The sequence below is a fragment of the Flavobacterium circumlabens genome (assembly GCF_004345565.1).
Classification (GTDB): Bacteria; Bacteroidota; Bacteroidia; order Flavobacteriales; family Flavobacteriaceae; genus Flavobacterium; species Flavobacterium circumlabens.
In genome coordinates, this window is the sequence record NZ_SLWA01000013.1 from 57672 (window position 1) to 115342 (window position 57671).

44 protein-coding genes and 4 tRNA genes (2 of these 48 cut by a window edge) are annotated in these 57671 nt (G+C 34.5%); 37 read left to right on the forward strand and 11 right to left on the reverse strand.

The window, feature by feature from the left end; all coding sequences use genetic code 11:
- From EV142_RS22600 to EV142_RS22620, 5 genes are all read left to right on the forward strand, one after another.
- Positions 1–261, forward strand: partial view of an AraC family transcriptional regulator gene (locus tag EV142_RS22600; RefSeq protein ID WP_132038169.1) — the 3' end only. 561 nt of this gene lie to the left of the window's left edge; 261 of the gene's 822 nt are visible here — the last part of the coding sequence; the start codon falls outside the window, past its left edge; it ends in the stop codon at positions 259–261.
- A 27-nt stretch (positions 262–288) separates the two neighbouring features.
- Positions 289–1188 carry a helix-turn-helix domain-containing protein gene (locus tag EV142_RS22605; protein WP_132038170.1) on the forward strand — a complete coding sequence of 300 codons (900 nt, stop codon included), beginning with the start codon at positions 289–291 and terminating at the stop codon, positions 1186–1188.
- Positions 1189–1273: 85 nt separating this feature from the next.
- A complete protein-coding gene (locus EV142_RS22610) occupies positions 1274–2113 on the forward strand; it encodes an SDR family NAD(P)-dependent oxidoreductase (RefSeq protein WP_132038171.1) in 840 nt (279 codons plus the stop codon).
- 141 nt (positions 2114–2254) lie between these two features.
- Complete coding sequence (locus EV142_RS22615) at positions 2255–2854, forward strand: NAD(P)H-dependent oxidoreductase (RefSeq protein ID WP_132038172.1); 600 nt, start codon at positions 2255–2257, stop codon at positions 2852–2854.
- 154 nt (positions 2855–3008) lie between these two features.
- Positions 3009–3860 carry a nuclear transport factor 2 family protein gene (locus tag EV142_RS22620; protein ID WP_132038173.1) on the forward strand — a complete coding sequence of 284 codons (852 nt, stop codon included), beginning with the start codon at positions 3009–3011 and terminating at the stop codon, positions 3858–3860.
- Between the two features lie 91 nt (positions 3861–3951).
- Here the strand turns inward: EV142_RS22620 and EV142_RS22625 are convergent, their stop codons facing one another.
- On the reverse strand, positions 3952–4611 hold the full coding sequence (locus EV142_RS22625; protein WP_132038174.1) for a ribonuclease HII: 660 nt from the start codon (positions 4609–4611) through the stop codon (positions 3952–3954).
- A 359-nt stretch (positions 4612–4970) separates the two neighbouring features.
- On the opposite strand from EV142_RS22625, the gene EV142_RS22630 reads away from it, so the two are divergent.
- The 7 genes from EV142_RS22630 (at position 4971) to EV142_RS22660 (ending at position 15424) form a co-directional block, all read left to right on the forward strand.
- A complete protein-coding gene (locus EV142_RS22630; protein WP_132038175.1) occupies positions 4971–8111 on the forward strand; it encodes a SusC/RagA family TonB-linked outer membrane protein in 3141 nt (1046 codons plus the stop codon).
- A gap of 10 nt (positions 8112–8121) precedes the next feature.
- Positions 8122–9552 carry a RagB/SusD family nutrient uptake outer membrane protein gene (locus EV142_RS22635; RefSeq protein ID WP_132038176.1) on the forward strand — a complete coding sequence of 477 codons (1431 nt, stop codon included), beginning with the start codon at positions 8122–8124 and terminating at the stop codon, positions 9550–9552.
- A 272-nt stretch (positions 9553–9824) separates the two neighbouring features.
- Positions 9825–11795: a putative porin gene (locus EV142_RS22640; protein ID WP_132038177.1), complete on the forward strand. Its 1971-nt coding sequence runs from the start codon at positions 9825–9827 to the stop codon at positions 11793–11795.
- 48 nt (positions 11796–11843) lie between these two features.
- Positions 11844–13205 (forward strand): pyridoxal-phosphate dependent enzyme, encoded by a 1362-nt coding sequence (locus EV142_RS22645; protein WP_132038178.1) that lies wholly within the window; start codon positions 11844–11846, stop codon positions 13203–13205.
- Between the two features lie 85 nt (positions 13206–13290).
- A complete protein-coding gene (locus EV142_RS22650; protein WP_132038179.1) occupies positions 13291–13773 on the forward strand; it encodes a 3'-5' exonuclease in 483 nt (160 codons plus the stop codon).
- 78 nt (positions 13774–13851) lie between these two features.
- Entirely contained in the window at positions 13852–15123 is a 1272-nt protein-coding gene (locus tag EV142_RS22655) for a DUF2851 family protein (protein WP_132038180.1), read from the forward strand.
- Positions 15124–15196: 73 nt separating this feature from the next.
- Positions 15197–15424 carry a PspC domain-containing protein gene (locus EV142_RS22660; protein WP_132038181.1) on the forward strand — a complete coding sequence of 76 codons (228 nt, stop codon included), beginning with the start codon at positions 15197–15199 and terminating at the stop codon, positions 15422–15424.
- Positions 15425–15476: 52 nt separating this feature from the next.
- Here the strand turns inward: EV142_RS22660 and EV142_RS22665 are convergent, their stop codons facing one another.
- Entirely contained in the window at positions 15477–16943 is a 1467-nt protein-coding gene (locus EV142_RS22665; protein WP_132038182.1) for an APC family permease, read from the reverse strand.
- A gap of 268 nt (positions 16944–17211) precedes the next feature.
- Between EV142_RS22665 and EV142_RS22670 the strand changes: the two genes are divergently transcribed.
- From EV142_RS22670 to EV142_RS22765, 20 genes are all read left to right on the forward strand, one after another.
- Entirely contained in the window at positions 17212–18117 is a 906-nt protein-coding gene (locus EV142_RS22670; protein WP_132038183.1) for a ComEA family DNA-binding protein, read from the forward strand.
- A gap of 16 nt (positions 18118–18133) precedes the next feature.
- On the forward strand, positions 18134–19276 hold the full coding sequence (locus tag EV142_RS22675) for an acyl-CoA dehydrogenase family protein (RefSeq protein ID WP_132038184.1): 1143 nt from the start codon (positions 18134–18136) through the stop codon (positions 19274–19276).
- 144 nt (positions 19277–19420) lie between these two features.
- The gene (gene rpsU, locus EV142_RS22680) at positions 19421–19615 is read left to right on the forward strand and encodes a 30S ribosomal protein S21 (protein WP_132038185.1); all 195 of its coding nucleotides are present in this window, start codon (positions 19421–19423) and stop codon (positions 19613–19615) included.
- A 165-nt stretch (positions 19616–19780) separates the two neighbouring features.
- A complete protein-coding gene (locus EV142_RS22685; RefSeq protein WP_132038186.1) occupies positions 19781–20674 on the forward strand; it encodes a tyrosine-type recombinase/integrase in 894 nt (297 codons plus the stop codon).
- 33 nt (positions 20675–20707) lie between these two features.
- The gene (gene hpf / locus EV142_RS22690; protein ID WP_132038187.1) at positions 20708–21010 is read left to right on the forward strand and encodes a ribosome hibernation-promoting factor, HPF/YfiA family; all 303 of its coding nucleotides are present in this window, start codon (positions 20708–20710) and stop codon (positions 21008–21010) included.
- Between the two features lie 90 nt (positions 21011–21100).
- A tRNA-Thr gene (locus EV142_RS22695) sits at positions 21101–21174 on the forward strand.
- A gap of 65 nt (positions 21175–21239) precedes the next feature.
- Positions 21240–21320: transfer RNA gene (locus EV142_RS22700), tRNA-Tyr, on the forward strand.
- An 85-nt stretch (positions 21321–21405) separates the two neighbouring features.
- Positions 21406–21477 (forward strand) — tRNA-Thr (locus EV142_RS22705).
- A 55-nt stretch (positions 21478–21532) separates the two neighbouring features.
- Positions 21533–22720 (forward strand): elongation factor Tu, encoded by a 1188-nt coding sequence (gene tuf / locus EV142_RS22710; protein WP_089481524.1) that lies wholly within the window; start codon positions 21533–21535, stop codon positions 22718–22720.
- 64 nt (positions 22721–22784) lie between these two features.
- A tRNA-Trp gene (locus tag EV142_RS22715) sits at positions 22785–22855 on the forward strand.
- Between the two features lie 18 nt (positions 22856–22873).
- Entirely contained in the window at positions 22874–23071 is a 198-nt protein-coding gene (gene secE, locus EV142_RS22720; RefSeq protein WP_041517377.1) for a preprotein translocase subunit SecE, read from the forward strand.
- Between the two features lie 10 nt (positions 23072–23081).
- Positions 23082–23633, forward strand: a complete 552-nt coding sequence (nusG, locus tag EV142_RS22725) for a transcription termination/antitermination protein NusG (RefSeq protein WP_132038188.1) — start codon at positions 23082–23084, stop codon at positions 23631–23633.
- Between the two features lie 67 nt (positions 23634–23700).
- Positions 23701–24138 carry a 50S ribosomal protein L11 gene (rplK, locus tag EV142_RS22730; RefSeq protein ID WP_007807442.1) on the forward strand — a complete coding sequence of 146 codons (438 nt, stop codon included), beginning with the start codon at positions 23701–23703 and terminating at the stop codon, positions 24136–24138.
- Between the two features lie 13 nt (positions 24139–24151).
- Positions 24152–24841 carry a 50S ribosomal protein L1 gene (gene rplA, locus EV142_RS22735; RefSeq protein WP_007807440.1) on the forward strand — a complete coding sequence of 230 codons (690 nt, stop codon included), beginning with the start codon at positions 24152–24154 and terminating at the stop codon, positions 24839–24841.
- A 22-nt stretch (positions 24842–24863) separates the two neighbouring features.
- Positions 24864–25376, forward strand: coding sequence for a 50S ribosomal protein L10 (gene rplJ, locus EV142_RS22740; RefSeq protein ID WP_132038189.1), 513 nt, complete (start codon positions 24864–24866; stop codon positions 25374–25376).
- 86 nt (positions 25377–25462) lie between these two features.
- Positions 25463–25834 carry a 50S ribosomal protein L7/L12 gene (gene rplL / locus EV142_RS22745; protein WP_007807437.1) on the forward strand — a complete coding sequence of 124 codons (372 nt, stop codon included), beginning with the start codon at positions 25463–25465 and terminating at the stop codon, positions 25832–25834.
- 265 nt (positions 25835–26099) lie between these two features.
- Complete coding sequence (gene rpoB, locus EV142_RS22750; protein ID WP_127340345.1) at positions 26100–29912, forward strand: DNA-directed RNA polymerase subunit beta; 3813 nt, start codon at positions 26100–26102, stop codon at positions 29910–29912.
- A gap of 310 nt (positions 29913–30222) precedes the next feature.
- Entirely contained in the window at positions 30223–34533 is a 4311-nt protein-coding gene (gene rpoC / locus EV142_RS22755) for a DNA-directed RNA polymerase subunit beta' (RefSeq protein WP_132038190.1), read from the forward strand.
- 10 nt (positions 34534–34543) lie between these two features.
- Positions 34544–34855: a DUF3467 domain-containing protein gene (locus tag EV142_RS22760; protein WP_127340286.1), complete on the forward strand. Its 312-nt coding sequence runs from the start codon at positions 34544–34546 to the stop codon at positions 34853–34855.
- Between the two features lie 367 nt (positions 34856–35222).
- Positions 35223–35963, forward strand: coding sequence for a hypothetical protein (locus EV142_RS22765; protein WP_132038191.1), 741 nt, complete (start codon positions 35223–35225; stop codon positions 35961–35963).
- Positions 35964–36047: 84 nt separating this feature from the next.
- On the opposite strand, the gene EV142_RS22770 is transcribed toward EV142_RS22765, so the two are convergent.
- Positions 36048–37637 (reverse strand): peptide chain release factor 3, encoded by a 1590-nt coding sequence (locus tag EV142_RS22770; protein WP_132038192.1) that lies wholly within the window; start codon positions 37635–37637, stop codon positions 36048–36050.
- Between the two features lie 155 nt (positions 37638–37792).
- On the reverse strand, positions 37793–39232 hold the full coding sequence (locus EV142_RS22775) for an alpha-amylase (RefSeq protein ID WP_132038193.1): 1440 nt from the start codon (positions 39230–39232) through the stop codon (positions 37793–37795).
- A 533-nt stretch (positions 39233–39765) separates the two neighbouring features.
- On the opposite strand from EV142_RS22775, the gene EV142_RS22780 reads away from it, so the two are divergent.
- A complete protein-coding gene (locus EV142_RS22780) occupies positions 39766–41199 on the forward strand; it encodes a peptidylprolyl isomerase (protein ID WP_132038194.1) in 1434 nt (477 codons plus the stop codon).
- A gap of 76 nt (positions 41200–41275) precedes the next feature.
- Entirely contained in the window at positions 41276–42229 is a 954-nt protein-coding gene (locus EV142_RS22785; protein WP_132038195.1) for an AAA family ATPase, read from the forward strand.
- A 41-nt stretch (positions 42230–42270) separates the two neighbouring features.
- Here EV142_RS22785 and xrtN read toward each other — a convergent pair whose 3' ends face one another.
- Both xrtN and EV142_RS22795 read right to left on the reverse strand, forming a co-directional pair.
- Positions 42271–43584 carry an exosortase N gene (gene xrtN / locus EV142_RS22790; RefSeq protein ID WP_132038196.1) on the reverse strand — a complete coding sequence of 438 codons (1314 nt, stop codon included), beginning with the start codon at positions 43582–43584 and terminating at the stop codon, positions 42271–42273.
- The gene (locus EV142_RS22795) at positions 43512–46004 is read right to left on the reverse strand and encodes an XrtN system VIT domain-containing protein (RefSeq protein ID WP_132038197.1); all 2493 of its coding nucleotides are present in this window, start codon (positions 46002–46004) and stop codon (positions 43512–43514) included. Before EV142_RS22795 ends, xrtN begins: the two co-directional genes overlap by 73 nt.
- 454 nt (positions 46005–46458) lie before the next feature.
- Between EV142_RS22795 and EV142_RS22800 the strand changes: the two genes are divergently transcribed.
- Positions 46459–49230 carry a bifunctional aconitate hydratase 2/2-methylisocitrate dehydratase gene (locus tag EV142_RS22800; RefSeq protein ID WP_132038198.1) on the forward strand — a complete coding sequence of 924 codons (2772 nt, stop codon included), beginning with the start codon at positions 46459–46461 and terminating at the stop codon, positions 49228–49230.
- Positions 49231–49339: 109 nt separating this feature from the next.
- On the forward strand, positions 49340–51604 hold the full coding sequence (locus EV142_RS22805; RefSeq protein ID WP_132038199.1) for an aconitate hydratase: 2265 nt from the start codon (positions 49340–49342) through the stop codon (positions 51602–51604).
- Positions 51605–51745: 141 nt separating this feature from the next.
- Here EV142_RS22805 and EV142_RS22810 read toward each other — a convergent pair whose 3' ends face one another.
- Complete coding sequence (locus EV142_RS22810) at positions 51746–53128, reverse strand: Kelch repeat-containing protein (protein WP_132038200.1); 1383 nt, start codon at positions 53126–53128, stop codon at positions 51746–51748.
- A 239-nt stretch (positions 53129–53367) separates the two neighbouring features.
- Between EV142_RS22810 and EV142_RS22815 the strand changes: the two genes are divergently transcribed.
- Positions 53368–54501: a C40 family peptidase gene (locus EV142_RS22815; protein WP_132038201.1), complete on the forward strand. Its 1134-nt coding sequence runs from the start codon at positions 53368–53370 to the stop codon at positions 54499–54501.
- 9 nt (positions 54502–54510) lie between these two features.
- Here the strand turns inward: EV142_RS22815 and EV142_RS22820 are convergent, their stop codons facing one another.
- The 4 genes from EV142_RS22820 to EV142_RS22830 all read right to left on the reverse strand — a co-directional run.
- The gene (locus EV142_RS22820; RefSeq protein WP_132038202.1) at positions 54511–54909 is read right to left on the reverse strand and encodes a response regulator; all 399 of its coding nucleotides are present in this window, start codon (positions 54907–54909) and stop codon (positions 54511–54513) included.
- Complete coding sequence (locus EV142_RS22825; RefSeq protein ID WP_132038203.1) at positions 54899–56323, reverse strand: sensor histidine kinase; 1425 nt, start codon at positions 56321–56323, stop codon at positions 54899–54901. Before EV142_RS22825 ends, EV142_RS22820 begins: the two co-directional genes overlap by 11 nt.
- Before the next feature lie 405 nt (positions 56324–56728).
- A complete protein-coding gene (locus EV142_RS24745) occupies positions 56729–56911 on the reverse strand; it encodes a DUF5958 family protein (protein ID WP_171570991.1) in 183 nt (60 codons plus the stop codon).
- 68 nt (positions 56912–56979) lie between these two features.
- Positions 56980–57671: the final stretch of an alpha/beta hydrolase family protein gene (locus tag EV142_RS22830; RefSeq protein WP_132038204.1), read on the reverse strand. 703 nt of this gene lie beyond the right edge of the window; 692 of the gene's 1395 nt are visible here — the last part of the coding sequence; its start codon lies beyond the right edge, outside the window; its stop codon occupies positions 56980–56982.

A 57671-nucleotide genomic window follows, 5' to 3' on the forward strand; every position in this document is an offset into this window, starting at 1 on the left:
AGGAATATTCAGCTCAACCAAAAGAAATTTTTTGGTTACACCATTAAAGAAGTGAATCGTTATGAGCGCTTTTTAAAAGCTGTTGAGCAAATCCAGAAAAATACGCAGACCGATGCAAAAACAGATTGGCTCACCATTGTAGCCGATTGTGGTTATTACGACCAGAGCCAGCTTATCCATGATTTTAAATATTATATGAATTTGTCTCCTGTAAAATTTCTTAAATTCCAACAAGATATCTGTATGGCTAAAGATTTTTAGTTTGTTTGAATTTTGTAACTTTGTGAAATGGAGAAGACAGAAACTATAGAAGATTTTTATCGCAGCAAACTCAATTTTATGCCCGATAACCTTAAAAAAGAAATCGGACATTTTAATGTATTTGTGTTGGATGATTTTATGGGCTGCAGTGCAAAACCAATTCCGTACAGCCGTAAGGATTATTTTAAAATCAGTTTGATTATTGGTAAAAACAGAGTTCATTATGCCGATAAGATTGTGGAGATCGAGGAGCATGCCTTGTTCTTTGCCAACCCGCAGATTCCGTATAATTGGGAACAGTTAGAAGAACACCAGACCGGTTTTTTCTGTGTTTTTACGGAAGCTTTTTTCCATCAGTTCGGGAATTTGAAAGAATATCCGGTTTTTAAACCAAACGGGAGTTTTATTTATTCGATCGACACTGAACAAACAGAGAAAATCAAATTGATTTACAGGCAGATGATAGAAGAAATCAATTCTGATTATGCTTATAAATACGATGTGTTACGTAATCTGGTTTTTGAATTGATTCACAGTGCGATGAAAATGCAGCCTGCTAATCTTTCCGTCAACCAGCATTCTAATGCTTCAAATCGAATTTCGTCCTTGTTTCTGGAATTGTTGGAAAGACAGTTTCCTATTGAAAATTCAAGACAGCGTTTTACATTGCGTTCAGCAGCAGATTTTGCCAATCAATTAACGATTCATGTGAATCATTTAAATCGGGCTTTAAAAGAAACCACTCAAAAAACCACTTCAGAAGTTATTGCGGAACGTCTTTTACAGGAAGCCAAAATTCTTTTGAAACACACCGATTGGAATATTGCTGAAATTGCCTATAGCTTAGGATTTGAAGAGCCGACGCATTTTAATAATTTTTTCAAAAAGAATATTCAGCTTACACCCCGACAATTCCGGACTGTTTGAATTTTGTAAGTAATGGTTTGAATTTCGTTATCCCTGACCTGTACTTCCGGCCTAATTTTGCCTTGTAATTAAAACAATATAAATTATGGAAACTAAAAAAGTATGGTTTGTAACAGGAGCCTCAAAAGGTTTGGGTTTAATCTTAGTTCAGAAATTATTAAGAGAAGGTTTTAGAGTCGCTGCAACTTCAAGAGATATCAATTCATTAATTAAAGAAGTTAGCGCAGCATCAGACCAGTTTTTGCCTTTAGAAATGGATCTGGTTACAGAAAGCAGTGTTCACGCGGCGGTTGCCAGAACAATTAGTCATTTTAAAACAATAGACGTTGTGGTAAACAACGCAGGTTATGGACAGATCGGTACATTGGAAGAACTTTCTGATGAAGAAGCAAGACAAAATTTTGATGTTAATGTTTTCGGTTTGCTAAATGTTATCCGAAACACAATGCCATATTTCAGAGCCAACAGATCAGGTCATTTCTTCAATATTTCTTCTATTGGAGGATATCACGGAGGTTTTCCGGGTTGGGGAATTTACTGTTCTACTAAATTTGCCGTTTCCGGTCTGACGGAAGGTTTAAAAGCAGAGGCAAAAGCTTTCGGAGTAAATGTAACGTTGGTTTATCCAGGTTATTTCAGAACCAGTTTCCTGTCTTCGGATTCTATGGGATTGCCTAAAAATCCGATTGCAGATTATGAAGAAGCGCGTCAGTCTGTTTTAACGCATCAAAATGAAATCAATGGAAATCAGCCGGGAGATCCTGAGAAAGCGGTTGCGGCTTTAATTCAGATCAGCAAAGAAAAAAATCCGCCACTGCATTTGTTCTTAGGTGAAGATGCCTACAATATGGCAAATGCTAAAATTGAAGAAGTTGAAGCTGACCTGGAAGCGTGGAAAGCGATGACAATTGCAACAAATTTTTAATAAATTAGAATTTCAAAAAAAATCCCTGATCATTTCGACAGGGATTTTTTTGTTTTGGAGGATTCTGTATTTCGTTTTCTTACAATTGTGCCTTAAACCTGTGTTTTACATTTGTCCTGTTAATCTTTAAAACATAAAAACATGAAAAATTTAATCATTTATGCACACCCAAATTCAGCTAGTTTAAATCATTTTTTTAAACAAACTATTGTTGAAAGTCTTCAGGAATCGAATCAGGAAATTGAGGTTCGTGATTTGTATCAGATCAATTTTAATCCGGTTCTTTCTTTAAATGACATGAGTGGACAACGAATAGGGAAAGTGGCTGATGAAGTAAAAACAGAACAGGATTTTATTGCCTGGGCAGACCGGATTATTTTTGTGTATCCGATTTGGTGGACCGGAATGCCGGCTATTATAAAAGGTTATATCGACCGCGTTTTTAGTTACGGATTTGCATACCGATACGATCAGGGAATTCAAAAAGGTTTACTGACAGGAAAAAAAGCAATCATTGTAAACTCCCACGGAAAATCTAATGCAGAATATGAAGCTAGCGGAATGGATAAAGCTTTGGCTTTGACTTCAGATACCGGTATTTTTAAGTATTGCGGCTTAGAAATTCAACAGCATTTTTATTTCGATAAAGCAGACAGAGCTTCTGCTGAGTCTATTGAAGATTGGAAAGATCAGATTGAAGTAGCTTTTAAATGCAATGATCAGGTCTCTTTTTTTGGATGAAATGATATTTTGAAAAAAAAATACAAGATGAATTGTTTAGAGGCAGGGCTCTGAGTGGTTGGCAAATTACGCCCATGTTATCATTTTGTGGTTTTTTTATGTTAAATTTGGATTGGTACTTTAATTCAAGCTTAACTAAATAAACTGATGACTTATGAGAAAAATCTACTTCCTTTATTTTCTTTTTATGCTTAATAGTCTTTTTGCTCAAAAGAAAGATAAATTAAATCCGATTGTGGTTTATGAAAAAGCGTGGCAAGAGCAAAATAGCGATGCAAGGTTGAAAATTATAAAAACAATCTGGCTGGACGACAGTACTTTTGAAGACCCTTCTGCCTCTATAAAAGGGGCAGTTGCATTGAATAATGTGATAAATGAATTTTATAAAAAGTTCCCGGATGCTGTAGTAACATCAGGTGTAAAAGTTGTAAAGGACAATTATGTAAGCTGGGACTGGAAAATTTTGGATTCAAAAAATAAACTTATAATGTCCGGTCGTGATTTTGCCCGGTTAAATGGCAAAGGTCAGGTAAGTAAAATAATTGGTTTTTGGAATCCGGAAGCCACTTTATCGGAATCGGATATTTTAAAAAATCTTGAAACTGATAATTTGAAAGTTGTCGAAAAATATTACGAATGTCTCTTTAAAACCAGGGATTTTACAGCAATGGCAACCTTAATTGAACAAGGTGCTATTTATAACCAGGCGGAAGGACTGCCTTATGGAGGAACGTATACAGGTTTTGAGGAATGGACTAAAATGTATGCCAAATCGGCTGAATTTTTTGAGATGCAAATAGAGAAGGACCCTGTTTATTTTAGCGATTCTTCCAAAAATGAAATAATTATTTATTTTACCCTGAAGTGCAAATCAAAAAAATCAGGAAAAACACTTTCAATGCCGATTTCGGAACATCTTGATTTGAAAAACGGAAAAATTACGGCAATCAGATCCTTTTATTTCGATACAAAACAATTTGCTGAATTCCTGAAAAGTAAAAGATAATAAAAGCAGTTAAAGCATTCGCAGCTTGATGTGCTTTTTTTTATTGTTACCAAACAAAAAGACTTATCCCTTCGATAAGTCTTTTTGTTTTTTAAAGGTCTAAGCTCAGTTGCTCGGGAAGCAGCCTGAAACTCATTCGATGGTATTTGGTAGGCCCATATTTTTTAATGGCTTCACGATGTTCTTTGGTCGGATAACCTTTGTTTTTTTTCCAGTTGTACATCGGGAATTCTTCGTGAATTTGATCCATGTATTCGTCGCGATAGGTTTTTGCTAAAACAGAAGCCGCGGCAATACTCAGGAATTTAGAATCCCCTTTTATGATACTCTGGCTCGGAATAGACTTTAATAATTCTATCTCTATTGCAGAAAATTGTTTTCCAAAAGTATTTTTCAGGCCCAGTTTGGCATTTATAGCACGATTGCCATCAACAATAATAAATTCAGGAATCTGATTTAATTTCAGGATACATTCGTGCATTCCCTTCATGGACGCGTTTAGGATATTGATTTCATCAATTTCATTCGGATGCAAATGCGTAACGGCAAAACAAACGGCATGATGTTCTATAATTGGTTTTAATTTTTCTCTGACCTTTTCGGACAATTGTTTACTGTCATTTAAAAATTCATTGCTGAAATCAGGAGGTAAAATGACGGCCGCAGCGGTTACGGGGCCTGCCAAACAGCCTCTTCCGGCTTCATCTGTACCAGTTTCAAAAACAAATCCTGAGAAATTTCTTTCAAGCATAACTTTGATGGAGTGATTATAACGACAAATATCAGAATACTTTTCAAAACAGTGTTGTTTTTGTCAATATTTTAAAATCGTGCCCATATTTTGAGTTTTTTGTAAAATGTAGTTTCTTTTTTTTTGTCATAAATAATTAAGCGACTTAAGTGTTAAAATGTGTTAAATTTGTTAGTGTAAAAAATATATTTTTTTGGGTATTTTTTTATGAATATCATATGTTTGGGGAGGGAAAGGCAGTAATTATTAATCAAGTGTTAAGCTTACATTAAAAAAAAATAACTTTAAGGCTAGAAAATGTTTGTTATTTTAAGAAATAATTAAGAAGTTTGCTAGATACTAATTCAAAATAAATTCAAATGAAATTAAAATTACAATGGATCTATACACTCTTAGTAGTGTTGTCTGTGCAGTTTTCTTTTGCACAAGAACGAGTTATTACCGGAGTTGTTTCTGGTGATGCAGGAGTTATTCCAGGAGTAAACGTTGTTGTCAAGGGAGCAAAAACCAGTGCTCAAACAGATTTTGACGGAAGTTACTCTATTAAAGCCAAAACAGGTGACGTTCTTGTATTCTCTTACGTAGGTATGTTAGATTTAACTGCTACAGTTGGAACGGCATCTACATTAAGCGTTACATTAAATGAATCGCAAAAAACGTTAGATGAAGTGGTAGTTGTTGCTTATGGTAAACAAAAAGCAAAAGCAATTGTTGGTTCGATTGCTACAATAGGTTCAGACGTACTTCAGACTCAACAAGCAACAAGTGTTTTGTCAGCTTTGCAGGGTAGTGTTGCGGGGGTAAGCGTAATTGCTGCAGGTGGACAGCCGGGTGAGAATCCTGTAATTCGTATTAGAGGTACTGGTTCTATCAATGCTTCGACTTCTCCTTTAGTTGTTTTGGATGGGGCTCCTTTTGGTGGAAATTTAAACGCAATAAGTGCGGATCAAATTGAAACAATCAGTGTTTTAAAAGATGCGTCTTCAACAGCTTTATATGGTTCAAGAGGATCAAATGGAGTAATTCTTATTACAACTAAAAGAGGAAAATTGAATTCTGCACCTAGAGTTACTTTTACCACACAAGTTGGATTTGCTGACAATGCAGTTAAGTTACATGAGCTGTTAGGCTCTGATGATTATATGAAATATACATGGGAAGGTATCAGAAATACTAACCAATATGTTAATCTTCAAGCTCCGGCACTTGCGGGTACAAATGCATCAAACTCTTTAGTTTCCAGATTAGGTTATAATCCGTACACAGTTGCTCAACCTGTGGATGCCAATGGAAATTTAGTTACTACCAATAAAAAATGGGATACTAATTGGGAAGATTTATTATTGAACGATGCTGCTGTAAGAAAAGAGCATACGTTATCTCTTTCAGGAGGTAGTGATAACACAAGATATTTCTTTACATCCAATTATTTGTCTCAGGAAGGAAATGTTAAGACTTCAAAATTTGAACGTATGACCACTCGTTTAAGTATTGATACGAAGGTTAATGAGTGGCTTAAAGCTGGTGTAACAATGTTTTATTCAACATCAGATCAGAATTTTCCAACACAAAGCGGTTCAAGTTTTCAAAGTGCAGTACAGTGGATTTATACAATTCCATCTATATACCCGGCTTTCAGAAGAGATGGGGCTGGTGATTTAGTAACCGACGACAAGGGTAATACTATATATGATTATGGATCAGGAGCACCAGGTCAATTATTAAATGCTACCAGACCTCAGTTAAGTACTGAAAATGCTCTTGGGGCGCTATATAACTACAAAATAGGATATAAGCGTGATAATTATACTGCAAATGCATATTTAGAATTTACATTAGCCAAAGATTTGACTTTTAAAACGAATTTAGCTTATGATAAATATTTATATGACAACTTTGAATATTCCAGTAACGAATTTGGTAATGCTGCAAGTGTAGGGGGAAGGGTTACTCAGAATAGAGATATTACTACTTCTGTCAATTTCTTTAATGGTTTAAACTATAAAAAATCGTTTGGAGATCATAATTTATCAGCAGATTTAATCCAGGAAGCATATCAGTTTAAAATAGATGCTTTGGGAGCTCAGGGAGAAGGATATTTACCTGGTGTACAAGTTTTAGATGGTAGTACAACACCAACAAGTGTGTCCGGATCTATTTCTGAAGAAAGAATATCTAGTTATTTGGCACGTTTAGCTTATAACTATAAAGAGAAATATTTCGTTGAAGGTTCTTATAGAAAAGATGGCTCTACAAGATTTAACAGGGATGTTAGATGGGGTGATTTTTATTCTGTTGGAGGATCTTGGTTAGTATCAGAAGAAAGCTTTTTGAAAGACAATACAATTCTTAGTGAATTAAAATTAAGAGCATCTTATGGAGAATTAGGAAATCAGAAAACTCTATATACTGCTACTGGTAATGCTAATTATTTTCCGGGACAACAAGCTTATGAAACAGGTTGGAATGAATTAACTAATACAGGGATTGTACTAGGAGGTGCGGTTGATAAACTACTTACTTGGGAAACAACAGCTACGATGGATTTTGGAGTAGATTTTGGTTTATTTAATAATAGAATAACAGGTACAGTAGATTATTATTCTAAAAAGAGTATTGATTTAATTAACAATAAGCCTACACCTGGTTCAACTGGAAATACTAGTGTTATTACGAACTTAGGATCACTTAAAAATTCAGGATGGGAATTTTCATTAAATAGTAAAAATGTTCAAACACCTAACTTTGTATGGAATACTGGATTGAATTTTTCTACTGAGAAAAATGAAATTACAGAACAGCCTCAGGCAAGTATTATTGTTGGTACAAAAAGATATGAAGTTGGTCGTTCATTGTATGAGTTTTACATACAAGATTGGGCAGGTGTAGATCCGGCTACAGGTTATGGAATGTGGTACAAAGATGTCTTAGGAACTGATGGAAAACCAACAGGCGAAAGAGTAACTACCAAAACATATGCTCAGGCTACAAGATATTATGTTGGTAAATCATCTTTACCGGACGTAACAGGAGGTTTTACAAACTATTTCAGATATAAAAATCTTGATATGAATATTTTGTTTAACTTTAGTGTTGGATCGTATGTGTATGATAGCAGTTATGCTAGTTTAATGGAAGGTTTCAAATCTCCTGGTAGAGCGGGTAGTCAGGATCTTGAAGGTCGTTGGCAAAAGCCTGGGGATGTTACAAACGTTCCTTTATTCTTAGCTTCTAACAACGATTTTAATAGTCAATCCACTCGTTTCTTGTATAAAAATGATTATGTTAGGCTTAAAGCATTAAATTTTGGATATAATTTTCCACAAAGTATCCTTGACAAAACGAAGCTTTCTAAATTGAGATTATATTTCCAAGGTGATAATCTATTGACGTTCCAGTCTCATAAAGGAATTGATCCTGAACAAAATATTGGAGGTACTACGGATAGTAGATCTTACAATCTTAGGGTGATTTCTTTTGGTCTTAATATTGAATTTTAAAAATATATATATGAAAACTTTAATTTCAAAATTTTTCATTGCCATAACGGCATTGTTTATACTAGTGGGTTGTAGTGATGAATTTCTAGACGAACCGAAACCAACTAATACCGTTTCTGCAGATATTGCTTTTGGCTCTCGAGAAGGTACAGAGGCTTTGATTTCCGGAATAATGAGACGTTTCAGAGGACAGTATACCTCTACGGATGCAGCGGGTCTGAATTCTATGTTCTTTGCAAGAAGTGTAAAAGGAAATGACTTAATAGAAACAGACAACTGGTTTGGTTTTGATTATGCGAATGATAATCGTGAACCAACCTACAGGAGAACGACGTTTACCTGGAACTATTGTTTCTACATGATTAATCAGGCAAATACTTTAATTAACGGTGTTAACGCAAGTACTGCATTATCTGAAGGGGATAAAAAAGAATTAGCTGCATACGGTCATGCCTTAAGAGGGTTTTTCTATCATCAATTGGTAATGGAATTTGCTCCAACCTATTCTGCGGATATAAATTTTCCGGCACCGCCTATTTATACAGAGACCTCTTCAACTGGAAATCCAATGTCTACTGTTGGTGAAGTATATAAGTTAATTGTAGATGATTTAACAATCGCTGTTGATGCATTAACCGAAGACAGATTAGGAAAATCATATATCAATAAAAATGTTGCAAATGGAATCCTTGCGCAAGTATATCAGGTAATGGGTAACTGGGAAGGTGCTAAAAATGCTGCAATTGCTTGTTATGGAGGTGATCCTGAAGCAGTATTAGATGCAGAAAGCTACCGTTCCGGATTTGATGATATTGATAATGTTGAATGGATTTGGGGTAGTGCACAGACACCTGACCAATCTAATTATTACTGGAATGCACCAGCCGTTTTTATTGATCATAAAGGACCTTATGATGCAACTTATGTTAATAGAGATTTTGTAGCTTTGTTTTCTGCTACGGATGTCAGAGCTTATTTCGCAAGAAAGAGTGCTTCAATAACAGATATGAATGATCATAGATATTGGATAACGAATAAGTTTACTTTCTCTTTTGAAGGAGATAATGTAATTATCAGATCTCCTGAAATGATTTTGATTGAAGCTGAGGCAAAAGCAAGATTAAATGACTTTACAGGAGCACATGATTTACTTTACACGTTACAACTAGACAGAGATGAAAATGCTGTTAAATCGACTAATACCGGAGCTGCTCTGATAGAAGAGATTTTGGTAGAAAGAAGAAAAGAACTTTATGCTGAAAATGGCGTAGAGTGGTTTGATGCGAAACGTTTAAGAAGAGGAATTACCAGAACGGGTAACCACAGAATTGGAGCTGCCGGTAGTTTAACGGCAGATGACAAGAAATTTTTCTTAAAAATTCCTCAGGCTGAAATTGATGCTAACCCATTTATTGAGGATGCTGTAAATGCAAACAGATAAAAAATAACATAATTTTTTTTAAAAGCCGGGCTTGATTTACTTCAAGCCCGGTCTTTTTTTTGGAGTTACCACAGCTCATTCAGATTGTTTTTTGAAAAATTGTTTGGAAATATTTTAAAATATTTCGTCACTGTCTGTCGTTTGCTTTATAAGTGTTTGTTTTTCTCTGCTATCTTTACATTGCAAACTTATAATATGTTTTTTTATACGTTTTTATCTTTTACCTTTGCTCAGTAAATTTTTGCCGAAATAATTATCTATAAAGTCATCACATGAGAATATTCTTTTTTTTATATCTATTAGTAGTGCCTGCAGTATTGTTTTCTCAGGAAAAAAACACTCCTAAAAGCAGTTTGGATATGAATACAAAGTATTCAAGTATTACCGATACGCTAAAAAAGAAAAAAGCTAAAATTGCGACCATAGATCAATATCAGATTATTACGCTGGAGCATGATACCACTTATGCCGATACCTCACTAACCTTAAAAAGTGCTTATAAGCAAAATTATCTCAGAAAAGATAATTTCGGACTTTTGCCCTTTTCTAATATTGGACAGACCTATAATACCTTACAATACAGTTTAACCGATTTCTCACCTTATCCTGAACTGGGTTTTAAGGGTAAACATTTTAATTTTCTCGAGGCGAACCAGATTCAGTATTATTCTGCAGCAACTCCTTTTACAGAACTGTTCTTTAATACAACAATCAATAAAGGGCAGAACGTAGATTCGTTTATTACGTTAAATACCTCAAAAAACCTTAATTTTTCTATGGCCTACAGAGGTTTGCGATCGGAGGGAGATTATATCAATCAGTTGGCAAGTACAGGAAATTTCAGGTTTACTACGAGTTATTTTACAACAGATAGAAGATATGTTTTAAAGGCACATTACACCTATCAGGATATTTTAAATGAAGAAAATGGGGGAATAACAACACCCGAAGATTTCGAAAGCGGTGATAAGGATTTTAACAATCGTCAGCGATTACAGGTTTATTTAACAGATGCCAAATCCTTTTTAAAAGGAAGACGTTTATTTTTTGATCATGCCTTCAGAATTAATCCAAAAGAAGGGAACAATAATTTGTATGTGACCCATCAGTTTAATTATGAAAACAAATTTTACGAATACAATCAGGCCACTGTTACTTCTACTGTAGATAACCGGTCTGTAAACCGATTTGGAAATTCGTATCTGACAAGCGGAATAAACGATCAGACGCATTTCGAAAAATTATACAACAAAGCAGGTCTTGCCTACGAGAATTCACTTTTAGGGAAATTCAATTTCTTTATAGACGATTACAGATCAAACTATGAATATAACAGGGTCATACTTGATACAAACGGAGTTGTTGCCATTCCCAATAATCTTTACAGACAGATCAATAATGTTGGAGGGCAGTATGAATATCAGAAAAACAAATGGAATGGTCGATTTTTATACTCAAGATCAATCACCAATCAGTCATTGTCTGATTTAGATGCGAAATTAAGGTATACTTTAAATGATAAAATCAAATTTGATTTTAGATATCAGAACATTAATAAACTGCCTAATAATAATTATAACTTGTATCAAAGTAGTTTTATAAAATACAATTGGTCGAATAACTTTAAAAACGAAAAAATAAATTCAATTAGTGCGAATGTTTTTACCCCGTGGTTAAATGCTGAGGTACAATATTCAGTTTTAAAAGATCATTTGTATTTTGAAGATGTTTCTAATCCTACAGAAGTTGCCGCTCAGACTCAGATTGTAAATCCTGCACAATATGGTAATGCGATCAATTATTTGTCTTTAAAAGCCAGCCGTGAGTTTAAATTTGGACCATTTGCATTAGACAATACACTTTTATACCAAAAAGTAGATCAGTCGGATTTAATTTTAAATGTTCCTGATTTTGTTACCAGAAATACATTCTATTACTCAAGTTACTTTTTTAAGAAAGCCTTATACATTCAGACCGGAATTACCTTTAATTATTTTACCGAATATTATGGGAATTCATATAATCCCGTTGTTGGAGAATTTTTTGTCCAGAACGATAAAAAAATTGGAAATTATGCCAACTTTGATTTCTTTGTAAATGGCCGAATTCGCCAGACCAGATTCTATTTAAAAGCCGAACACTTTAATGCCGCTTTTGCACAAAATAATTATTACTCAGCTCCTGATAATCCATACCGTGATTTTACAATCCGATTTGGTTTAGTTTGGAATTTCTTCCAATAAAAATCAGCATCTGTTTCAATTTTAAACCAAATATTAAATTTAAATAAAATGGACTTTTCAAAAAATATTTTAGAAACAATTGGTAATACGCCATTAGTAAAACTCAACAAAATTGTTGCTGAAATTGATGCGTTGGTATTAGCAAAAGTCGAAACTTTTAATCCCGGAAATTCTGTAAAAGACAGAATGGCCGTAAAGATGATTGAAGATGCTGAGGCCGATGGACGTTTGCAGCCAGGAGGAACTATTATTGAAGGTACTTCCGGAAATACAGGAATGGGATTAGCACTTGTAGCCATTATCAAAGGATATAAACTAATTTGTGTAATATCAGATAAGCAGTCAAAAGAAAAAATGGATATCCTGCGTGCTGTTGGTGCAAAGGTAGTAGTTTGCCCTACGGATGTTGAGCCTACCGATCCACGTTCTTATTATTCAGTTTCAAAGCGTTTAGCATCAGAAACACCTAATTCGTGGTATGTAAATCAATATGATAATATGTCAAATTCTTTGGCACATTATGAGCAGACGGGACCTGAAATCTGGAAGCAGACGGATGGAAAAATTACTCATTTCGTGGTAGGAGTGGGAACAGGAGGAACAATTTCGGGAGTTGGTAAATACTTAAAAGAGAAAAACCCAAACATTAAAATTTGGGGAATTGACACCTATGGTTCCGTTTTTAAAAAATACCACGAAACCGGAATTTTTGATGAAAACGAAATTTACTCGTACATCACCGAAGGAATTGGTGAAGATATCCTGCCTAAAAATGTTGACTTTTCTTTAATCGACGGATTTACAAAAGTAACCGATAAAGATGCAGCAGTGTATACCAGAAAAATTGCACTGGAAGAAGCCATTTTTGTGGGGAATTCTGCCGGAGCCTGTATAAAAGGGCTATTACAGCTTAAAGAACACTTTAAGCCTGAAGATGTAGTTGTAGTTCTTTTTCACGATTCAGGAAGCCGCTACGTAGGTAAAATGTTCAATGATGACTGGATGCGTGAGCGTGGCTTTTTGGAAGAAAATGTAACAAAAGCAGAAGATGTCATCAAAGATCATATCGATAAGGAACTGATTGTTGTTCGTACCGAAGAATTGGTTTCCCATGCTATTGAGCGTATGCGTAAGTATAAAATTTCACAAATTCCGGTTGTAGATATCAATGGATTTGTAGGTTCTGTTGATGAAACAGATTTGTTTAGAAGTTATGTGGCAGATAAAAATGTAGCCGAGAAACCGATCAAAGAAGTAATGGGGAAACCTTTTCCTATTGTTAAAATGGGAACGCCAATTGAAGAAGTTTCCAAATTATTTACCAAAGAAAATGACGCTGTACTGATTGAATTAGAAAACGGTAATCACCATATTATAACTAAATATGACATTATTGGATCTATAAAATAATAACACAGATAATAAAATTGCAATCCATAAATCTAATCTTTGAAAATTAGATTTATGGATTTTTTAGCTTAAAAAGGAGAAGAATATGAATTTTACAGCCATAGATTTTGAAACGGCAACCGCCTACCATCCCTGTTCTGTTGGAATCGTTACGGTAGAAAACGGAATAATTACAGATGAGTTTGTCACTTTAATAAAGCCACCAAATAACGAATACAACCCCTTCACGATTCGCGTACATGGAATTTACCCGCGTGATACTGTAAATGCAAAGTCATTTTTGCAGGTATATCCGGAGATCGAAAAAAGATTAAAAAATAAATTAGTTGTCGCCCACAACGAAAGCTTTGATCGAAATGTCTTAATCAAATCAATGGCACTTCATGGCTTGCAGTATGAAGATTTGAATATTGCTGCAAAATGGGAATGTACAGTCAAAATTTACAAAGCAAAGGGATTAAAACCAACCAAGCTAAGTGATTGCTGCCGCGAAATGAATATTAAACTCAACCACCACGAAGCGCTTTCTGATGCGCGTGCCTGTGCTAAATTGTACCTGTTGAAATAATTTAGATAAATATATTTGTAAGATTAGTATTATTTTATTTATTTTTAAACTTTTATGAATTAATATAAAAATTTAAAAATGAAAGAAGACTTTCTCCATTATTTATGGAAGTTTAAGAAGTTTGAGACGCTGAATCTGCAGACGACTCAAAACGAATCCCTCACAATTATCAAAACAGGGAACTATTTAGAGTCTTCGGGGCCTGATTTTTTTAATGCTCAGATTATAATTGGAAATCAGAAATGGGCGGGAAATGTCGAAATGCATTTAAAATCATCCGATTGGTACATCCACGGTCATGAAAGAGATGTGGCTTATGAAAATGTAATTTTACATGTAGTCTGGGAACACGATACGGAGATTTTCAGGCAAAACAATACGGAGATTCCTGTTTTGGTTTTGAAGGACTTTATTTCTCCTGACATACTTAATAATTATAATTTGTTAATGACGCCAAAATCATGGATATCTTGTGAAAAAGAAATTGCTCAAATCAATCCATTTGTTTTTAAAAACTGGCAGGAACGTTTGTTTTTTGAACGCTTAGAACGCAAATCAAAATTCATTTTTAATTTATTGGAAGAAACAAATCAGGATTGGGAAGCCGTTTTATTTTGTTTACTGGCGAAGAATTTTGGTTTAAATACAAATGGAAATACTTTTTTTCAAATCGCCCAATCTATCCCGTTTTCAATTATCAGAAAAGAAAGTTTTGAAACAGAAAATCTGGAAGCTTTACTTTTTGGCGGCTCCGGCTTATTAGATGCGGAAAAAGAAGATGTTTACTTTACAGATTTAAAAATCAGGTATTTTTATCTTTTAAATAAATACCAGTTGGCGAAAACCTACGCAGATCCGCTTGAGTTTTTTAAACACCGGCCCGATAATTTTCCAACGATCAGACTATCTCAATTGGCTGCTTTATATAACAAACACCAAAATTTATTTTCTAAGATAGTGGAATTAAAATCGATTAAAAAAGTCTATGAATTGCTTACCGTTTCAGCCGGTTTATATTGGCAGAATCATTATCAGTTTGACAAAGAAAGCCATAAAAAACCAAAAGTATTATCAAAAGCATTTATAGATTTAATAATTCTCAATACCGTAATTCCGCTTCAATTTGCTTATGCGCAAAAGAGAGGAGAACTTGTTTTCGAAGATTTAATTGATTTTATGAAGGAAGTGGCTCCGGAAAAAAACTCGATTATCGATAAGTTTGAATCTTTCGGATTGATATCAAAAAGCGCTTTTGATACACAAGTCTTACTACAGCTCAAAAATGAATATTGTAATCAGAAAGCCTGTCTAAAATGCGCCATTGGAATGGAATTATTAAAGAACAATTAGTTAATTAGAAAATTAGTTAATTAGATATTTGTACTTTTGCTTAAAGTCCAACATCTAATATCTAAAATTAAGTATGTCTGCAATTGTAAAGTTGAAATTCTTTTTGGAAAAATATGGTTTTCACGTATCCTCCAGGTTAGCAGATAAACTGGGTATGCGGGTAACAAGTGTACGATTGTTTTTTATCTACATTTCATTTGTAACCGTTGGGTTAGGCTTTGGAGTTTATTTAACCTTAGCCTTTTGGATTCGGTTAAAAGATTTAATCAGAGCAAAACGAACTTCTGTTTTTGATTTATAAAAAAAAACTCCAAATGAAAATTTGGAGTTTTTTTATGAAGTACTAAAGAGAACTATTCGGTCTCTTGATTGTTAAGTCTTGATCTTTTTTTGCTATACCCAAAATAAACAAGGATACCAATAGCCAACCATCCAAGTGAAAGTAATTGTGCGTCTAAGCTCAAATTAATCATTAAATAGGTGTTGATTGAAATACCACAAACAGCAATTATTGGTAAAGCAGGAACTTTAAACGTTCGGGTTAACTGAGGTTGTTTTACTCTTAAGATCCAAACCGCAATACAAACCATTGTAAAGGCAAATAAAGTTCCGAAACTAGTCATATCCGCCAGCTTATTAATAGGAGTAAAAGAAGCAACTACAGCAATAATACCACCCAAAATCATTAAGTTGGTTTTTGGAGTTCCTGAAAGCGGATTCACTTTTGAGAATACAGCAGGAATTAATCCGTCTTTAGACATTCCAAGGAAAATTCTTGACTGTCCCATAATCATTACCATTAATACTGAAACCAAACCAATAGTTGCAGCAATTGTGATAATAAAACCTGCCCAGCCTTGTTCTGCAATATCAAATGCGTATGCAACTGGTGCTTTTATGGCTTCAGGATATTTTCCTAGTGGATTAAAATCTTTATAATTCATCATTCCTGTTAATACTAAAGACACAAGAATATATAAAGTAGTACAAATTAGTAAAGAGGCGATAATAGCGAAAGGAACATCTTTTTTAGGATTAATAGCCTCCCCAGCTTGAGTAGAAACAGCATCAAAACCTACATAAGCAAAGAAAATTGCAGCAGCTCCCGATACAACTCCGCCTATTCCGTAAGCATTGTGTGTAGTTTCTTTTTCAATAATCTGAGTTGCAGCCGGAATAAATGGATGCCAGTTCGCAGTATCTATAAAGAACAGACCGGCAACAATTACAAATATTACTGCAGAAACTTTAAGAATAACAATCATGTTGTTTGCTTTGGCAGCGCTTTTTGTTCCTTTTATAAGTAATGAAATTACTAAAATAACAATACAGAAAGCAGGTAAATTCATAGAAAAGCCTTCTCCGGAGTAACTGGCAGGGTCAGTTGTAAGCCATTCAGGAAGGTGAATATGAAACATTTTAAGTAGTTTGTTAAAGTACCCTGACCAGGATACCGCTACCGTCATGGATCCCATTGCGTACTCAAGAATAAGTCCCCAACCAATAATCCACGCAAAAATTTCTCCGATTGTACCATAAGCATATGCATATGCAGAGCCTTCAACAGGTAAAATAGAGGCAAACTCAGAATAACAAAGAGCTGCAAAAACACAGGCAATACCTGCAATAATGAAAGAAAGCGCTAACGCAGGACCAGCATGATAATAAGCTCCGGTACCAGTAAGTACAAAAATTCCTCCACCAATAATGGCACCAACTCCAATGGCAGTTAGGCTCCATTTTCCCAGAACCCTTTTTAAATCACTTTTTTTCATATCCGCTTCAAAAGCAGATATTGGTTTAACTCGCATAATTGACATACTATAATAGTGGTTTATTGTTATTAAGTTCCAAATGTATTGTTTTTTATAAAAAATAAAAACAATTATATAATTTTAAGTTATAAAATGTTTAAGATTTATATTTAATAAGGAAAAACTAACAGCTATTGCTCGAAATCATTCATCACTTTTATTCCCATTTACTGACTGGAAAAAGTGTTAAAAATAATTTTTTACTACTTTTCTTAATAAAATTATCTTTTTTTAATTTAATTTAGACCTCACAACAGTTGAAAATTATATATACATGAGTTTTAAATCTTTAGGAATCTATTTTAAGTTTACAAAACAACAACGAATTGGAATTTTGACACTTTTTATAATAATTATGGGTTTACAGGCGATTTATTTTTTTGTTAATTTCACTTCGTCAGAAAAATATTTTCCTGAAAAAGAGAAATGGCTGGCAGTACAGAGCGAGATCGATGCTCTGAAAAAAGAAAAATATAAAAACAAACCACAAGTTTATTTATTCAATCCGAATTTTATTTCAGATTATAAAGGCTACAAGCTCGGAATGTCTGTAGATGAGATTGACAGATTGATGGCTTTTCGGAAAGAAAACAAATATGTAAATTCGGCAGAAGAGTTTCAGCAGGTCACAAAAATTTCAGATTCCTTATTAAATGTCATTTCGCCCCTTTTTAAATTCCCGGAATGGGTGACGAATAAAAAAACCTTAGTAAGTAATAAAAAGGAGCATGCAGGATATGAAAAGCACAAAAGTCAGCCTTTCGTCAAAAAAGAAAAAAAAGCATTACAAGATATAAATCAGGCTACACAGGAAGATTTGGTCAAAATATTTGGAGTGGGTGAAGCCCTGTCATTACGAATATTAAAGCAAAAAGAAATTTTGGGAGGTTTTGTTTCAATGGAACAGCTTAGTGAAGTTTGGGGACTTTCTCCTGAAGTTCTCTATGAATTAAATACCAATTTCAGGATTTATTCCCTTCCCAATTTTAAAAAGATACCAATAAATGACGCGTCTTTAAAAGAATTATCGCAGTTCCATTATTTCAAATACGGATTGGCAAAACAAATCATTACTTACAGAAGTATGAACGGAGATTTTAAAAATATTGAGGATTTAGCAAAAATTAAAGGTTTTCCTGTTGATAAAGCAAAAATAATTAGTTTATATTTGGAGTTCTAAAAAAAAACTGACTACAATGAATTTTGATTATAACGAAACACAGTCGATGATTGCACAATCGATAAAGGAATTTGCAGAAAAAAATATCAGACCTCATATAATGGAATGGGACGAAGCCCAGATCTTTCCGGTTCCCTTGTTTAAAAAATTAGGCGAAATGGGATTTATGGGAGTTTTGGTGCCGGAAGAATACGGTGGAAGTGGTTTAGGATATCACGAATATATTACAGTTGTTGAAGAAATTTCGAAAGTAGATCCTTCTATTGGTTTATCCGTTGCGGCGCATAACTCACTTTGTACAAATCATATTTTGACTTTTGGAAATGAAGAACAAAAGAAAAAATGGCTGCCGAAACTAGCCACAGCTGAATTTATTGGCGCCTGGGGTTTAACAGAACATAATACAGGTTCTGATGCCGGCGGAATGAATACTACTGCCGTTAAGGATGGTGATTTCTGGGTTGTAAATGGTGCTAAGAATTTTATCACACACGCTATTTCTGGTGATGTTGCCGTGGTGATTGTGCGTACAGGAGAAAAAGGAGACTCAAAAGGAATGACCGCTTTTGTTTTTGAAAAAGGAATGCCCGGATTTACATCGGGTAAAAAAGAAAATAAATTGGGAATGCGGGCCAGTGAAACAGCCGAATTGGTTTTTGACAACTGCCGTATGCCGGATGCCAACAGATTAGGAGAAGTGGGGCAGGGTTTTATTCAGGCGATGAAAGTATTAGATGGTGGCAGAATCTCCATTGGAGCATTGTCGTTAGGAATTGCAAAAGGAGCTTACGAGGCCGCATTAAAATATTCGAAAGAAAGATATCAGTTTGGACAGCCAATTAGTAGTTTTCAGGGGATATCATTTAAATTAGCCGATATGGCAACTGAAATTGAGGCTTCGGAATTGTTATTGCATAAAGCTGCTTTCCTGAAGCAAGAACATAGACCCGTTACTGCATTGGGGGCAATGGCTAAAATGTATGCTTCGGAAGTTTGTGTAAAAGTGGCGAATGAGGCAGTTCAGATTCATGGTGGTTACGGATATACAAAGGACTTTCCGGTAGAGAAATTCTATAGGGATGCCAAACTATGTACTATTGGAGAAGGAACCACAGAAATTCAGAAATTAGTTATATCCAGAAATTTACTGAAAGAGTAAAGAATATAGAGTAAGAATTTGGGATAACATCTATACTCTTTATTCTATAATCGATATTCCTTAAAAAATAATTCATAATTCATAACTCATAATTCAAAATTAATATATACTTTTGCACCCTTAACGAAGGGAGGTGTCTATATTATGTTAATTATACCAATTAAAGACGGAGAAAATATCGATAGAGCATTAAAGCGCTATAAAAGAAAATTTGATAAAACAGGAACTGTTCGTCAGTTAAGAGCACGTACTGCTTTTATTAAGCCTTCTGTTGTCAAAAGAGCTCAAATTCAAAAAGCTGCTTACATTCAAAACATGAGAGATGGTTTAGAAAGTTAGTATTAGCCTTTCAAAATAATTACCGTTAGTCATCAAAAAGTTATAACTTTGATGCTAACGGTTTTTTTATGCTTAATTGGCAGTGTTTTTCTGGTGTTAATGTTTTTAAACTGTGTTGAGCAAGGTTGTGTTTTTGTTTATGATATATATAAGTACAGAATTCTTATGAAGACAAATAAAGAAGCATTTCGGGATTATCTTCAATTGGAGAAGAAGTATTCGCCTCATACCGTTCATGCTTATTTAAATGACATTTTGTTTTTTGAAATGTTTAATAAAACTCATTTTGAACAGGAAGGTATAGAGCAGGCGCATTACAGTCAGGTCAGGAGTTGGATTGTTTCTTTGGTTGATCAGGATATTGCTAATGTTTCTGTAAATAGAAAAATGGCTTCATTAAAGGCGTATTACAAATTCCTTTTAAAAATCAAGCAGATAGAAATAAATCCCATGTTAAAGCATAAGGCATTAAAAACGCCTAAAATTATTCAGATTCCGTTTTCTGAAAAAGAACTTACTGATTTGATGGAAGCGGTTGACAATCCGGTTGGTTTTGAGGAAATACGCAATAAATTAATTGTTGATTTGTTTTATACAACAGGAATACGAAGAGCGGAGCTGATACATTTAATGGTTTCTAATGTTGATTTATCGTCGAATGTAATTAAGGTTTTGGGAAAGAGGAATAAGGAGCGTATAATTCCGATTCTTCCGGTTATTGCGGAGCAGTTTAAATTGTATTTAAGTGAAAGGGTTTCTGTTGAAAAAATCGTTGATGAGGATTATTTTTTTATTTCTAAAAAAGGATTAAAATTAAGTGAATCTTTTGTGTATCGATTAATAAATTCATACTTTAGTAAAGTCTCTGAAAAGGTAAAAAAAAGTCCTCATGTCCTCAGGCATACTTTTGCGACTCATTTATTGAATAACGGAGCAGATTTAAATTCAGTTAAAGAATTATTAGGGCATTCCAGCTTGGCGTCAACACAGGTTTATACTCATAATAGTCTGGCAGAGCTTAAGAAAGTATACGGTAAGGCGCATCCAAGGAATAAATAGTAATTCTTAATGTTTAACCCTAAAATTTATATTATGAAGGTAGATGTTCATGCAGTTAACTTTACTGTTGACAGAAAGTTGGTAGATTTTATTCAGGAAAGAATGGATAAATTGGAAAAATACTACGATCGTGTGGTTTCGGCAGATGTTTTTTTAAAAGTTGAAAGAACGAGTGATAAGGAAAATAAGGCGGTAGAGATAAAGATTCATGTTCCTGGGGATGATTTTTTGGTTAAAAAGCAGTGCAAAACTTTTGAAGAAGCGGTGGAGCTTTCGGCAGAATCTTTAGAACGTTTGCTGGTAAAAAGGAAAGAAAAAATAAGAACGCACATATAATTAAAATTTTTTTCAAAAAATGTTTTGATTCAAAGATAAAATAGCTACATTTGCAGTCCGTTAGAAATAGCGGACTTTTTTAATGTTATTGCCAGCGTAGCTCAGTTGGCTAGAGCAGCTGATTTGTAATCAGCAGGTCGTGGGTTCGAGTCCCTCCGCCGGCTCAAAAAAAGGTTTCAAATGCGATTTGAAACAGGTTCTTTTAAAATAATGGAATTTTAAAAAATTAGGGGAGATACTCAAGCGGCCAACGAGGGCAGACTGTAAATCTGCTGTGTAAACTTCGCAGGTTCGAATCCTGCTCTCCCCACAAAATGAATTTTTAGATTGTGTTTTTCGGATTTTGTGTTTGAATAAAACAAAATGCTGAATTAGACTCTTAAATCAAGGATTCTGCCGGTGTAGCTCAGGGGTAGAGTGCTTCCTTGGTAAGGAAGAGGTCTCGGGTTCAATTCCCGACATTGGCTCAAGTAAGTAGGAAATTGAAAATTAATATATAACTAAGATTAAAAATTAAGTAAAATGGCAAAGGAGAATTTTAATCGTTCCAAACCGCACTTAAACATAGGTACAATTGGACACGTGGATCACGGAAAAACTACATTAACTGCAGCAATTACAAAAGTATTGTCTGATGCTGGTTACTGTCAAGCAAAATCGTTTGATCAAATCGATAACGCTCCAGAGGAGAAAGAAAGAGGTATTACTATTAATACATCACACGTAGAGTATGAAACAGCTAATCGTCACTACGCTCACGTTGACTGTCCAGGTCACGCGGATTACGTAAAGAACATGGTTACTGGTGCTGCTCAAATGGACGGAGCTATCTTGGTAGTTGCTGCTACAGATGGTCCAATGCCACAAACTCGTGAGCACATCCTTTTAGGTCGCCAGGTTGGTATTCCTAGAATGGTAGTTTTCATGAACAAAGTAGACATGGTTGATGACGCTGAGTTATTAGAGCTTGTTGAAATGGAAATCAGAGATTTATTATCTTTCTACGAATATGATGGAGATAATGGTCCTGTTGTTCAAGGTTCTGCTTTAGGAGGATTGAATAATGATCCTGCTTGGGTTCCTAAAATTATTGAATTGATGGAAGCTGTAGATTCTTGGATCGAAGAGCCGGTTCGTGATACTGCAAAACCATTCTTGATGCCAGTTGAGGATGTATTTACAATTACTGGTCGTGGAACTGTTGCTACAGGTCGTATCGAAACTGGTATTGCTAATACAGGTGATGCTGTTGAAATCATTGGTATGGGAGCTGATAAATTAACTTCTACTATTACAGGAGTTGAGATGTTCCGTAAAATCCTTGACAGAGGTGAAGCTGGAGATAACGTAGGTTTATTGTTAAGAGGTGTTGATAAAGAATCTATCAAAAGAGGAATGGTTATCATTAAGCCAGGATCAGTAAAACCACACGCTACTTTCAAAGCTGAGGTTTATATCTTGAAAAAAGAAGAAGGTGGACGTCACACTCCATTCCATAATAACTACCGTCCACAGTTCTACGTACGTACAACTGACGTAACAGGAGTTATTACTTTGCCAGAAGGAGTAGAGATGGTAATGCCAGGAGATAACTTGACTATCAATGTTGCTTTGTTAAGCCCAATCGCAATGAGCGTAGGTTTACGTTTTGCTATCCGTGAAGGTGGTAGAACTGTAGGTGCAGGTCAGGTGACTGAAATCGTAGGATAATCCTATAAAAAAAAACTATAAAAAGCCAGTTGATTTTCTTAACTGAAATCACTGGCTTTTAATTACGGGCGTAGTTCAAGGGTAGAATAGCGGTCTCCAAAACCGTTGATGGGGGTTCGAATCCCTCCGCCCGTGCAATATAAAATATATCAAATGACAAAAGTTACTAATTATTTATCAGAGGCTTTCGAAGAGTTGAAGTCAAATGTTACTTGGCCTGCTTGGGCTGAGGTTCAAAAATTGACAATTGTTGTGGCTGTATTTTCGGTTTTATTCGCCTTGGCAACATGGGGAGTAGACGAATTTTTTGCAAAAGCTTTGGCTGGATTTTTTAACTGGTTAAAAGGATAATTTTTTTGTGATGGCAGATAATAATGTGAAAAAATGGTATGTGGTTAGAGCTGTAAGCGGACAAGAAAATAAAGTCAAAGCTTATATCGAAACTGAAATTGCCAGACTAGGTATGGGTGATTATGTTTCCCAAGTTTTAGTGCCTACAGAAAAAGTAGTTACTGTAAAAGAAGGAAAGAAAATGTCTAAGGATAAAGTTTATTTTCCTGGATATGTTATGATCGAAGCCAACTTGATTGGTGAGATACCTCATATTATTAAGTCCATTACTAGTGTAATCGGATTTTTAGGTGAGATTAAAGGAGGAGAACCTGTTCCTTTGAGGCTTTCTGAAGTAAATCGTATGTTAGGAAAAGTAGATGAGTTAGCTGTAAATACAGATACTCGCGCTATTCCGTTTAACTTAGGTGAAACTGTTAAAGTGATCGATGGTCCTTTTAACGGGTTTAATGGTACGGTTGAAAAAATCAATGAAGAAAAGCGTAAACTTGAAGTAATGGTTAAGATTTTCGGAAGAAAAACACCATTGGAATTGAGTTTTATTCAAGTTGAAAAAGTATAATTTTTGTTACATCTATAATAACCACCACAGTCGCTTCCAATGATTATGGTGTTAAATTTTTTAAAAAATGGCTAAAGAAATTAGTAAGGTAGTTAAACTACAAGTTAAGGGAGGTGCTGCGAATCCGTCGCCACCGGTTGGACCTGCTTTAGGAGCTGCTGGGGTTAATATCATGGAGTTCTGTAAGCAGTTCAATGCTAGAACACAAGATAAACCTGGCAAAATATGCCCAGTACAAATTACTGTGTATAAAGACAAATCATTTGATTTTGTTGTAAAAACTCCTCCAGCTGCTGTCCAATTATTGGAAGCTGCAAAGCTAAAGTCTGGATCAGGTGAACCAAATCGTAAAAAAGTAGCTAGTGTTACTTGGGACGTTATCAAAGCTATTGCTGAAGATAAAATGGTAGATCTAAATGCATTCACAATCGAATCTGCAATGAGCATGATCGCTGGAACTGCTAGATCTATGGGTATAACTGTATCAGGAGATGCTCCTTTTTAATTAAGAGAAAGAAATGGCAAAATTAACAAAAAAGCAAAAAGAGGCTGCTTCAAAAATTGAAAAGAACAAACTATACTCTTTGAAAGATGCAGCTGCATTGATTAAAGTTATAGCTTCTGCAAAATTTGATGAGTCTGTTGATATCGCAGTTCGTTTGGGTGTAGATCCAAGAAAAGCGAATCAAATGGTTAGAGGTGTAGTTACATTACCTCACGGAACAGGTAAAGACGTTAAAGTACTAGCATTAGTTACTCCGGATAAAGAAGCTGAAGCTAAAGAAGCTGGAGCTGATTATGTAGGTCTTGACGATTATTTACAAAAAATTAAAGATGGTTGGACAGATGTTGATGTTATTATCACTATGCCGGCTGTTATGGGTAAATTAGGTCCATTAGGTCGTATTTTAGGACCTAGAGGTTTAATGCCAAACCCTAAAACAGGTACTGTAACTATGGATGTTGCAAAAGCTGTTGCAGAGGTTAAAGCTGGTAAAATTGACTTTAAAGTTGATAAAACTGGTATCGTACATGCAGGAATTGGTAAAGTTTCTTTTGGAGCTGAGCAAATTTATGACAATGCACACGAAATTATTCAAACATTAATCAAACTTAAACCAACTGCTGCTAAAGGTACCTATATTAAAGGTATTCACCTTACAAGCACTATGAGTCCTGCAATTGCATTGGACCCTAAAGCAGTATAATTGGTAGTTAATAATTTTTAGTATGACTAGAGAAGAAAAATCAATCGCGATTGAAGATTTAACTGCGCAGTTAGCTGGTACAAATATTATTTATGTATCTGATATTTCTGGATTAAATGCAGAAACAACTTCAAGCTTAAGAAGAGCTTGCTTTAAAGCAGGTATTAAATTAGAGGTTGTAAAAAATACTTTGCTTGCAAAAGCAATGGAAGCTTCTGCTAATGACTATGGTGATTTACCTTCAGTATTGACTGGTAATAGTGCTATTTTTATTTCAGATATTGCAAATGCACCTGGAAAAATAATTAAAGATTTCAGAAAAAAATCAGCTAAACCTTTATTAAAAGGAGCTTATATCAATTCTGAAATTTATATTGGAGATGATCAATTAGATGCGTTAGCAACTATTAAATCTAAAGAAGAACTTCTTGGAGAACTTATTGGATTGTTACAATCACCAGCTCAAAGAATTATTTCTGCTCTTCAAAACAAGTTTGCTGGAGAAGAATCAGAAGCAGCAACTGAGGAAGCATAATATAAAAGACTGTTGTCTTTTGTGTTAATAAATTCGCACACACAAATAAATTATAATTTTACAAATCATTTTAAACGATAGAAAAAATGGCAGATTTGAAACAATTCGCAGAACAATTAGTTAACCTAACAGTTAAAGAAGTTAACGAATTAGCAACAATATTAAAAGATGAGTATGGTATCGAGCCTGCTGCTGCAGCTGTAGTAGTTGCTGCTGGTGGTGGAGAAGGTGCTGCTGAAGAAGCACAAACTGAATTTACAGTAGTATTAAAAGAAGCTGGTGCTTCTAAATTAGCTGTTGTAAAATTAGTTAAAGAACTTACAGGTTTAGGTTTGAAAGAAGCTAAAGATGTAGTTGACGGTGCTCCAAGTAACGTTAAAGAAGGTGTTTCTAAAGAAGAGGCTGAAGGTCTTAAAAAATCATTAGAAGAAGCTGGAGCTGTAGTTGAGCTTAAATAATTCAACTCGGTTTTAAGAACTAGGTTTAGGTCTTGAGTGAACGCTCAATGGCCTAAACCATTTTTCGTATAATAAAATATATCAAGTTTTATTATCAAATAGTTTAAAATACGAAAAAGTTTTTGATCAATACGAAGAAAAAAAATTGAACTGAATTTTACCGGTTTATTTTTAAAGATGTATTGATTATAATAAGAAAGTATAGATTAAACAGTGTGTTTTTACACAAAAAATTACTTTTTTTTAATCAAAATTTTGTCCATTGATGATAACAAATCAGACTGAAAGATTGAATTTTGCCTCTACAAAAAATATTCCTGACTATCCGGATTTCTTAGATGTTCAGGTTAAATCTTTTAAAGATTTTTTTCAATTAGAAACTAAATCTGACGAAAGAGGCAACGAAGGGTTGTACAATACCTTCATGGAAAATTTTCCAATTACAGATACAAGAAACAACTTTGTATTGGAATTCCTAGATTATTTTGTTGATCCACCACGTTATACAATTCAAGAATGTATAGAGAGAGGTCTTACGTATAGTGTGCCTTTAAAAGCCAGGTTAAAACTATACTGTACTGATCCAGAACACGAAGATTTTGAAACTATTGTACAAGATGTTTATCTTGGAACAATACCTTATATGACTCCAAGCGGTACTTTTGTTATCAATGGTGCTGAGCGTGTAGTAGTATCACAGCTACACCGTTCTCCTGGGGTTTTCTTTGGTCAGTCATTCCACGCAAATGGAACAAAACTTTATTCTGCCAGAGTAATTCCTTTTAAAGGTTCCTGGATAGAATTCTCTACAGATATCAATAGCGTAATGTACGCTTATATCGATAGAAAGAAAAAATTACCGGTTACAACTTTGTTCCGTGCAATTGGATTCGAAAGAGACAAGGATATCCTTGAGATTTTCGACCTTGCTGAAGAAATTAAAGTTTCTAAAACAGGTATTAAAAAATATATTGGAAGAAGACTTGCTGCACGTGTACTGAACACCTGGCACGAGGATTTCGTTGATGAAGATACCGGTGAGGTAGTTTCTATCGAACGTAACGAAATCATCCTTGATCGTGATACTATTATCGACAAAGATAATGTTGAAGAAATCATCGATTCTAACGTTAAATCTATTTTGTTACACAAAGAGGATAATAACCAGGCAGATTATGCTATTATCCACAATACATTACAAAAAGATCCAACAAACTCTGAAAAAGAAGCTGTAGAGCACATTTACCGTCAGTTGCGTAACGCTGAACCGCCTGATGAGGAAACTGCTCGTGGTATTATAGATAAATTGTTCTTCTCTGATCAACGTTATAACTTAGGTGAAGTTGGTCGTTACAGAATGAACAAAAAACTTGGTTTAGATATTCCAATGGAAAAGCAAGTGCTTACCAAAGAAGATATCATTACCATTGTAAAATATTTGATCGAATTGATCAACTCTAAAGCAGAGATTGATGATATTGATCACTTATCAAACCGTCGTGTTAGAACAGTTGGAGAACAATTGTCTCAACAATTCGGTGTTGGTTTAGCACGTATGGCGAGAACTATTCGTGAGAGAATGAACGTTAGAGATAACGAGGTGTTTACACCAATCGATTTGATCAATGCTAAAACATTATCATCGGTTATCAACTCTTTCTTTGGTACGAACCAGTTGTCTCAATTTATGGATCAAACGAATCCATTAGCTGAGATTACACACAAGAGAAGATTATCTGCACTTGGACCTGGTGGACTTTCGAGAGAGAGAGCTGGTTTCGAGGTTCGTGACGTTCACTATACACACTATGGTCGTTTATGTCCGATTGAAACTCCGGAGGGACCAAACATTGGTTTGATTTCATCTCTTGGTGTTTATGCAAAAGTTAACGGAATGGGTTTCATCGAAACTCCATACCGTAAAGTTACAAATGGTGTAGTTGATTTAGAAAGTACTCCTATATATTTAAGTGCTGAAGAAGAAGAAGGAAAAATGATTGCTCAGGCGAACATTGAAATGGATGCTTCAGGTAAAATTACAGCTAGCAATGTTATTGCTCGTGAGGAAGGTGACTTCCCGGTTGTTGAGCCATCAGCAGTACATTATACAGACGTTGCTCCTAACCAGATTGCTTCGATTTCGGCTTCATTAATTCCTTTCCTGGAACATGATGATGCGAATAGAGCCTTGATGGGATCTAACATGATGCGTCAGGCGGTTCCTTTGATCCGTCCGGAAGCACCAATCGTTGGTACAGGTTTAGAGCGTCAAGTGGCTTCAGACTCCAGAGTATTGATTAATGCTGAAGGAGATGGAACTGTAGAATATGTAGATGCTAATATCATTACTATCAAATACGACCGTACTGAAGATGAAAGAATGGTTAGTTTTGATGCTGATGAGAAAACTTACAACTTAATTAAATTTAGAAAAACCAATCAGGGAACAAGTATCAACCTGAAGCCAATCGTAAGAAAAGGTGACAGAGTTAGTCTTGGTCAGGTATTATCAGAAGGATATGCTACTCAAAATGGTGAATTAGCTTTAGGTAGAAACTTAAAAGTTGCGTTCATGCCATGGAAAGGGTATAACTTTGAGGATGCGATTGTAATTTCAGAGAAAGTAGTTCGTGATGATATTTTTACTTCTATCCACGTTGATGATTATTCATTAGAGGTTAGAGATACTAAGTTAGGAAATGAAGAGTTAACAAACGATATTCCTAACGTTTCTGAAGAAGCTACTAAAGATTTAGATGAAAACGGTATGATCAGAATTGGAGCAGAGGTTAAGCCTGGCGACATTCTAATCGGAAAAATTACACCAAAAGGAGAATCAGATCCAACTCCGGAAGAGAAATTGCTTCGTGCAATCTTCGGGGATAAAGCGGGTGATGTAAAAGATGCTTCATTAAAAGCTTCTCCATCTTTACACGGTGTAGTTCTTGACAAAAAATTATTTGCAAGGGCCGTAAAAGATAAACGTAAACGTACTCAGGATAAAGATGCTTTGGGCGCTTTAGAAATGGAATTCGAAACTAAATTTGTTGAATTAAAAGACAGATTGGTAGAGAAATTGTTCCTGATCGTTAACGGAAAAACATCTCAGGGTGTAATGAATGATTTGGGTGAAGAAGTTTTACCAAAAGGTAAAAAATATACTCAGAAAATGCTTTACGCAGTAGAAGATTTTGCTCACTTAAGCAAAGGTCAATGGGTTGCTGATGACGCTACAAATAAAATGGTTAATGATTTAATTCACAACTATAAAATTAAGCTGAACGACTTACAAGGATCTTTAAGAAGAGAAAAATTCACTATTACAGTTGGTGATGAATTACCATCCGGAATCCTGAAATTGGCGAAAATTTATATCGCTAAAAAACGTAAACTGAAAGTTGGGGATAAAATGGCAGGACGTCACGGTAACAAAGGTATTGTTGCAAGAATCGTTCGTCATGAAGATATGCCTTTCCTTGAAGACGGAACACCAGTTGATATCGTATTGAATCCACTTGGGGTACCTTCACGTATGAACATTGGTCAGATTTATGAAACTGTTCTTGGATGGGCCGGACAAAATTTAGGTAGAAAATTTGCTACTCCAATTTTTGATGGTGCTTCTTTAGATCAAATTAATGAATTAACTGATGAAGCTGGAGTACCACGTTTCGGACACACCTATCTTTATGATGGTGGTACCGGAGAGCGTTTCCATCAGGCAGCAACTGTGGGTGTAATTTACATGCTTAAATTAGGACACATGGTTGATGATAAGATGCACGCACGTTCTATCGGACCATACTCATTAATTACGCAACAACCTCTTGGAGGTAAAGCGCAATTTGGAGGTCAGCGTTTTGGAGAGATGGAGGTTTGGGCACTTGAGGCTTATGGAGCATCAAGTACGCTACGTGAAATCTTAACAGTTAAATCGGATGACGTTATTGGTAGAGCTAAAACTTACGAAGCTATCGTTAAGGGAGAGTCTATGCCAGAACCAGGTTTGCCGGAATCATTCAATGTATTGATGCACGAATTGAAAGGTCTTGGACTAGACATTCGTTTAGAAGAATAAATAAAAGTTATCAGTTGCGGTCTCAGTATTCAGTTTAAACTGAACACTGGGACTCAAACTGTTTACCAGAATTAAAGTTTTTAGGATTTATACCCGTAACCCGTTCCGATTTTTTATTGAAACTAAGTTTTATAATTAGCACTTCAGAATTAGTCTGAAGTTTAGAGAAGTAATCCGAGGTAGTGTTTAAGTCGAAAGTTTGAAAGTTAAAAAATCGAAAGTCATTCGTGATTTAAAAATTTTATGACATTTGAGTTTAGACTAGATGAAAATCAATTTTTTAATTGCAAATAAATCAATAGTAAAAACTATGATGAATAATAGAAATAATAATAAAGATAAGAATCCGGTAAAAAGATTTAACAAAATCTCTATTGGATTAGCTTCACCTGAATCTATCTTGAAAGAGTCAAGAGGAGAGGTTTTAAAGCCGGAAACAATCAACTACAGAACACACAAACCTGAAAGAGACGGACTTTTCTGCGAAAGAATCTTCGGACCTGTTAAGGATTTTGAATGTGCTTGTGGTAAATATAAAAGAATTCGTTACAAAGGGATCATCTGTGACCGTTGTGGTGTTGAAGTTACTGAGAAAAAAGTACGTAGAGACAGAGTAGGACACATCAATCTTGTTGTGCCAATTGCTCATATCTGGTATTTCCGTTCTCTTCCAAACAAAATTGGTTATATCCTTGGTCTTCCGTCTAAGAAATTAGATATGATCATTTACTACGAAAGATATGTAGTAATTCAGGCTGGTATTGCTAAAAATGCAGATGGAGAATCATTACAAAGATTAGATTTCTTAACTGAAGAAGAATATTTAAATATTTTAGATACTCTTCCACAGGAAAACCAATATTTAGATGATTTTGATCCAAATAAATTTGTTGCCAAAATGGGAGCAGAATGTATTATGGATTTATTGGCACGTATTGACTTAGACGAGTTATCTTACCAACTAAGACACAGCGCTAATAACGAAACATCTAAACAACGTAAAACGGAAGCTCTAAAAAGATTACAGGTTGTTGAGTCTTTCCGTGAGTCTAACTTAAACCGCGAAAACCGTCCGGAATGGATGATTATGAAAGTGGTTCCTGTTATTCCACCGGAATTACGTCCGCTTGTACCACTTGATGGAGGTCGTTTTGCAACTTCAGATTTAAATGACTTATACCGTCGTGTAATCATCCGTAACAACCGTTTGAAAAGATTAATGGAGATTAAAGCTCCTGAAGTTATCTTAAGAAACGAAAAACGTATGTTGCAGGAATCTGTAGATTCATTATTTGATAACACTCGTAAAGCTTCTGCTGTTAAAACAGAATCTAACAGACCATTAAAATCATTATCAGATTCCTTAAAAGGTAAGCAGGGACGTTTCCGTCAAAACTTACTTGGAAAACGTGTGGATTATTCTGCCCGTTCGGTAATTGTTGTTGGTCCTGAATTAAAATTATTCGAATGCGGATTGCCAAAAGATATGGCATCTGAATTATACAAGCCTTTCGTAATCCGTAAATTGATTGAAAGAGGTATTGTTAAAACAGTAAAATCTGCTAAGAAAATCATAGACAAAAAAGAGCCTGTAGTTTGGGATATCCTTGAAAATGTAATTAAAGGTCACCCGGTATTACTTAACCGTGCTCCTACGTTGCACAGACTTGGTATTCAGGCTTTCCAGCCAAAATTAATTGAAGGAAAAGCAATTCAGTTGCACCCATTAGTATGTACGGCTTTCAACGCCGATTTTGATGGGGATCAGATGGCAGTTCACTTACCATTAGGACCAGAGGCTATTCTAGAGGCACAATTATTAATGTTGGCTTCTCACAATATCCTTAACCCTGCAAATGGTGCGCCAATTACTGTACCTTCTCAGGATATGGTCTTGGGTCTATATTATATGACCAAAGAACGTATCTCTACACCAGAACATGTAATTTTAGGTCAGGACTTAATTTTCTATTCTGCTGAAGAAGTAAATATTGCATTAAACGAAGGAAGATTAGAATTGAATGCCCGTGTGAAAATTAGAGCAAAAGATTTTAATGAAGCCGGAGAATTAGTGTACAAAATTATCCAGACAACTGCAGGACGTGTATTATTTAACGAAGTAGTACCTGAAGCAGCCGGATATATCAATGATGTATTGACTAAGAAAAACCTTAGAGATATTATTGGACACATTTTAAGTGTGACCAATGTACCTACTACTGCTGCTTTCTTGGACAATATGAAAGATATGGGTTATAAATTTGCCTTTAGAGGAGGTTTATCATTCTCTCTTGGTGATATTAGAATTCCAGAGCAAAAAACAAAATTAATTGCAGATGCCAGAGAGCAAGTTGAAGGTATTTCTGTGAATTATAACATGGGTCTTATTACCAATAACGAACGTTACAACCAGGTTATTGACGTATGGACTTCAGCAAATGCTCAATTGACAGAGTTGGCAATGAAAAATATTAGAGAAGACCAACAAGGTTTCAACTCTGTATATATGATGCTTGACTCTGGAGCAAGGGGTTCCAAAGAACAGATTCGTCAGTTAACCGGTATGCGTGGTTTGATGGCTAAGCCTAAAAAATCTACTGCTGGTGGTGGTGAAATTATTGAAAACCCGATTCTTTCTAACTTTAAGGAAGGTCTTTCGATTCTTGAGTATTTCATTTCTACTCACGGTGCTCGTAAAGGTCTTGCGGATACGGCTCTTAAAACTGCCGATGCCGGATACTTGACAAGAAGACTTCATGACGTTTCACAAGATGTTATTGTTAACATCGAAGATTGTGGAACTTTAAGAGGTGTTGAAGTATCTGCTTTGAAGAAAAATGAAGAAATTGTTGAATCTTTAGGAGAAAGAATTTTAGGACGTGTTGCATTGCAGGATGTTATTAATCCTCTTACTAATGAAGTAATGGCTCAGTCAGGTCAACAAATTACGGAAGCGATTATGAGAGCTATTGAAGCTTCTCCGATTGAAAAAGTAGAAGTTAGATCTCCATTAACTTGTGAAGCTTTAAAAGGTATTTGTGCTAAATGTTACGGTAGAAACTTAGCTACTGGTAAAATGACACAAAGAGGTGAAGCAGTAGGAGTTATTGCAGCTCAGTCTATTGGAGAGCCAGGTACACAGTTAACACTTCGTACGTTCCACGTTGGAGGGGTTGCAGGAGGTATCTCTGAAGAGTCTAGTATTGTTACAAGATTCAACGGTAGACTTGAGATTGAAGATTTAAAAACTGTAAAAGGTGAAGACAGTGAAGGTAATGCGGTAGATATCGTAGTATCACGTTCAACGGAATTAAAATTAGTTGACGAGAAAACTGGAATCGTTTTAAATACACACAATATTCCTTACGGATCTAGTATTTTCGTTAAGGACGGTGAAGTAGTTACTAAAGGATCTACTATCTGTAAGTGGGATCCATATAATGGTGTAATTGTTTCTGAATTTACAGGTAAGATTGCTTACGAAGATTTAGAGCAAGGACAATCGTTTATGGTTGAAATCGATGAGCAGACAGGATTCCAGGAAAAAGTAATTTCTGAAGCCAGAAATAAAAAATTAATTCCAACTTTATTGGTTTACGGTAAAGAAGGTGAATTGATTCGTTCGTATAACTTACCAGTAGGAGCCCACCTTATGGTTGAGAATGGAGAGAAAATTAAAGCAGGTAAAGTATTGGTTAAAATTCCACGTCGTTCTTCTAAAGCAGGAGATATTACAGGAGGTTTACCAAGAATTACGGAGTTGCTTGAGGCTCGTAACCCTTCTAATCCAGCAGTTGTTTCTGAAATTGACGGTGTTGTATCTTTTGGAAAAATCAAAAGAGGTAACCGTGAAATTGTTATCGAATCTAAATTTGGGGAGATTAAAAAGTATTTAGTTAAACTTTCAAGCCAAATCTTAGTACAGGAAAATGACTTCGTAAGAGCAGGAGTACCATTGTCTGACGGTGCAATTACACCAGATGATATTTTAAGAATTCAGGGACCAGCTGCTGTTCAACAGTATTTGGTAAATGAAATTCAGGAGGTATACCGTTTACAAGGGGTAAAAATCAATGACAAGCACTTTGAGGTAGTTATTCGTCAAATGATGCGTAAAGTAAGAGTTCAGGATCCGGGAGATACATTATTCCTGGAAGATCAATTAATTCACACTAAAGACTTTATCGTTCAAAATGATAAATTATATGGTATGAAAGTAGTTGAAGACGCTGGAGATTCTGCCGTATTAAAACCAGGTCAGATTATTACACCTCGTGATTTACGTGATGAAAACTCATTGCTGAAACGAAATGATAAAAATCTGGTTGTAGCCAGAGACGTAATTACTGCAACAGCAACACCAGTTCTGCAAGGTATTACAAGAGCTTCGCTACAAACTAAATCATTCATCTCTGCTGCTTCCTTCCAGGAAACAACAAAAGTACTTAACGAGGCTGCTGTAGCTGGTAAAGTAGATGATTTGGAAGGATTAAAAGAAAATGTAATTGTTGGACACAGAATTCCTGCGGGAACTGGTATGAGAGAATACGATAATACTATCGTAGGATCTAAAGACGATTACAATGAAATGATGGCTAATAAAGAAGAATATATCTATTAATTAGGAAACTATGAGTAATCCGAAACAACAACAGGAGCAAATTAATATTGAGTTAGATGAAACTATTGCAGAAGGAATTTATTCTAATCTTGCAATTATAAATCACTCCTCATCAGAGTTTGTTTTAGATTTTGTGAGCATTATGCCGGGTATTCCTAAAGCCAAGGTAAAGTCAAGAATTGTTTTGACACCACAACATGCTAAAAGATTATTTAAGGCAATAGGTGAAAATATTCATCGTTTTGAAGTAGCCCACGGCGAGATCAAAGACACTGAACAAGCACCAATACCACTTAATTTTGGTCCGACAGGACAAGCATAAATTTTAAAAGCCCCAGAAATGGGGCTTTTTTTATATAAAAAATGCAAATCTAACTTAAAGTGCAGTTTGCCTGATTTTATTTACTTTCATCGACTAAATTTCTTTCGTCGGTCGTATTGTACTAATTTGGCGATTCCTAATAGAAAAGTTTATTTTTTGGAATATAATGACTTAGTAAAGGTTGATTAATTCACATTAAAAAAAAGCGCTAATTATTTGCATTAGCGCTTTTTTTATGCTTAAAAATGAACGTATTAAAGTCTAGATTTATTTATTTTTTATTTTCTTCCCAACCTTTTTGCAAAAAATATACTCTATATAAGTAAGTACCTTTCCTGAAGGATTTTTAACTTAAACAAAGTATAGTATGAAAAAGAAATTCACCTTAGAAATAGCAAGCCCTTGTTCTGAAAATTTTGATAAAATGATTCCTAATTCAAGTGGTTCATTTTGCGATTCCTGTATGAAAAATGTAATTGATTTGAGTGGAAAAACAAATTCAGAAGTTGCTAGATTCGTGGCAGAAACTAAAGATAAAAACATTTGTGCCCGATTAAAAGTAACACAGCTGGAAGAAGAATTTCAATATAATGAAACCTCCAGAATCAATAATTTTAAATATGCAGCTGTAGCAGCCTCTGTTTTGATAACGTCAAATATTGCTGCGCAAGAAAAAATACCAGTTAAAACAGAGATAGCCTGTACGAAACCAAATTCATATACGCTAGGGAAAGTAGCTTACAGTCAAGTTGCTGAAAAAGAGATTTTGATCACAATAAAAGGTAAATTATTAGAAGCCAAAACCAATAGACCGTTGAATAAAGAAACCTATCCAAATTTGAACCTTACTATAAATGATTCACAAAATGCAGTAAAAATAAATCCGGAAACAGGGGATTTTTCTATAGTGGCGCAAGTTTTAGAAAGCAGCAAAACGTTTATGGTTACTATTACAGGAAGCGATTATTATCTTTCAAAGGAAATTGCTTTCACTAAAAAAGCAGTTAAAGGAAGTATACTAAACCAAAATATAATTATTGCAGCAGAAGAACTAACTAAAATTTATATTGCCGGCGGATTGGGAATCAATTACAATGGAAATAAATAGAGGGAATTGCTAAATTTATAAAGAAAAAAGGCTGTTTAAAATATTTAAAACAGCCTTTTTGTATTTTTCTTCTTAGAGAAGGGATTAATCAAATTCTGATGTAAAGAATAACTTCACCGTTGGATATTTGTTTTGTGTCATTTGAATCGTAAAATCAGAATCAGCTAAAAATACCAGCTGACCATATTTATCATGTGCTAAGAATTTTTGTTTGATACGTTTGAATTCTTTAAATTCATCATTCTTTGCATCATCAGGTTTTACCCAGCATGCTTTATGAACCGGGAAGTTTTCGTAGGTACATTTGGCGCCATATTCGTGCTCTAAACGATATTGAATTACCTCATATTGAAGCGCTCCAACAGTTCCGATCACTTTACGATTATTCAATTCCAAAGTAAATAACTGCGCAACACCTTCATCCATTAACTGATCAACACCTTTGTCCAATTGTTTGGCTTTCATGGGATCAGCATTATTGATGTATCTAAAATGTTCCGGGGAGAAGCTCGGAATTCCTTTGAAACTCATGATTTCCCCTTCCGTCAAAGTATCTCCGATTTTGAAGTTACCGGTATCGTGTAAACCTACAATATCACCAGGATAGGATATGTCTACGATTTCCTTTTTCTCGGCAAAGAAGGCATTCGGACTTGAAAATTTTAAATTTTTCTTCTGGCGAACGTGGTAATAAGGTTTGTTTCTTTCGAAAGTACCGGAAACAATTTTGATAAAGGCTAGACGATCTCTGTGTTTCGGATCCATATTGGCATGGATTTTAAACACAAAACCGGTCATTTTTTCTTCTTTAGGATCAACTAATCGTGTTTCAGAATCTTTGGCTCTTGGCGAAGGTGCGATTGCGACGAAACAATCTAAAAGCTCCCGAACTCCAAAATTATTCAAAGCAGAACCAAAAAACACTGGCTGGATTTTTCCATCCAAATAATCCTGACGCTCAAATTTAGGATACACTTCATCGATCAATTCTAATTCTTCACGAAGCCTGTCAGCAGGTTTCTGACCGATAATTTTTTCTAATTCAGGATTTTGGACATCTGAGAAAGCAATAGTTTCTTCGATATTTTTACGGCTGTCTCCACTAAAAAGATTAATGTTTTGCTCCCATAAATTGTAAATTCCCTGAAAATCATAACCCATCCCGATCGGAAAACTCAAAGGAGTAACCGTTAGTCCAAGTTTCTGTTCCACTTCATCCATTAAGTCAAAAGCATCTTTACCTTCACGGTCTAATTTATTGATGAAAACAATCATCGGGATGTTTCTCATTCGGCAAACGGCAACCAGTTTTTCAGTTTGTTCCTCAACCCCTTTTGCAACGTCAATCACAACGATTACACTGTCAACAGCGGTTAAAGTTCTAAACGTATCTTCTGCAAAATCCTTGTGTCCCGGAGTATCAAGAATATTGATTTTTTTGTCTTTATAATTAAAAGCAAGTACAGATGTTGAAACCGAAATACCTCTCTGGCGTTCGATTTCCATGAAATCACTCGTTGCTCCCTTTTTTATTTTATTGTTTTTTACGGCACCGGCTTCCTGAATAGCCCCTCCAAACAACAATAATTTTTCTGTTAATGTTGTTTTACCGGCATCAGGATGCGATATAATTCCGAATGTTCTTCTGCGTTGTATTTCTTTTAAAAAACTCATATTTTCGTATAAATAGGATGCAAAAGTACTATTAATTAAGTGGTAATAAAAATATTCACTTCTTAATTTGGAAGTCTTTCTTTTAGAAAAAGAAAATTCTTAGCACAAAAAAAGGCTGTTTTTTTAGAACAGCCTTAGAATAGTCATTTTTTAAATTACTGATTAACTGACCAAACTGAATATCCTTTTGGAGGACATTGTATTTTTACCCATTTATCTGCCTGCGTAGTCGGGAACCAAGTCGAATTTCCTGTGAAATCCTTGATCTGAGTATTAGCCCAATTCGTTTGAATCCATCTTTCCTGCCACGTCGTGGAGTTGTTGATGTAAACCACTAATCCCGGATTTCCATTATAGCCATTTCTTCGCGCAACATACTCATCATTATCAGAGTACAAAATAGAAGTTGTTCCTGTCGCTTTGTTGTTGTGGATCCAGATCAGGTTATTTAATTTACTTTTATCCAGCCATTCCTCGTAATCTCTGTAGAATATTGTTGGATATCCTTCGTGTGTCAGAATATAGGAATACGCTAATAATTTGTTTGAAATCTCATCAGTATCATGATTGCTGACAAAAGTAACTGCTCTGTATGGGTTTCTTTTCCACATCATGTCATCATTTAACAGGGCAAGATTATTGCCGTCAAAAGCATCATTCATTTTGTAATAACAGGCAAAATCAAATACGGAACTGTTTGCGTTATTGGCCCAGTCATTTAATACATTTACATTCGAATCCCATAATTCTCCGACAGAAAATCCGCCAACATTAGCATTCCATGCATTGATGACCCAGGCACCAAAACCTTTTACATAGTCAAATCTCCAGCCATCAAATTTCATGGTGTTTTTGTAATATTTACCAACTCCGTCAGCTCTTAGCCACAACCAGTCCTGAACATACGGATTAGCATGGCATAGGTCCGGAAATCCTCCAAAAGAACCTTCGTCGTTATTTCCGTAACTGTTTTTGTAAAAGTCATTATAAGTACGCTTGAATTTTCCAGAAGCAACTCCGTTAAAGTTAGTCCATGTATTTGTTCCTGTAAATGGATTGGCTTCTGATTGGCCTCCACTGTTGTGATTAATCACAATATCAGCATACACTTTCATATTCTCGGCATGTGCTTTTGTAATTACACTTACCAATTCGGCTTTGGATCCGAATCGGGTTTCTACAGTTCCGTTTTGATTGTAATCTCCAAAATCAAAATAATCAGTAGGGTCATAGCCCATAGAGAAAGCGCCGTTTTGTGCTTTTGAAGCAGGAGGAAGCCATATTGATCCAATTCCGGCATTCGACCAGTCTGTAAGTTTAGTGTTTATGGTATTCCACCAGTTTCCGCCGGCAGGAACATCCCAGTAAAAAGCCTGCATCATTACTCCGCCACCCGGATTGTCAACATATTTTCCAGTAAGCGATGATTTCGAATCTCCGGTGCTAAAAGGTTTTCCGTCGTGATTGGTGACATTGATGATTTTAAATTGCTGGCTTTCAGCTTTTGTGTCAGTTTCATTTATTTCATTTTGAGAACAGGACCAAAAAAAAGCTGTAATCGCCAAAAAGGAATAAATTCCGGTTGTTTTTTTCATAATAAGATTTGGTTTAGATTAGTAAAGTTGTAATCACTAATTATTAGCTGTAAAAAAGCAAAATCCGTAATTTTAAAGCTAATAAATTATTAATTACGCATCTAAAGTATGTATTTTTTGTATAGATCCTATTTATAGGAAAATATTTATATTACGAAAACGTTGTAGTGTTGAAAACTTTTTTTTATTGAGCTGTAGAGAAGCAGTTTATCTTTTGTGGGGTAATGGTGAGATAAAATGTAATGGATCGTTAATAATTTTGATTTTTCAGACCCTTTTTTAAAGGTTTTTATCTTCAAAAACAGCGCTTTATTTGTTGGATTTAAAAACTATCCTATAATTTTTTGTTAATAGTATAGCTGATAGTTGTATTATGTAATTGAATTGTTATTTTTGTTCGTTATAAGTTAGAAGAAACCAGGTTTTAATTAATTGGTATTTCCTGAAGATTCAGTAGTATGCTGAATTACTATTTGGTTGAAGAAAATGAAATTTTAAAGCAAGATCTTTACATTAAAATTAAAATTAAAATAATGTTATTAAAAAAATTACAGCTAAAAACAATTGATTACAGATTTGGGTTAACAATGTGTTTTTTACTTTTTTTCAACTCTGTCATTTCTGCACAGGAAATAATTAAAGATGTTGTGGCTGAAAAACCAGTTGAAGCAGTACACTCGGGACAAAGACAAAAAGTGGATGGAATTATTGCTACTGTTGGAGACTATATTGTTTTGGATTCAGATATTGACAAAGGATTTTTAGAAATTACTGCTCAGGGAGGTTCTGTAAAAGATATTACTAGATGTCAGATGCTGGGTAAACTTTTGGAAGACAAATTATATGCACACCAGGCTATTCAGGATAGTATCATTGTTAGTGATTCTGAAGTAAGAAGCATGATGGACGATCGTTTGAATTATATGCTTCAACAAGTAGGTGATATTAATAAAGTAGTGGCTTATTACAAGAAAAATTCAGTTGAAGAATTTAAAACTTATTTTTCAGATATCTTAAAAGAACAAAAATTAGCCTCAGAAATGAGAGATAAAATTGTTAAAGATGTGGAGATTACACCAGAAGAAGTTCGTAATTTTTTCAAGAAAATACCAAAGGATGAATTGCCAACTTTTGGAGCTGAGATGGAAGTAGCACAAATTGTTATAGAGCCTAAAGTATCAAAAGAAGACAAACAGAAAGTAATTGACAGATTAAATGCGATCAGGAAAGATGTTCTGGAAGGTTCAAGTTTTGCTACTAAAGCCGTTTTGTATTCACAGGATCCTGGTTCTGCACCAAATGGAGGTTACTATAAAATGACCAGAAAAACGCCTTTTGTAAAAGAATTTAAAGATGTCGCTTTCAGTCTGCAGGAAGGGGAGGTTTCTGAACCGTTTGAAACTACTTTTGGATATCATATTATAATGATAGATAAGATTAAAGGTCAGGAAGTAGAGTTACGACATATTTTAATTTCACCAACTGTTTCTGAAGATGCTTTAAAAGAAGCAAAAGAAAGAATTACCAACATCAGAAGTAAAATTGTAAGCAAGGAAGTTTCTTTCGCTGATGCTGCAAGAACTGAATCTGATGAAAAAGAAACCAGAGCTAATGGAGGAACTTTAGTAAATCCTAATACTCAGGATACTCGTTTTGAATTGACTAAAATGGATCCAACTTTATACAGTCAGGTTTCTAACTTAAAAGATGATGAAGTTTCTCAGCCCCTTTTGAATACAGATGATAAAGGTAAAAAAACATACAAATTAATTACGGTTACCAACAGAATTGATGAGCATGTGGCAGACTATGCTAAAGATTACACCAAGATTAAAGAATTGGCATTAAAAGAAAAACAAATCAATGCAATCGCTAAATGGTTTGATACAAAAATAAAAGATACTTATATCAAGATTATTGGCGAATACAGAGATTGCTCGTTTGCTAATAACTGGTTGAAAAAATAATTTTTATTAAATAAAGAAAAGAGTTAGTTTTATGAATTCATAGAACTAACTCTTTTTAATTTTAAAATATACTTAAATGTCTGATGTAACAGCAATTCATAATTTAGTTCAGAAAAGAAATGAATTAAAAACAGAAATAGCGAAAATTATTGTAGGCCAGGATGAAGTTATTGATCAAATTCTGATTTGTATTTTTTCTGGCGGACATGCACTTTTAATCGGTGTGCCGGGATTAGCAAAAACATTATTAATTAATACCTTGTCACAGGCTTTAGGGTTAGATTTTAAAAGAATTCAGTTTACGCCGGATTTAATGCCTTCGGATATTTTGGGAAGTGAAATTCTCGATGAGAACAGAAAGTTTAAATTTATAAAAGGGCCAATTTTCTCTAATATTATTCTGGCTGATGAGATCAATAGAACACCGCCTAAAACGCAGGCAGCTTTACTGGAGGCAATGCAGGAGCGTTCTGTAACAATTGCAGGGGAAAACCATAAGTTAGATTTGCCTTATTTCGTATTGGCAACTCAAAACCCGATTGAGCAGGAAGGGACATACCCTTTGCCTGAAGCGCAATTGGATCGTTTTATGTTTGCGATAAAATTAGAATATCCTAGTTTTGAAGAAGAAGTACAGGTTGTAAAACGTACCACATCTGATGTTAAAACGGAAATAAATCCTTTATTTTCAGGTCAGGAAATTATTGATTTCCAACATTTGATCCGCAGGATTCCTGTAGCTGATAATGTTATTGAATATGCCGTAACCTTAGTGAGTAAAACAAGACCGGATAATGCTTTGACGACAGATTTTGTTAAAAATTATCTGGATTGGGGCGCAGGGCCAAGAGCATCACAAAATTTAATTTTGGCTGCAAAAGCACATGCCGCTTTTAATGGTAAATTTTCTCCGGATATTGAAGATGTAAAAGCAGTTGCAACCGGAATCCTGCGTCACAGAATTATTAAAAATTATAAAGCAGATGCTGAAGGAATTACCGAAGAGATTATCATTCAGAAGCTGATGTAAACGATATAAAAAAGCCTGATACTAATTTGTATCAGGCTTTTTTATATCAATTTTGTACGACTAGTTTCGTTTATTAAACGAACAGATTTATTTTGGAAAAGCTTTATTAAAAGGACTTCTACAAGAGAAGTATATTTTTTATGATCACATTCGTACCACCAATATGAATAATATTGAATGTTATTTTTCTCCATTCGGACAAAGCATATTTCTTCACCATTCTTTTTAATCACTTTTGATTCTATAACTTTATAGCCATTTCCGGTCCAGCAAATTAAAGGATTATGAGATGATGTTTTAATGTAAATAAGCTTTTCAGGAGTTGCAATTTTAAAAACTTCGGTGTTAATCCAAATTCCTTTTTCGATATTATAAGTTGTACTTAGGTTTTCAAGTAAATTATATTTCAATTCTTTTTTTATTTCTAAAGTGGTAATCAATACTATAAAGAATGCTATTGTAATTGGCAGGGAAATAAGATTGTTAGAATTTTGGTTTGAAGTCTCTTCCAAGTTAGGTTTAAAAAAGCGAATTAAAAAGAACATGGGTATAATTTGATAAAATGCAAAACAAAGTAAACCAATACTATAATGTAGCGTATTTTCTTCGGTACAATTAAATAAAATTAGAATTATAATTCTGAAATAATTCGAAATAATATTTAACAAAACTATGACAAAACAGAACAAGAAGATCTGTTTGATATTGAAATATTTATGTTGTTTACGTTCTTCCAGAGTCAATAAAAAAGCTCCAAAAAGGAATCCTGTCTTAAACATCGATAATCCCATACAGGCAGTATCAATAGTCACTTTTGCATTATTAATGTAAAAATTTACGCCTTCAATTTTTGTAATCGGAATAAAGTTTTTTAAAGTTAAATACACACTATAACAAAGTGTTTGCTTTATTTCGACAGTTAAATAATCAAAAAAAGTATTAAATACTGATGAGAATAAAAAGATACAGATAAAAGCAATGAACGAGAATTTTTGAGTGAAACTATAATATAAAAAACAAGCCAATAAAGCCAAAGCTAAAAAATGCAAAGATTTAGTGTGTAAACGATAACTTATAAATTCTAATAGAAAAATGAATCCTAAAAGAGGGTAGTTCAGGTTAAATGAAATTTTTCTACCCCCGATGAGAAATAATACGATTGAAAATAGAATTCCGAAAAGATTGCTATCAAGACCAGACAAAACTATATTAGAGTTTATGGCCAGTAATAATGCTAGAATCAAGATTGCAATTGCGTTTTTGTATTGAAATATAAGCTTCATTAAATAGTTTGCTTTTTGTTTTTTCTGTAATAAAAGAAAAGTATTGTCGATCCAAGAATAATTAACAACCATTCATGTGGCTCTGGAATAGCACCGTCATTTTTGACAGAAGCGTTTCCGAGAGTATCAACGTTTTTCTCAATTCCGTTATTTTTATAGTCTTCATCAGTTTCAAGAACAATCAAAGACGATATTGGTGTTACGATATTGGCATCTTTAGCTAGATCTACATATTGATTTTGAACCAAAGAATCATTCTGAATTTTAACTTGTTCTTCCAGTACTTTTCCAAAAGCGTACATCCTGTAAATATGATCTGGTCCGGTACTTTTTGCGGTATTGTGTAGCGGACTTTCTGTAATAGCAATATTGGCAGGTTCAATATTTACAGTATTCGCGGCTGTTTTAAATAAAATAAAATGATTTTGATCAATCAGTTTTAAACTGTTATTTAGGCTTGTCTGAAAATAATTTACATATTTCTGTTCTTTAACAGTCTGCCAAAATGGATTAATATCTGATGAAATATTAATGACTTTTAAGTGTCTCTCTTTCGCCCCGGTTTTTATTTTCTTTAAATAATTTGAATTTTCAAGTTCTTCAAAATTTGCAGAGAACTTTCCGCATTTCGTAATGATTAAACTATTCTGTGAGATTTTATAAAGAGGTAATAGAGAATAATGCAAATCTTCAAAATCTAATGCAATAGCTTTAAAATTATCTTTGTTGATTTCTTTCTTTTCACCATTTATAAAAACAAAGAAGTTTTTTTTATTTAGGTTTACAAAAGATTCTATTTGTTTCGTAGTCCAACTACTGTTTAAATCTAATATAATCTCTGAAGGCGAAAACGAAATTACAGTTTGCTGAATGTCCTTAACTTCATAAATTTTGTTTTTCCAAGTAAATGAACTGGGTACTTTGGTTAAAGACAAATAGGCTTCCCAATTGTCTAATCCTTTTGATTCATTAATATAGTACTTATTTTTAAGTTCAAAATCTTTACTGGTTTCTATCTTTGTATTTCCAACGGTCTGAATTCTTGAAATAGTTTCTGCATTCGAAATGTTTGGACCTTTTATAGATAGGCTTTGGTATTTCATTTCATTATTTTTAACTTTTAACGGAGTTGTAAAACCGCATTTAAAGGTTCGCGGATTCTTGAAATTTACAGGAAAAACTTTAACTACAACTTTGTTTCCTTCTCTCCATTGCATCAACGACGGATCACGGCTCTCTACGCCAACAATTTGATTGTAAGCTGCTTTAGCTTTTTCTTTAGTTGTTAAAACGCCTTTTCTTTCAATTCCGTTTACCCATAACGAAAGTGACGTTGCAACAGAACCTTCCGGTAATTGAAAAGAATAAATAGCTTCCCGGTCTCTCCGCGAATCTTCGGCGCAAACAATCTTCATGGTAACTTCTGTGTAAGCCAATCTGGCATCAGCATAAATTTTTACATCTTCTTTTATGCTTTTGGTCAATAAATTTTCGCCACTCCACAATTGTTCTTCAGTTTCGAGTCGTTTGTCAAAGTTTGATTTCAAAATGTTAATTCTGTCATCATTACTAATATTGAGGTCTTTGCAAAATAAGTATGCAATTGATATAAATGGATTATGTGTTTTTCTTTCGTTAAATTGTTTAGTGCCAAAGGAATTAAAACCTTCAAAAGAAAATATATTGTGAAGCGGAATGTAGACAATGTCTTTTTTAAGTAAAATTTCATTAAAAAAATTCGGTTTTAAGTTTTGTGAAATTGAAATATAACTTGGAAAATCATCATTTTCATCGAATGATTTCATAGTCGCTGATTGTGCTATTTTTCTGCTTTCAATGCTTAATCCAATTGTAAAAAGGATTAAACCAAATAAGACCACTAAAAATCCGGCACCAAAATAAATAGAGTAATTTTTATTCCTGCTGAAATATCTTATAATTGTTGTTATATGAATAATGATTACAAATGCGGGAACCAAACCATAAAACCCTAACCCTAAAGCTAAAATCCCTAAACAAGATAATGGCATGATCGGAATTAAATATATTGCAAAGTACAAGATGATTGCAAACGATAAACCATTAATAAAAAAAGGAAAAGATATGTTTCTGCTTTCATCTGAATTTCTATAGATAAAAAAATTAGATAGACAAAAGGCTGCTGTTATCAGATAAACCCAAATTGGTAAGTCGTGAAAAATAGGAATAAAAGTATTTAGGCAAAAACAACCAATAAGCCAGTTCAGGATTAAGAATGGGGTTAGATGAATGTATTTTTCTTTTTTTCTAAGAATAATAAACGATAGACCAATTCCGTAAAGAACCTCAAATAGCAAACTTAATATCGCAGCCGATTCAAAATTTTGAATTCGGAATTCTTTGCATACAAGAGTTCCCATTAATAGAATAGTGCTAAAAAGTGTTACAATTAAACTAATTGTAACACCTGGCTTTTGAATGTAATATTCTAAGTGTTCTATTTTGTATTTCATAGTTGTATTTTTTTTAAAAGTACTTTGAGTTACAAAGTTATAAGAAAATTTGAATTGTAAGTTTTAATTTTGATTTTTTTTTGAAGTTCATAAAGCTGAAAATGCATGCTGGACTTTTCTAAAACTAAGAAGGGATAAGAGAGAAAAAAGAGCAACTATAACGTTGTAAATGCTAATTTAGAAAGGTTCTTAGCTAAAAACGAGGTAAAATCCGACTTCCTTCGTAACATTAAATTACGACTTTGTTAAAGAAAATATTTTAAATTACCAATAAATCATTTTTTTAATACAAAATTAATATTTTGGCAAAAACCGGCAATCAAAATCGTTTTTTAACAATAATAATTTTTGAAAAGGCGACTTCTATTATATTCTTTTTAATTCTCGTCTTTAATTTTTAAATTTGCATCAAAAAAATAAACCTGCCTTTTTAACATTAGAAAAGATTTCTACTATGAACACTTATAAGGATTATATCCAAGAGATTGAAGAACGAAAAATTCAAGGGCTTCACCCAAAGCCAATTGATGGTGCTGAATTATTAAGCGACATCATTGAACAAATTAAAGATGTAAATAATGAGTACAGAGAGGATTCTCTTAAATTCTTTATTTATAATGTTGTACCAGGGACAACTAACGCTGCAGGTATTAAAGCTAAATTTTTAAAAGAAATCATTCTTGGTGAATTTGCAGTAAAAGAAATCACGCCTGCTTTTGCTTTTGAGTTATTATCACACATGAAAGGCGGACCTTCTATTGAAGTGCTGTTAGATTTAGCATTAGGTGATGATTTTGTTATTGCTAAAGAAGCTGCAAATGTTCTTAAAACACAGGTTTATCTTTATGAGGCGGACACAGACCGTTTAAAAGAAGCTTTTAAAAATGATAATGTAATTGCCAGAGAGATTCTTGAAAGTTACGCAAAGGCAGAATTTTTTACTTCATTACCAGAAGTAGTTGAGGAGATTAAGGTAGTTACTTATATAGCCGGTGAAGGAGATATTTCGACAGATTTGCTTTCTCCGGGTAATCAGGCTCACTCAAGAGCAGACCGTGAACTTCATGGTAAATGCATGATTACTCCTCAGGCACAAGATGAAATTAAAATGTTACAGGCACAACATCCTGATAAAAGTGTGATGTTGATTGCAGAGAAAGGTACAATGGGTGTAGGTTCATCCAGAATGTCAGGTGTAAACAACGTAGCTCTTTGGACCGGTAAACAAGCAAGCCCATATGTTCCGTTCATTAATATTGCTCCAATCGTTGCCGGGACAAACGGTATTTCACCAATTTTCCTGACAACAGTTGATGTTACAGGTGGTATTGGTTTAGATCTTAAAAACTGGGTTAAAAAATTGGATGCAGCTGGTAACATTATTCGAAATGAAAATAATGAGCCTATCCTGGAAGAAGCATACTCTATCGCTACCGGAACTGTACTTACCATAAACACAAAAACGAAGAAACTTTATAACGGCGACAAAGAGCTAATTGACATTTCTAAGGCATTCACGCCTCAGAAAATGGAATTTATAAAAGCTGGTGGATCATATGCAATTGTATTTGGAAAAAAGCTTCAAACATTGGCAGCGAAAATTTTAGATATTGAAGCTCCTCTTGTATTTGCTCCGTCAAAAGAGATTTCTATTGAAGGACAAGGTCTTACCGCAGTAGAAAAAATCTTCAACAGAAATGCTGTTGGAATAGCTCCGGGTAAAGTATTACACGCTGGTTCAGATGTTCGTGTAGAAGTTAATATTGTAGGTTCACAAGATACGACCGGTCTTATGACGGCTCAGGAATTGGAGTCTATTGCTGCTACTGTAATTTCGCCAATCGTTGATGGTGCTTACCAATCAGGATGTCACACCGCTTCAGTATGGGATAAAAAAGCGCAGGCAAACATTCCGAAACTAATGAAATTCATGAACGATTTCGGTTTAATCACAGCCCGTGACCCGAAAGGTGTTTATCACTCTATGACCGATGTAATTCACAAAGTTCTAAACGACATTACAATAGACGAGTGGGCGATCATTATTGGTGGTGACTCTCATACAAGAATGTCTAAAGGTGTTGCTTTTGGTGCTGACTCCGGAACAGTTGCTCTTGCACTTGCTACCGGTGAAGCTTCAATGCCAATTCCTGAATCGGTGAAAGTTACATTCACAGGAGACATGAAGAGCTACATGGATTTCCGTGATGTGGTTCACGCTACACAAGCTCAGATGCTTAAGAAATTTGGTGGTGAGAATGTATTCCAGGGAAGAATTATTGAAGTTCATCTTGGAACTCTTAATGCTGACCAGGCCTTTACATTTACCGACTGGACTGCAGAAATGAAGGCAAAAGCTTCTATCTGTATTTCTGAGGATGACACCCTGATTGAATCATTGGAGATTGCAAAAGGCAGAATCCAGATTATGATCGACAAAGGAATGGACAATCAGAAACAAGTTCTTCAGGGATTGATTAATAAAGCAGATAAGAGAATTGCAGAGATTAAATCAGCTGAGAAACCAGCATTAACTCCGGATTCAAATGCTAAATATTACGCTGAAGTTGTGGTTGATCTTAATCAGATTATAGAGCCAATGATTGCTGATCCTGACGTAAATAACGTTGATGTTTCTAAAAGATACACGCACGATACCATCAGACCTCTTTCCTTCTATGGAGGAGAGAAAAAAGTAGATCTTGGATTTATTGGTTCTTGTATGGTTCATAAAGGAGATATGAAAATTCTGGCTCAAATGCTTAAGAATATAGAAAATCTGCATGGTAAGGTAGAGTTCAAGGCACCGCTTGTAGTAGCTCCTCCTACCTATAACATCGTAGATGAGCTTAAAATAGAAGGTGATTGGGAAGTTTTACAAAGATACTCAGGCTTCGAATTTGACGATAATGCTCCTAAGGGTGCTGCACGTACTGAATACGAGAAGATGTTATATTTAGAGCGTCCGGGATGTAACCTTTGTATGGGAAATCAGGAAAAAGCGGCAAAAGGAGATACTGTAATGGCCACTTCTACCCGTCTTTTTCAGGGAAGAGTCGTGGAAGATGCTGAAGGTAAAAAAGGAGAGTCATTACTTTCATCAACACCGGTAGTAGTTTTGTCTACAATCCTTGGACGAACTCCGACACTGGAGGAATATACGGCTGCAGTAGACGGTATTAATCTGACTAAGTTTGCACCTTCAAATAAACAGTTGGTAATGTAATTATAATTCAAAAGCCCGGGAGATAATCTCGGGCTTTTTCTTTTATAGCTTCTCTATTTTTTGTATCTTGTGATGTTCAAAATAAAAAAAACAAAAACAATTATAACTTATGGCTTTTGATATTGAAATGATTAAAAAAGTGTATGAGAACATGCCAGGCCGTGTTGATAAAGCACGCGCTATTGTTGGTCGTCCACTTACTTTAACGGAGAAAATTTTATACAATCACCTTTGGGATGGAAATCCGACTCAGGCGTTTGGAAGAGGTGTTGATTATGTTGATTTTGCACCGGACCGTGTTGCGTGTCAGGATGCGACGGCACAAATGGCACTATTACAATTTATGCATGCTGGTAAAGCTAAGGTAGCAGTTCCTACAACAGTTCACTGTGATCACCTGATTCAGGCAAAAGTAGATGCTGTAACCGATTTGGCCAGGGCAAAAACACAAAGTAACGAAGTTTTCGATTTCTTATCGTCAGTTTCAAATAAATATGGAATTGGTTTCTGGAAACCGGGAGCTGGAATTATTCATCAGGTAGTACTTGAAAATTATGCTTTCCCCGGAGGAATGATGATTGGTACCGATTCTCACACTGTAAATGCAGGCGGTTTAGGTATGGTCGCTATTGGTGTTGGTGGAGCTGATGCTGTAGACGTTATGTCTGGTATGGCCTGGGAACTTAAATTTCCTAAATTAATTGGAGTAAAACTTACGGGTAAATTGTCAGGATGGACTGCCCCTAAAGATGTTATCCTTAAAGTTGCCGGTATCCTTACTGTAAAAGGTGGTACTGGTGCAATCGTTGAATATTTTGGTGAAGGTGCCACTTCTATGTCTTGTACAGGAAAAGGTACTATTTGTAACATGGGTGCTGAAATTGGAGCTACAACTTCAACTTTTGGTTATGATGATTCTATGAGTCGTTACCTGCGTTCTACCAACAGGGCTGATGTGGCAGATGCTGCGGACAAAGTAGCTTCTTACTTAACTGGAGATCCGGAAGTATATGCTAACCCGGAACAATATTTTGATCAGGTTATCGAAATCAACTTAACGGAATTAGAGCCACACCTAAACGGTCCGTTTACGCCTGATTTAGCAACTCCAATTTCTAAAATGAAAGAAGAAGCAATCAAAAACAACTGGCCATTACAGATTCAGGTTGGTTTAATTGGTTCTTGTACCAACTCTTCTTACGAGGATATTGCCCGTGCAGCGTCGTTGGCGAGACAAGTAAGTGCTAAAAACTTAAAAACCAAATCTCAGTTCACCATTACCCCGGGATCTGAAGTGGTTCGTTATACAATTGAAAGAGACGGTTTTATTGATACTTTCGAAAAAATTGGTGCTACCGTTTTTGCGAATGCCTGCGGACCTTGTATTGGTATGTGGGACAGAGAAGGAGCAGAGAAAGAAGAAAGAAATACTATCGTTCACTCTTTCAACCGTAACTTCTCTAAACGTGCAGATGGTAACCCAAACACTTTAGCTTTCGTAGGTTCTCCTGAATTGGTAACTGCTATGGCTATTGCAGGTGATTTAGGTTTCAATCCGTTAACAGATACTTTAATCAACGAAGATGGAGAAGAAGTAATGTTAGATGCTCCAACAGGAGACGAATTGCCTCCTAAAGGTTTCGATGCTGAAGATCCGGGATTCCAGGCTCCGGCTGCAGATGGTTCAGGAGTTCAGGTTGCTGTAAGTCCTACCTCTGAGCGTTTACAATTATTAGCCCCGTTTGATGCCTGGGATGGCAAAAACATTACAGGTGCTAAATTGCTGATCAAAGCATTTGGAAAATGTACTACGGATCATATTTCTATGGCCGGACCATGGTTACGTTTCCGTGGGCATTTAGATAATATTTCTAATAATATGCTGATTGGTGCTGTAAATGCATTTAACCAAAAAACAAATTCAGTTAAAAATCAGTTAACCGGAGATTACGATGCAGTTCCTGCTGTAGCCCGTGCTTATAAAGCGGCTGGAGTTCCGTCTATCGTTGTGGGAGATCACAATTATGGTGAAGGTTCTTCTCGTGAGCATGCTGCAATGGAGCCACGTTTCTTAGGTGTGAAAGCGGTATTGGTAAAATCATTTGCCCGTATCCACGAAACAAACCTTAAAAAACAAGGACTTTTAGGATTGACTTTCGCTAACGAAACTGATTATGATAAAATTCAGGAGAACGATACTATCAATTTTACTGATTTAACGGAGTTCGCTCCCGGAAAACCATTAACATTAGAGTTCGTTCACGCCGATGGTTCTAAAGATATCATCCTGGCCAACCATACTTACAACGCAGGTCAGATTGGCTGGTTCGTTGCAGGTTCAGCATTAAACTTAATTGCTGCCGGAAAAGCATAATCTTTAAGATTCTCAATTATACCAAACGCTCTGTTTTCGCAGAGCGTTTTTTTGTTTTAAATCTTAACAATATATCATTGCATTATTGGAATTTGGAATTTTAAAATATTGGGATTTAAACAGCTATTTTTTTACTAAAAGCTATTCAATACCTTTAGCCTGATTTACTTCGTGAAATAAAATTTTTGATTTTGCAGGTTTTGTAATTTCAAATTCATTTAGATCAATGCTATATACTTTTGAAGAAGGGATTTTAGAATAGTTTTTGTCAGTGCGTCCTCCTAAAATATACAATTTATTGTTGTAATAATACATCGCAGAATATTTCAGAGGTAATTCAATTGCATATTCTTTTAATTGTTTTGTTTTTAGATCGTAAACATACATATTTAGATCCTCAAAAAAGTAAATTATATTATCGTGATACGTAATGGCGGGTCTTTCTAATCCCGAAAACAATTCGCTTTCGGTTTGCCATTTTTGTTTTAGTAAATTATAAGTTTCAATTTTAGATACAGGTTTTCCATCATCTCCACCAATGAGATAAATTTTATCATCTATTAAAATTCCTGTAGTTTCTTTCGCTGTTGGCATAGAATCAAGTTCATACCAATATCCGGAAGTAATGTTGTACAAATGAACCTTACTCGTGAAATCTTTTTTACCATTTTCAGTCGATTTTACAGAACCGCCTATTACAATAATATTATCCTTGTAATTAAAGGAAGCAAAATTGGCGGCCTGATGCGGATTTGTATTATCTGTCTTAATAGTTTTGTTATTAAGGTCTAAAACTTCAATTTGATCTTGTAAATACTCAAACTTTCCATTCACGGAAATTCTTTTTCCGCCTAATACATAAATTGAATTGTCATACAAATGGATATTGTGATACGCTCTTTTCGTGAATTTTACAGGTAACGTTTCCCAACTATCAGCCTTTATATTATAAGTAGAAAAATCTCCTTTATAAAATAGAAATGTTGAATTTTGTCGCAATTCGTCCTGAAGGTCTTTTAAGGTGGGGTCTGCTTTTTCTCTGGTGAGTTTTTTCCATGCATCAGATTCTCGAGATCCATCTCCGCCAATAACATAGATCTTACCGTCCTTTAAAAATGACCCAAAGGAGAAAAGAGGGTATTTTAAAGGAGCTAATGTACTAAAACTCAATTTTGATTTTAACTTCAAATCGTGGTTAGCGTTAATTGTTAATCCGGATAAATCCTCAATTTCTTCTGAAAGTAAAACGATAAACTTTCTTTTTTTTAGATCTTCTAAGCGTATTTTTAAGCTGGTAAATCCAATATGGGAGAATTCCAGTATTTCATCATCTTTAAATTGTGGCAGAAGTTTTAAGGAGAATTGACCCTTTTCATCGCTTGTGGTTCCGACTTTGCTTGATAGTGCAAATACATTGGTGTTTTCCACAGGAAGATTGGTTTTTTGAGAAATCGTAGTGCCATTTATGTTCTGAGCAATTGATAACAGCGGGCAAAAAACAAATAGTAAAAGTAATTTTTTCACACAGTTTGCGGTTTAAAGTTGATTTTGGTCGAAAAATGGCAATTATTTATAAAAAGCATATTTTCAAAGTGTTGGCTCAATTTTTATGCCGAAGCGGTTAATTGGAGGTAAATTAGTTGTTAAAAAACGTGTATCTTTTAGTTTAAAAAGTTAAATTCGCTTTTTAGGTAATATATTTGCTTTTTTGAGCTTAAATTGTTGTCTTAACTTAAAAAAGTATTCATTAAACTTTAATAGGTATGGTTTTTAGATTAATTATAGTATTGTTTTTTTTCAGTGTTGGCGTTTTTTCTCAGGAAAATTTTATAAAGCACAAGATATCAAAAGGAGAAAATCTTACTGTAATTGCTAAAAAATACGGCGTAAAAGCGAAAGACATTCAGACAGCTAATCCTGATGCTCCAAAGATTTTAAAATTAAATTCGGTTTTACTAATCCCGAATAAGAATAAATCACTTATTACCAAAACTACAGCTGTTGCTGCGAATGCGGCTCCAATTGTAACTCCCGGATCCCACGAAGTTCAGGCAAAAGAAACACTCTGGGGAATTTCAAAAAAATATAATGTTTCGGTAGAAGACTTAAAAAAAGCAAATCCGCTTTTAGAATCAGAAGGTTTGAAAATTGGACAGCAGATTAATATTCCATCAAATGTAATTGCAGACCAGGAAAATCCTTTTGAAAAGAGCCCCAAAACAGAAGATGTTGAAGTATCAAGGGAAGTACAGCCTAAAGAAACCAAATATTCCATTGCAAAGGAATTCGGAATATCTGTGGCGGAATTAGAAAAACAAAACCCTGTCATAAAGAAAAAATTAAAGGTTGGTTATGTGCTTACGATACGTACTTCTAAAGAAAAAGCAGATGCCATACAGGCTTTAAAAGAAACCTTTGAAATAAAAGATCCAACATTAACTCCGGAGCAGATCGCTGAAAATTCAACTGTTGTAAGGGATTCCTCTACGGTTATTAGAGTAGAAAACCATTCGTATTTAATTGATCGACTGATTGAAAGTGCAACCGGAAATATAGGAACAAGATATCGATCAGGAGGTACTACTAAAGCAGGTTTTGACTGTTCGGGATTAATGATTTGCACCTTTAGTAATTTTGATATCAGGCTGCCCAGAAGTTCTATTGAACAATCGCGAATTGGAATGAAAGTCAGTGCCGAGGAAGCACAAAAAGGAGATTTGATTTTCTTTAAAACAAATGGGAGACATCATATTAACCACGTTGGTATGGTGGTAGAAGTAGCCGATGGAGAAATCAAATTTGTGCACTCTTCAACTCATGGCGGAGTTATGATTTCTTCGACTAAAGAAGCTTATTACGGAAGAAATTTTTCGCAGGTAAATCGTGTTTTGCAATAATTTAGTACGTTATGTATTTAGATAAATCGTTTTTTTTAACTCTTCAATAGGGAGCGGTTTGTTTAAAAATCCTGTAACATAATTATTTTCATTTATTTTTTGTATTTCATCCTGATCCAAAGTCGAGGAAAGTACATAAATTTGAATTACCTTTTTAAATTCATTATTTAGCTTATCGTAAGCATTCAAAAATTCAAAACCATTCATGACAGGCATCTGAATGTCTAATAAAATAATCAGCTGCTGCAGATTTTGATGTGTAGAAAGCCATTGCAGGGCTTCCACGCCATTATTTGTAATGTTTACTTCTGTTTCTGTTACATCAAGCATCTTTGTTAATAATTGCTTAATAACAAGCTGATCGATCAGATTATCTTCGATTAATAAAAATACTGGTTTAAGTTCCATACAAGTTTGGTATCGTTACAATAAATTTACTTCCAACACTATTTTCTGAGGAGACGTAAATATTTCCCCTTATATTTTCGACGGCTTCTTTTACAATATAAAGACCTAATCCCGAACCTTTATTTTTGTTGGTTCCAAAGTACATTTCAAAAATATGTTCTTTGAATTCTTCTTTAATTCCAATTCCGTTATCCGATATTTCAATTTGATTAAAACCATCTGAAATATAAGTTTTAATCGAGATAAACATTTCCTCTTTACTGTTATCCGCATATTTTATTGCGTTTGAAAGTAAATTTGAAATGATAATTTTTAAGCGCAAATTATCGCTTTGAATACGATCGATCAATATCTCTTTTTTAATTTCGATTCGGTTGGCGTTTTCAATGTGTATCAATTGGGAAATGGCTTCATCAAATAACTCCCGAAGACTTACCGGTTCAATAATTATTTGTTTGCGTTTGTTTTTAGAATAATCAATAATGTCGCTAATAAACTGATCCTGCCTGACAAGGCTTTGGTGCATTAGCTTTAAATAGTTCCTGATCTGATCCACATTGTCTTCTAATTGTGTGATCTCAATAAGTCCCTGCAATGAAGTTATCGGAGATCTCAAATCATGTGATGCACTATAAACAAAGCGATCAAGCTCGTGATTGGCCAGTAACAGATTTTCATTTTTTACTTCGATTTCTTTTTTAGAAGTAACGAGTCTTTTTACCATTATCGAATAGTACCAACTTACGCTGCAGATGATAATCAGGATAAAAAAGATGTTCGTAATAGTTAAGAGTGTTTTTATTTTCCTTGTTCCTTCTCCAAGTGTATTTGAAAAGTTACGTTCGTTTATGGTGAGTTTGTCGCTTATATGGCTTATTTGTCGTAAGTATTTTTGCTGATCATAAGTTGTTAAGATATTGCGTTTGATTTTTGCATCGATTTGTGTTCCCGTGATAAATAATTCATCAATTAATTTATCACCTTGTTCCCATTCATGAATGGCTTTTGCTAAAAAAGGAATCTCTTTAAAATTTACAAATAGCCAAACAAGATCGTTAATGTCATCCTGATGATTTCGGCCTGTTAAAAAACCGCTCCGTGCCATTTTATTGTCGCCTGCTTTGAGGAGTGTTTTTCGGGCAATGCCATCTCCCTGAGGAACTTTTAATTCTTCATTATACAATTTCCATTGTTCCGGTTCCTGAGTGTAGAGATACGTAATAAGATGCCTTGAAGCATCTTTTTGCCCTTTGGAGTAATGTGATTCTCCATTTACATAAGCTCTGTTGGCAGATAATATTTTGATGGTAAAAAAATTGATACAAATTAACAGCGCGCAGGAAATAAATACAATTAGCAGAAGAATGAAAACATTGGGGAAACGTATGCTTCTAAAAAACGGACTCTTAGACATGATTTCAGATTTGTAGGTTAGTAATGGTTTCTCAGGTCTGATAGACTGCTTGCTTACTTGTAACGTGTATTTCTGTAAAAATCAGCTTTTGAGGATAACTGTTTTTTTACTGTCTAAAAAGTGAACAGTTGTTAATGAAAACTTTCTTTTTTTAAGATTATGAACACTTATATCAAATTTAACAAAAAAAAGGTATGTTTTTACAAATGGTCTATTTTTTCTTGTTAAATTATTTTTTGTTACTAAAATGTTGATAATTAAAGCTTTGTGTTCTATTTTTTAAGTTCAAAAATAAATAATATGAAACAAAGAAAAATTATAAATAATCTAAAGAAAAAATAAAACATCTTTTTTGTTTAACAATCTATTTTGAATAGAATCTGTTTTTGAGATTGTTTTTTATGTCTATTCGAATTCATGCCAAAAATGGCCACAACCATTTTTGCATTCTGTATTTCTTCTTTCCGTATCTGTCACTTTAAAAATCCAAAGTAAGGAGATTATTGTTTTTTTATTTTCATTTTCAGGAAGCTGAGCTATTTTATCTTGTGCAATTTTGTTGATTATTTGTTCATGTTGCGTTATCATTATGTAGTGAAGTCAGAACCAAATAAACTGCAGCTATTAAATTGCAGTTTATTTGTCTTAATTTTAAGTTACTTTGTTTGAACTTTAATCCATTGCAGAATTTCGTTCATTGCAATTGGAGAAAAGGTTTGTTCAATTTTTGAATATTCCTCAGGAGATCCCGATTTACATTCCTGAAATAAATGATTTAAATTTGGAATCTCCTTTATGGTTATATTTTTATTTCCGCCTTTTGTTAACGCTTTTTTAATTGCTTCCAGATTTTCTTTAGGAGGAACTTGTAAATCTTTCTCCCCGTTTAGGGCTAAAACAGGGCACTTCACTTTTTCTAACACCGGTTCCGGATTATATCTTAAAAAATAAGTCATCCATGGATTTGTTATTTTAGCTACTTGTAAATTAACATACTCTTCCAGCGTTACATTTTCAGGTTTGTCCGGATCATTTTTCGATATTTCAGTGATGTAATTTGTTATTTGAGTTTTTAATTCCTGCGGATCTTTGTATTTATTTACAATTTGAAAAGCCTTCTGATTCATTTCTTTTGTTTTTTGAATAGCTGAATCACTGCTTCCTTTTGCTTTTGCAATCAGTTCCTGTTGCAATAAAAGGAGTTGATCTCCTTCTATTCCTGGTCCGGCGAGTAATACGATAAAAGCAATATTCTTAGACTTACCTGCAACAATTGGCGCAATTAATCCTCCTTCGCTATGCCCCACTAATCCTATTTTCTTTTTGTCTATTTCTTTTCTTGAGAGTA

Coding starts and splice junctions, on each gene's coding strand:
- rpoB (WP_127340345.1), top strand. CDS start 26,100: ATGATAACAAATCAGACTGAAAGATTGAATTTTGCCTCTACAAAAAAT.
- EV142_RS22800 (WP_132038198.1), top strand. CDS start 46,459: ATGAACACTTATAAGGATTATATCCAAGAGATTGAAGAACGAAAAATT.
- EV142_RS22685 (WP_132038186.1), top strand. CDS start 19,781: ATGAAGACAAATAAAGAAGCATTTCGGGATTATCTTCAATTGGAGAAG.
- EV142_RS22815 (WP_132038201.1), top strand. CDS start 53,368: ATGGTTTTTAGATTAATTATAGTATTGTTTTTTTTCAGTGTTGGCGTT.
- EV142_RS22795 (WP_132038197.1), bottom strand. CDS start 46,004: ATGAAATACAAAATAGAACACTTAGAATATTACATTCAAAAGCCAGGT.
- hpf (WP_132038187.1), top strand. CDS start 20,708: ATGAAGGTAGATGTTCATGCAGTTAACTTTACTGTTGACAGAAAGTTG.
- EV142_RS22635 (WP_132038176.1), top strand. CDS start 8,122: ATGAAAACTTTAATTTCAAAATTTTTCATTGCCATAACGGCATTGTTT.
- EV142_RS22805 (WP_132038199.1), top strand. CDS start 49,340: ATGGCTTTTGATATTGAAATGATTAAAAAAGTGTATGAGAACATGCCA.
- EV142_RS22760 (WP_127340286.1), top strand. CDS start 34,544: ATGAGTAATCCGAAACAACAACAGGAGCAAATTAATATTGAGTTAGAT.
- EV142_RS22620 (WP_132038173.1), top strand. CDS start 3,009: ATGAGAAAAATCTACTTCCTTTATTTTCTTTTTATGCTTAATAGTCTT.
- rpoC (WP_132038190.1), top strand. CDS start 30,223: ATGATGAATAATAGAAATAATAATAAAGATAAGAATCCGGTAAAAAGA.
- EV142_RS22825 (WP_132038203.1), bottom strand. CDS start 56,323: ATGTCTAAGAGTCCGTTTTTTAGAAGCATACGTTTCCCCAATGTTTTC.
- EV142_RS22780 (WP_132038194.1), top strand. CDS start 39,766: ATGTTATTAAAAAAATTACAGCTAAAAACAATTGATTACAGATTTGGG.
- EV142_RS22670 (WP_132038183.1), top strand. CDS start 17,212: ATGAGTTTTAAATCTTTAGGAATCTATTTTAAGTTTACAAAACAACAA.
- rplL (WP_007807437.1), top strand. CDS start 25,463: ATGGCAGATTTGAAACAATTCGCAGAACAATTAGTTAACCTAACAGTT.
- rplK (WP_007807442.1), top strand. CDS start 23,701: ATGGCTAAAGAAATTAGTAAGGTAGTTAAACTACAAGTTAAGGGAGGT.
- EV142_RS22605 (WP_132038170.1), top strand. CDS start 289: ATGGAGAAGACAGAAACTATAGAAGATTTTTATCGCAGCAAACTCAAT.
- EV142_RS22660 (WP_132038181.1), top strand. CDS start 15,197: ATGTCTGCAATTGTAAAGTTGAAATTCTTTTTGGAAAAATATGGTTTT.
- EV142_RS22650 (WP_132038179.1), top strand. CDS start 13,291: ATGAATTTTACAGCCATAGATTTTGAAACGGCAACCGCCTACCATCCC.
- EV142_RS22775 (WP_132038193.1), bottom strand. CDS start 39,232: ATGAAAAAAACAACCGGAATTTATTCCTTTTTGGCGATTACAGCTTTT.
- secE (WP_041517377.1), top strand. CDS start 22,874: ATGACAAAAGTTACTAATTATTTATCAGAGGCTTTCGAAGAGTTGAAG.
- EV142_RS22630 (WP_132038175.1), top strand. CDS start 4,971: ATGAAATTAAAATTACAATGGATCTATACACTCTTAGTAGTGTTGTCT.
- EV142_RS24745 (WP_171570991.1), bottom strand. CDS start 56,911: ATGATAACGCAACATGAACAAATAATCAACAAAATTGCACAAGATAAA.
- EV142_RS22655 (WP_132038180.1), top strand. CDS start 13,852: ATGAAAGAAGACTTTCTCCATTATTTATGGAAGTTTAAGAAGTTTGAG.
- EV142_RS22765 (WP_132038191.1), top strand. CDS start 35,223: ATGAAAAAGAAATTCACCTTAGAAATAGCAAGCCCTTGTTCTGAAAAT.
- EV142_RS22820 (WP_132038202.1), bottom strand. CDS start 54,909: ATGGAACTTAAACCAGTATTTTTATTAATCGAAGATAATCTGATCGAT.
- rplA (WP_007807440.1), top strand. CDS start 24,152: ATGGCAAAATTAACAAAAAAGCAAAAAGAGGCTGCTTCAAAAATTGAA.
- EV142_RS22610 (WP_132038171.1), top strand. CDS start 1,274: ATGGAAACTAAAAAAGTATGGTTTGTAACAGGAGCCTCAAAAGGTTTG.
- tuf (WP_089481524.1), top strand. CDS start 21,533: ATGGCAAAGGAGAATTTTAATCGTTCCAAACCGCACTTAAACATAGGT.
- EV142_RS22770 (WP_132038192.1), bottom strand. CDS start 37,637: ATGAGTTTTTTAAAAGAAATACAACGCAGAAGAACATTCGGAATTATA.
- xrtN (WP_132038196.1), bottom strand. CDS start 43,584: ATGGTTGTTAATTATTCTTGGATCGACAATACTTTTCTTTTATTACAG.
- EV142_RS22625 (WP_132038174.1), bottom strand. CDS start 4,611: ATGCTTGAAAGAAATTTCTCAGGATTTGTTTTTGAAACTGGTACAGAT.
- nusG (WP_132038188.1), top strand. CDS start 23,082: ATGGCAGATAATAATGTGAAAAAATGGTATGTGGTTAGAGCTGTAAGC.
- EV142_RS22785 (WP_132038195.1), top strand. CDS start 41,276: ATGTCTGATGTAACAGCAATTCATAATTTAGTTCAGAAAAGAAATGAA.
- EV142_RS22615 (WP_132038172.1), top strand. CDS start 2,255: ATGAAAAATTTAATCATTTATGCACACCCAAATTCAGCTAGTTTAAAT.
- rpsU (WP_132038185.1), top strand. CDS start 19,421: ATGTTAATTATACCAATTAAAGACGGAGAAAATATCGATAGAGCATTA.
- rplJ (WP_132038189.1), top strand. CDS start 24,864: ATGACTAGAGAAGAAAAATCAATCGCGATTGAAGATTTAACTGCGCAG.
- EV142_RS22645 (WP_132038178.1), top strand. CDS start 11,844: ATGGACTTTTCAAAAAATATTTTAGAAACAATTGGTAATACGCCATTA.
- EV142_RS22675 (WP_132038184.1), top strand. CDS start 18,134: ATGAATTTTGATTATAACGAAACACAGTCGATGATTGCACAATCGATA.
- EV142_RS22640 (WP_132038177.1), top strand. CDS start 9,825: ATGAGAATATTCTTTTTTTTATATCTATTAGTAGTGCCTGCAGTATTG.
- EV142_RS22665 (WP_132038182.1), bottom strand. CDS start 16,943: ATGTCAATTATGCGAGTTAAACCAATATCTGCTTTTGAAGCGGATATG.